We start from the raw sequence: 56,356 nt of genomic DNA, 5'->3' as shown, positions 1-56,356 counted from the left end.
CGAGCTAATTCGTGACAACCAGTACTCCGGTACGCGAGCGGCGGCGGATCAAGGTTCCGCCGCCGCTGGTCTTCGTACTCGTCCTCGTTCCCTTTCTGATTGAAGCGGTCGGCGTGTTTTGGCCGGCCATCCAGGGCATCTCGCTCTCGTTCCTGCGCTGGAACGGGATCGGCCCGGCCACCTCGGTGGGTGTGCAAAACTACACCGACCTCTTCTCCGACCCGATCTTCCTGACCGCGCTCAAGAACACCGCGATCTGGATCGTCCTCTTCGGTGGAATCTCGTTTGTCGCGGGCCTCGGCGTGGCGCTCCTCTTCCAATCCGAGCGTCGCGGAGTCGCGATCTACCGCACCGCAATGTTCCTCCCCATCGTGTTCTCCCTGGTGGTGACCGCCCTGATCTGGGGCGCGTTCTTCCAGCCCAACGGTGTGCTCAACAACGTGCTCGACGCGGTGGGCCTGCACGACTGGACCCGCGTCTGGCTCGGCGATCCCGATACCGCCCTCTACGCCGTTATTATCGCCGCCCTCTGGCGCGAAATCGGCTACGTGATGGTGCTCTTTATCGCCGGTCTCAAGGCGCTCGACCCCTCGGTTCAGGAGGCCGCCCGCGTGGACGGAGCCTCGGCCTGGCAGCGCTTCCGCTTCGTGACCCTGCCGCAGCTGCGCAGCGTCATCATGGTGGTCATCTCGGTGCTCCTCATTGACTCGCTGCGCTCCTTCGACATCGTCTGGGCAATGACCGGTGGTGGCCCGTTCCACTCGACCGAACTGCTCAGCACGTACATGTTCTCGACCGCGTTTAGCGCCCACGCCCTCGGCTACGCCTCCGCGATTGCCGTCGTGATCTTTGTGCTTGCGATAGCCGTGATTATTTCCTACCTTGTCCGTGCCCTGTCCGAGGAGAAGGAATCATGACCTCAACCACCGCCTCGCGGCGCGTCGCGGAAACCCCCGCAGCCTCAGCTCCTCGACCCGCGATCCGCCGTGGATCGCGTCGCCGTCGCGCCGCCACCGCGGGATTTCACACCACCGGAATCCTGATCTCATTTGCCTGGTTCCTGCCGATCCTCATCGTGCTGATCACCTCGTTCCGCACGTTCGATGACGTGGCCAAGCACGGCATCGCCAGCGTCCCGAAATCGTTCACCCTCGACACCTACGTGCAGGCGTGGAACCAGGGCGGGCTCTTCCCCGCCCTGGTGAACTCGATGATCGTGACCATCCCCACGGTGATCCTCTCGCTCCTGCTCGCCGCTGCCGCCGCGTTCGGGCTCAGCCGATTCAAGATTCCCTTCCGTCGCACGATCCTGCTGATCATGCTTGCCGGAAACCTCCTGCCCGTTCAGATGCTGCTGATCCCGGTGACACGAATCACTCAGCAGGTCGACATCTACGACACCCTCGGTGCGCTGATCGTCGTGCAGGTGGCCTTCGGGCTCGGGTTCTACACGTTTGTGCTCTACGGCTTCATGCGTTCGATTCCGCATGAGCTTCAGGAGGCCGCGACCCTCGACGGGGCCGGGGTGGGCCGCATCTTCATTCAGGTGATCCTGCCGCTGACGAGGCCCGCGCTGGCCGCACTCGGCGCGCTCTCGTTTACCTGGATCTTCAACGACCTGCTGTGGTCGATCACCCTGTTGCAGAGCTCGGAAAAGCTCCCGATTACCGCAGCCGTGCTCTCCCTACAGGGGCAGTACGTGTCGAGCTGGTCGGTAATCGCCGCGGCAACCGTGGTGGCCGCGATCCCGTCCACGATCGTGTTCCTCATTTTCCAACGCAGCTTCATCGGGGGCCTTGCCCTCGGCTCGGTCAAGTAGGTAGGTAACCATGTCTTCTCCCGAATCCGTCTATCTGCGCGCCGGTGGCACCGGTGTGATCATCTCGCTCGCGGATGCGCGCCTGCCCCGCATCCTGCACTGGGGCGAGGATCTGGGCCCGCTTGGTGCGGGTGAAATCGCCGCCATCGCGCACGGCGCACTGCCCGCGGTGGGTGACAGCCCCGTGACGTATGCGCAGCCCATCCCGGTGCTTGGCCAGCTCGCCGAGGGGTGGATGGGGCGCCCCGGCCTGGTGGGGGACAGCTCCGGGCAGCGCTGGGCGGCGAAGTTCGCCCACGTGAGCGCGCGCACCACCTCCACCGATACGGCCGAAACGCTGGTGGCCGAGGCACGCGATCCCGAGTACGGGCTGAACCTGCGCATCGAGATTGAGGTGCTGCACGCGAGCGGGCTGATTCGTCAGCGCGCCACGCTCACAAACGCCGCCGCCGAGACCTTCCGCGTGGACGGTCTTGAGCTCGCCCTGCCCGTTCCCCAGGCCGCTACCGAGGTGCTGGATCTCACCGGGCGCTGGTCACTCGAACGGGTACCGCAGCGCCGCGAGTTTCACGTGGGCGAGTGGGCCCGCACCTCGCGCGGAGGAAAACCCGGGCTCGAACACACGCTGCTCCTGGCCGCGGGGGAGCCCGGGTTTGGGTTCCGTTCGGGCCGGGTCTGGGCCACCCACCTCGGGTGGAGCGGCAACCAGACCCTCGTCGCCGAGCGCACCCCCGCGGATGTGCGCCGCCTCGCAGCGAGCGAGGTGCTGGCCTCGGGCGAGGTGGAACTCGGCACCGACGCGAGCTATACAACCCCCTGGCAGTACGGTGCCTGGGGCGAGGGTCTGGACGCCCTCGCCGCGCGCTTCCACCGCCACCTGCGCGCGCTTCCGTCGTACCCGCGCTCGCCGCGTCCGGTCATCGTCAACACCTGGGAGGCGGTGTACTTCGATCAGGATCTGGACACCCTGATCGCCTTCGCCGAGGAGTCCGCACGGATCGGGGCCGAGCGCTTCGTCATCGATGACGGCTGGTTCCTGGGCCGCCGAGATGACACCACCTCGCTGGGCGACTGGATCGTGGATCCCGCGGTGTGGCCCACCGGGATCGAACCGCTGGTGGATCGCGTCGAGGAATTAGGGATGGACTTCGGGCTGTGGTTCGAGCCCGAGATGATCAACCTGGACTCCGAACTCGCGCGCGAGCATCCCGAGTGGATCTTCGATGCCGGTCACGGAGTGGGGCTACCCTCGCGATACCAGCACGTGCTGGATCTCGGCCATCCCGAGGCCTACGCCCTGGTGCTTGAGCGCGTGTCGGCCCTCATTACCTCGCTGCGGATCGCGTACGTCAAGTGGGATCACAACCGCTACCTGCTGGATGCCGGCCACACCGCAGATGGTGGCCGACCGGGACTGCGCGCGCAAACCCTCGCCGCCTACGCGCTGATGGACGAGCTGGCGGCGCGTCATCCCGGCCTCGAAATCGAATCCTGCGCGAGCGGCGGCGGACGCATCGACCTCGGCGTGCTCGAGCGCACCCAGCGCGTCTGGCCGAGCGACTGCAATGACCCGCATGAACGCCTCGAAATCCAACGCTGGACCTCGCTGATCGTGCCGCCCGAGCTGCAGGGAACACACATCGGCGCGGAGGAATCACACACCACACACCGCTCGCATCCGCTCAGCTACCGCGGGGAGAAGGCGCTCTGGGGCCACCTCGGTGTCGAAACCAACCTCATCACCGCCGACGAGGAGACCAAGCGTGGTGTGGCCGCCTGGGTCACGTTCCACCGCGCGCATCGGGCACTGTTGCACGGCGGCACGGTGGTTCATGCCGATCTTTCGGAACCCGCGGCCCGGCTCGAGGGCGTGGTGTCGCCCGATGCCGAAGAGGCGCTGTTTGCGTTCTCGATCACCGAGCGACCGCGCACCTGGCCGGTGGGTCGGATCGGGTTCCCCGGGCTCGATGACGCGCGCCAGTACCGGGTAGTTGCGGTGTATCCCGACGGTACCCGCCCCGGCGGTGCCCAGCCGCCCTGGCTGGAAACGGGCGTGAGCCTCGGCGGTCGTGCACTACGTCTCGTGGGTCTCGAATCGCCGTCACTGGATCCCGATCGCTCGCTGCTGTTCCACGTCGTCGCGGAACCAGCCGGTGACGACGCCTAGCCCGATTATCCTCACCCGGAGGGATGGTGGCGCGCTCGTGCGCGCCACCATCTCACCCGTGGGGGCGAGCCTGCAGGGGCTCAGCGTGGCCGGGGTCGAGCTCGTGCGCGGGAGCCTCGATGCGACCCCCGTGGAATCCTCGGGCATCACGCTGGTGCCCTGGCCCAATCGGGTGCGGGCGGCACGCTGGGAGTGGAAGGGGCAGGAGCAGGCTCTGCTCCCCACCGAGGCCGGCACCGCAAACGCGCTGCACGGGCTCTTGGCCGCGACCGATTATGCGATCGCACGGCATTCGGAGGGGGCGGTGCTGTTGACCGCGCGAATCGACAACGCTCCGGGATACCCGTTCGCGCTCGATGTGAGCGTCGAGTACCACCTGGCGGCCGACGGGATTCGGGTGAGCCTGAGCGTGCACAATCGCGGTGGTGAGCTCGCTCCGGTTGGACTCGGTGCCCATCCCTACCTGCGCCTCGGGGATACTCCGGCGGCGGAGCTGACACTGAGTGTTCCGGCGGAGCGCGCCCTGCTACTCACTCAGGATCATCTGCCCGCAGCGATGGTCTCGGTCGCGGGCACCCCGCTGGATCTCCGGGAGGGTCGGCGGGTAACCGAGAGCCCCGCACACCTCGGTTTTACCGCGCTGCGCGCCGAGTCCGGGGCGGTAACCAGCACGCTTTCGGGGCCGATGGGGAGGGCCGAGCTGTGGATGGATCCGCGTTTCCGCTGGCTGCAGATCTACCTCACCCGCGAGTTTCCCGGGCTCGCGGATGATCAGCTGGCGATCGCCGTGGAACCGATGACGGCCCCGCCGGATGCCCTCAACAGCGGGATCGACCTCCACCTGATCGCACCGGCTGATACCTGGAGTCTCGACTGGGGCATTCGTTTCGTTCCGGCCTGAGCCGGGCATCGTGACTTCGCTGACCCGCGGGCGTTGCGCCCTGGTTTCGCGGCGGTGCACGCGCTAGCCTGACACCAGAACCGCGGGATCGGGCAGGAAAGAGGGACTCATGGAGCTCAGCCGTCGACACCTACTGACACTCGGTGCACTCGGCACCCTCGCGCTCGCGGGGTGTGCGCCGCGCCCCTCGCCCAGCCCCAGCCCCACGCTTACCCCGAGTGGCAGCCCGAGTCCCAGCGTCGGTGGGCCCCCGGACTGGGACGCCCTCGCGCAGAGCCTCGGCGACCGCCTACTCCGCCCGGGCAGCGACGCCTATCGCGCCGCCGTGCCCACCGAGATTCCGGTGTATGACGGAGCCGCGCCGCCCGCGATCGTCCGCGCTCGTGACGCCGGGGACGTCGCCACCGCGGTGAGCTTTGCCGCGGCCTCCGGCCTGCGCATAGCCGTTCGTTCCGGCGGCCACAACTATGCGGGCTGGTCGAGCGGCGGCGGCGGGAACACCGGGCTGCCCGAGGAGCTCGTGATCAACGTGCGCGCGCTCGATGCGGTGGAGGTGGACGCCGGTACCGGCATCGCTCGGATCGGGGCCGGTGCCCCGCTCGCGCTCGTCTACGAAAAGCTCGCGGGCGCCGGTCGCGCGATCGGCGGGGGGAGCTGCGGCAGCGTGGGTATCGGCGGGCTCGCGAGCGGCGGCGGCGTGGGTGTGCTCGCCCGCGCATTCGGGCTGACCTCGGACCAGGTCGCCGCGATCGACATCGTGACCCCGGACGGCAAAACCCGCACCGTGGATGCCCAGCACGACCCGGACATCTTCTGGGCCTGCCGCGGCGGTGGGGGAGGCCTCCTCGGGGTCGTCACCGCCTTCCACCTGAACACCAAGCCCGCACCCGGCGTGACGATGTACTTCCTCTCCTGGGATGCGGCCGCCGCGCCCGCGGTCATTGCGGCCTGGCAGGAGTGGGCCCCGCGGGCAGATCCGCAGCTGTGGTCCACGCTCAAGCTCCTGACCGGCTCGAACCATCCAACCGGTGCCTCGCTCAGCGTTTCTGGCACCTGGATCGGCCCGGTCGGTGGTCACACCGCGGCGCTCGCCGGTCTGCTGGGGCGCGTGCCCGCCCCCACACGTAACCAGGCTACCCGGCACGAGTACCTCGACGCGATGATGCGCTACGCCGGCTGCGCCGGATCCAGTGCCGCCGAGTGCGTCTCGGGCCCGGGCGGAAAGCTCATTCGCACATCGTTTGCGGCCACCTCGGGCATCGCGACCCGGGCGCTCAGCGCCACGGAAATCGCGGCGGTGATTCAGCAGACCGAAACGCTCGGCCGCGTCTCCGGCGTCACCGAGGGTGGTTTCTCGTTTGATGCGCTGGGCGGGGTCATCGACGACGTGGCGGCCGACGCGACCGCGTTTGGCCATCGCGGCGCACTGTTTAGCGCGCAGTACACGGCGAACTTTGCCGACGGCGCAAACCCCGATCCCTTCCATCAGGCCGTCCGTGCGCTGCGGGCGGTAACCACCGCGGCCTGGGGCCCCGGGGCGTACGTGAACTACCCCGATGCGCGCCTCGAAAGCCCCGCTACCGCGTATTTTGGAGACAACGCCGCACGGCTTCGAAAGGTTCGCGCGAGCATCGACCCGCGCGGGGTGTTCCCCGCCTGGCAGCTGGGATAACGATTAATTTCCGGGAGTTCCCCGAAACTTTCTGACTTCACACCAAACGGGGTAACAAGCGCGGCTAAAATCCGGTACGGTTATAGATCGACCCCGCGCCAGAGTGCAGGGTTCTGTGTAGCTGAATATAGAGGAGGCCTCCGATGGATATCGACCTCAGTGTGTTGAAGATGACCGAGCGGGAAACCGAAATCCCGTTCGACGAACTGGCGGGGATTATTGAGCAGGCCATCCTCACGGCCTACCTCAAGCACGTCACCCAGGAGGGCGAGGCCGAGCCGTCGGCCCGCGTGCACCTCGACCGCAAGACCGGCCACGTGGCCGTGCTCCTGCCCGAGCTTGATGAAGAGGGCGAGATCGTCGGCGAGTCCGAGGCTAACCTCGATGACTTCGGCCGTATCGCCGCCTACGCGGCCAAGCAGGTCATCACCCAGCGCCTGCGCGACATCGCGGATGACGGCGTACTGGGCGAGTTCAAGGACCGCGAGGGAGACATCGTTGCCGGTGTCATCCAGCAGGGCCCGAACCCCAAGATGATCCACATCGACCTCGGCACCGTCGAGGCGATCCTGCCCCCCGAGGAGCAGGTACCGGGCGAGGACTACTCGCACGGTCGCCGCATCCGCGTGTACGTCACCGCGGTGGCCAAGGGCAACAAGGGCCCGCAGATCACGGTGTCGCGTACCCACCCGGGTCTCGTGCGCAAGCTGTTCGCGCTCGAGGTTCCCGAGATCGCCAGCGGTCTGGTGGAGATCGTGTCGCTCGCTCGCGAGGCCGGCCACCGCACCAAGATCGCCGTGCGCGCCACCGACTCCTCGATCAACGCCAAGGGCGCCTGCATCGGTGAGATGGGCCGCCGCGTGCGCGCCGTCAACGAGGAGCTTGGCAACGAGAAGATCGACATCGTCGACTACTCGCCGAACCTCGCGACGTTCGTTTCGAACGCCCTGTCGCCGGCAAAGGTGTCCAGCGCGTTCGTGCTGGACGAGTCGATCAAGGCCGTGCGTGCCCTGGTTCCGGACTTCCAGCTGTCCCTTGCCATCGGCAAGGAGGGCCAGAACGCGCGACTCGCCGCCAAGCTCACCGGCGCGAAGATCGATATTCAGCCGGACAGCATTCTCGAAGACGACTAGGTTCGCCTAAAACGCGGCGCTCGGTTCCCGAGCGCCGCGTTCTTCGCCGAGCGCGAATCGCCGAGGAGTGGCGAGAGCCCACAAAGGGGGTAAGATGGAACCCGTTAGAACGTGCGTTGGATGCCGTACTCGCGATGCACGATCCTCCCTGTTGAGGGTTGTGCTGCGGGGAAATGCGCTGTGTGTTGACGAAACCGCATCGCTCCCCGGACGTGGAGCCTGGGTGCATCCGACACTGCAGTGCTTTGGTACGGCAATCAAGCGACGGGCCTTCGGCCGGGCGCTTCGATTTACCGGAGCGCTCGACGTGCAAACCCTAGAGAACAGGCTGAATGGCTAATGGATAACTAATGAGCGGCTCGAAATGAGACCCGTCCGTTACTAATGGTCTGCCCACTGTCTGGGCAGGCCCAGACAGGAGAGAAGTGGCTGTAAAACAGCGCGTGCACGAAATCGCTGCAGAGCTGAACGTGGACAGCAAGGTTGCCCTTGCAAAGCTTAAGGAGCTTGGCGAGTTCGTCAAGTCCCCGTCCTCGACGATTGAACCCCCCGTAGTACGTAAGCTGCGCGAGGCGCTCATCGCTGATGGCGCTGCCGGTGCCCCCGCACCCGCAGCAACCCCGGCTACCCCGGCAGCGGCCAAGCCCGCCGCCGCGAAGCCGGCTACCCCCGCCGCGGCGAAGCCCGCCGCAGCAACCCCCGCCGAGGCAAAGCCCGCAGCAGCGAAGCCTGCCGCGGCGAAGCCCGCAGCGGCCAAGCCCGCCGCAGCGAAGCCCGCTGCCGAGGCAGCCCCGGCCGCCGAGGCAAAGCCCGCAGCAGCGAAGCCCGCTGCCGCGAAGCCCGCGGCAGCTAAGCCCGCCGCAGCAGCCGGTTCGGCCGCAAAGCCCGGCGCTCCGCGTCCGGGCAACAACCCGTTTGCTTCCTCGCAGGGCATGGGGCAGCAGCCCCCTCGCCCCGCGGGCACCCCGCGTCCGGGTAACAACCCGTTCGCTTCCTCGCAGGGTATGGGCCAGCGCCCGACCCCGGGTAACATCCCCCGCCCGCAGGCTCCGCGCCCGCAGGCTCCCCGTCCCGGTTCGCCGCGTCCCGGCGCTCCGCGTCCGGGTGGTGCGGGTCGTCCCGGCGGTGCCGGTGGTGGCTTCCAGCGCCCCGCTGGTGGTGCCGGTCGTCCCGGTGGCTTCCAGCGTCCCGGCGGTGCCGGTGCTGGTGCCGGTGCGGGTGCTCCCGCAGCCGGTGGTTTCCAGCGTCCCGGCGGTGGCTTTAGCGGCCCCCGTCCCGGTGGCGGTGGCGGTCGTGGCCGTGGCCCCGGTGGTGGTACCGCCGGTGCGTTCGGTCGCGGTGGCGGCAAGAGCAAGGCACGGAAGTCGAAGCGGACGAAGCGGGCAGAATTCGAGCTGCGGGAAGCCCCGTCGCTCGGTGGTGTCTCGGTTCCCCGCGGTGATGGATCGACCCCGATCCGTCTGCGCCGCGGTGCGTCGATCGCCGACTTCGCCGACAAGATCGAGGCCCTGACCGGTTTCCCGGTTCAGCCCGGTAACCTCGTCACGGTTCTGTTCCACCTCGGTGAGATGGCAACCGCGACCGAGTCGCTGGACGAGGGCACCTTCGACGTGCTCGGTTCCGAGCTCGGCTACAAGATCCACATGGTTTCCCCCGAGGACGAGGACCGCGAGCTGCTCGACGGCTTCGACATCGACCTGGACGGCGAGCTGGAGGCCGAGACCGACGAAATGCTGGAGGCTCGTCCCCCGGTTGTGACCGTCATGGGTCACGTTGACCACGGTAAGACCAGCCTGCTCGACGCCATCCGCAACGCGGATGTCGGTAAGGGCGAGGCCGGTGGAATCACCCAGCACATCGGTGCGTACCAGGTGCAGACCACCCACGAGGGCATCGAACGTAAGATCACCTTCATTGACACCCCGGGTCACGAGGCGTTCACCGCCATGCGTGCCCGTGGTGCTCAGGTCACCGACATCGCGATCCTCGTGGTCGCGGCGGACGACGGCATCATGCCGCAGACCGTTGAGGCCCTGAACCACGCCCAGGCAGCGAACGTGCCGATCGTGGTCGCAGTGAACAAGATCGATAAGGACGGCGCTAACTCGGCCAAGGTGCGTCAGCAGCTGACCGAGTACGGCCTGGTTTCCGAAGAGTACGGTGGAGACGTCATGTTCGTCGACGTCTCGGCTCGCAAGAACATCGGTATCACCGACCTGCTCGACGCCGTTCTGCTCACCGCAGACGCCGGCCTCGACATGCGTGCAAACCCGAACAAGGACGCCCGCGGTGTGGCCATTGAGGCCAAGCTGGACAAGGGTCGTGGTTCGGTTGCGACCGTGCTGATCCAGTCCGGTACCCTCCGCGTCGGTGACGCCATCGTCGCCGGTACCGCCTACGGTCGCGTTCGTGCCATGGCAGACGAGAACGGCAACCCGGTTGCCGAGGCCGGTCCCTCGCGTCCGGTGCAGGTGCAGGGTCTCTCCAGCGTTCCGCGCGCCGGTGACACCTTCATCGTCACCGAAGAGGACCGCACCGCCCGTCAGATCGCCGAGAAGCGTGAGGCCGCCGAGCGTAACGCTCAGCTGGCCAAGGCTCGCAAGCGCATCAGCCTGGAAGACTTCACCCGTGCACTCGAAGAGGGCAAGGTTGAATCGCTCAACCTCATCATCAAGGGTGACGTTTCCGGTGCCGTTGAGGCCCTGGAAGAGTCGCTGCTCAAGATCGAGGTCGACGACAGCGTTCAGCTGCGCATCATCCACCGCGGTGTGGGTGCGGTCACCGAGTCGGACGTCAACCTGGCGACCATCGACAACGCGATCATCATCGGCTTCAACGTGCGCCCCGACACGAAGGCGCGCGAGCGTGCCGCTCGTGAGGGTGTTGACATCCGCTTCTACTCGGTGATCTACAACGCCCTCGAGGACGTAGAGAACTCGCTGAAGGGTATGCTCAAGCCCGAGTACGAAGAGGTTCAGTCCGGTGTGGCCGAGATCCGCGAGGTCTTCCGCTCCTCCAAGTTCGGAAACATCGCTGGTGTTATCGTTCGCTCCGGTACGATCACTCGAAACGCTAAGGCTCGCGTTATCCGCGACGGCGTTGTGGTGGGCGACAACCTCGCCATCGAGTCGCTGCGTCGCTTCAAGGACGATGTCACCGAGGTCCGTACGGACTTCGAGGCCGGTATCGGCCTGGGCAAGTTCAACGACATTCAGATCGGTGACGAGATTGAGACCACCGAAATGAAGGAGAAGCCGCGCGTCTAATCCCGCCGGCTCGTCCATACGACTCCGCCCCCGACACCTCACGGTGCCGGGGGCGGAGTCGTTTAAGGCCGATCGGATCTAGCCAGTGAGCGCAACCGACGCGTAGAGACGGTTCAGGGCGCGGGTGAAGACGGGGATGTAGTCGACGCCCTCGGGGTAGACCACGACCTGCCCACGCACGCCCTCGTTGAGGGCGAGGGCCTCCAAGACAAACTGGGTGGGATCGGTGTCTGCGGCGATCTCACCGGTGTCGATCCCGCGCTGGACGATGGGCACGAGGGTGCTTAGCGAGGTGGAGAGCACGTGGCGCAGGTGCCCGCTGGCGGGGCTGTCCTCCAGAAGCGCTTCACCGCTCAGGACGGCGCGGAAGCGCAGCAGCGCGGGTTCTTCGGCGGCAGAGGCGGCGCCGGCGATGAGGCGATCCATGAGGTCGCGCACGCTGGTCGCGGCCGAGGGATCGTGGCGGGCGTAGGCATCCTCACGGTGTGAGACCACCGCGTTGAAGAGGTTTTCCTTGCTGCCGAAGTGGTGGAGCACACCCGCATCCGTCACGCCCACCTCCGCGGCGATCTTCGCGATCGTCGCCCGCGTGTAGCCGACCCGGGCAAAGTGCTCCGCCGCAACCTCGATGATGCGGCGCTGACGCTTGAGCCCGCTCGGACGCGGGGTCTTCGCGGTCGTGGACCCGATGGCGGGGGATTCGGGTGTGCTCATCAAAACCTCTACTCGCTCGTGGGCCGCGGATTCTCGTGGGAGTGGTTCAGCGCGGGCCGGGAATTTCCCCCGGGCCAGACCAGGCCGTGCCCAAAAAGGAACACCGGGTCCACGGTATCGAATGGCACGTCGGTTCGAGAGGCCGCCACGGCGGTGGTGGACCGAGGCAGGTCAAACGGTAACGCGCCGTTTACCGGCTGATAACCAAAGATCGCATCGAGCACAATCTCGTCCTCGACACCGAACGTCCCGAGCAGGGCCGCGGCCGCCTCGGCCACCTCGGGCAGCGCGGTGGGGCGCTCCAGGTAGACATCGATCACCGTGGGTACCGCCCTGCACAGCGTCAGCAGGTGCTCGAGCTGGGCTGGGGGAAACTCCAGTGCGCCGTCGTGGAAGGCTCCGGCGAGCATGCCCTCGCGCTCCTCAAACGGCGCATCCACCCGCACAATGGCGAGGTCGGCCTCGGCCGGATCGGTGACGACCTCCGCATAGGCGGCGAGGGTGTCCGCGGGAATGCCCTCGGCGTAGACGCGCATGCCGGGGAGCCCTGGGGCCGATCCGGTGAGCGCCACGACGCTCGCCCGGCGGGTGGCGAGGGCCACCGCGCGGTGCTCGGCAGTGGTCGCGGGGAATGCAGCGCGGGTGGGGTCCACACGCACTGGGGCCAGGCTCACCGGGGCCAGTCTCACCGGAGTGCCCGTGGCGGCCGCGGCAGGCTGCTCCGTGAGGAGCCCCAGCGCCAGCCGGTCGGCGAGCACGCGGCGCACCGAGACGTCCAGCCTCTCCTCGGTCACCTCGCCTGCGGACACCGCATCAACGATCAGGGTGGGGTCATCCTCGCCGCCGAGCTGATCCACGCCCGCCGCGAACAGTCGCCCCACACGCTGAACGGGGGTGAGGTCCTCCACGCCCCAGGCACGTACCGGCAGCTCGATGCCGAGCGCGGGCAGGCGCATCCCGGTGACCACGTTGAAGTCGGTGACCACGAGGCCCTCGAAGCCGAGCTCGCCACGCAGCAGATCGGTGATGATCGAGCGGGCAAAGGCGAACCCCACGCTCTCGTGCGGGGTGCCGAGCGGTGCCGCGTAGCCGGGCATAACCCGGGTGGCACCGGCATCCAGGGCGTCCACGAACGGGCGCACGTGCTCGTTGAATCGGCCGCCCGGATACACCGTGTGCGCCCCCTCGGCGAAATGGGAGTCGAGTCCGTCTCGCTGCGGGCCGCCGCCGGGGAAGTGCTTGACCGTGGCGGCCACGCTCTGCGCACCCAGCACCTCGCCCTGTAGACCGCGCACCCAGGCGGCACTGATCTTGCCGGCCAGCTCCGGGTCCTCGCCAAACGTGCCCGAGATGCGGGCCCAGCGAGCCTCGGTTGCGAGGTCCGCCATCGGGTGCACGGCCACGCTGATGCCGCAGGCGCGCAGTTCGCGGGCCATGGCGCGGGCCGCGCGCTCGGTGAGCGCGGTGTCCCGGGTGGCGGCAAATCCGATCGGTTCGGGAAAGCGGCTGAGCCCCGAGCTCACCAGCGCGGTCTGCACGTTGAAGCGTGAGCCGTGGCGCGGATCCGAGGCCACCTGCACGGGCACCCCGAGGCGGGTTTGGGAAGCGAGGTCCTGCAGCGCGTTGTGCCAGGTCGCGATGGCCTCGGCGGAGGGCGCGTTCATCAGCAGGACCGAGGAGATTCCGCGGCCTACGATGAGCTCGGTCGCCGGCACAAAGCCGAACGGCGAGGCCGGATCATTCCCCTCCCAGAGGCGCCCATCGGGGTTCGCAACGATGCGCGCCACGCACAGTGCCGCGGCCTTTTCGGCGAGGGTCATCGAGGCGAGAATCCGCTCGATGAGGGGGATCTGAGTCATGCTGCTCCTAGTAGTTGCGACGGATGAGGGACCGTCTGTTGCCAGCCTAGGCAGCGATGGACAAGCGCTGGGCGAAGTTAACTTAGTGGTCACTAAGTCTTTTCCCGGTTGTTAACGTTCACTGCTGAACTGAGGCCAACTTCACGAAAGGAAGCCTCCCGCTCATGTCCCTCCCCACCCCGTCCGGCGCGGTTCCCATGCGCCGAATCCTCGCGTTCTCCCTCCTGGAGCTCGTCGCGCTGGGATCGCTCGCCACCCCACTCGTGGTGGGTCTCTCGCTGCGCGTCCTGCAGCTCGTGCCGGAGAGCGGTAAGGAGGCCGGGCTCGCCGCGGTCACCGCCGCGGGTGCGATCGCCGCGCTGCTGTCGAACCCGATCTTCGGGTACCTCTCCGACCGCACCACCGGCCGGTTTGGGCGTCGTCGCCCCTGGCTGGTAGCCGGCACCGCGCTCGGCCTTCTCGGGGCATTCGTGGCGACGTTCGCACCGAACCTCACCGTGCTGATCATCGCCTGGGTCATCGCGCAGATCGGCTACAACGCCGCCCTCGCCTCGCTCAGCGCCCTGCTCGCCGATCAGATTCCCGAGCAGCAGCGCGCCCGTGCCTCGGGCCTGTTTGGAGCGTTCGGCTTCCTGGGTCTGGTGCCGGCGCTGCTGGTCTCCACGATCTTCTCCGGCTCCATCGCCGTCATCATGCTCTTTATGCCCATCGTCGCGGTGGTGGTCACCCTCCTCGTGTGCTGGAAGATTCCGGACCCCGCGATCGAGGCTTCCTCGGTCCCGAAGGTGCGTCTGCGCACGGTGTTCACCGCGATGTTTGTGAACCCGTTCACCTACCCCCTGTTTACCCTCGCCTGGATCCAGCGTTTCGCGATGCAGTTCGGCTACACCGTGGTGGGTACCTTCGGCCTGTTCTACCTCATGCTGCGCCTCGGCCTCGATGCACCCCAGGCCACCCCGCTGGTCACGCTGTCGACCCTGCTGGGCGCAACCCTCAACTTCGTGGCCGCATTTGCTGGCGGCTACCTCGCCTCGCGTCGCGGCAACTACGCGCCCTTCCTCGTAGGGTCGGCCGTACTGCTCGCGATCAGCCTGATGATGAAGGCGTTCACCGACAGCCTCTCGGTGTTCTGGATCAGCACCGCCCTCGCCGGTTTTGCCCTCGGCTGCTACTACGCCGTGGACCTCGCAATTGCGCTGCGCACCATTCCGGCGCGGGATGCCGGCCGATACCTCGGTGTGTTCAACGTTGCGAAGACCCTGCCGCAGTCCCTCGCCCCGATTGCCGCACCGCTGATCATCATGATCGGTCACGGCGACCCGATCGCCGGCGGCGATAAGAACTACGCGGCCCTCTACATCGTGGCCACCGTGCTCGTGCTCGGCTCGCTGATCACCGTGCCGTGGCTGATGCCGGCGCTCCGCCGAGGCAAGACCGAGCCGGTAGCGGCCGATGCCGGTGCCGAGGTTCCGGCCGCCGAGGTGCGCGCATGAGCGACGAGCGGATCCCGCTGAGCGCAAGCTTCAACACCCGCGAAACCGCGGGGCTGCCGGTGAGAGGTGGCGGCTCGATTCGCGGGGGCGTCCTCTGGCGCTCGGATGCGGTGCCCGTGCTCACCGAGGCGGACCTCGCACTCATAGCGGGCCGGCTGTACACGGTGATCGATCTGCGCGGCGAAACCGAGCGTGCGGGCCTTCCGAGCGCGCTGGAATCCGTAGCCACCGAGCTACACCGGATCGATCTCGCGGCGGGTACGCTGCCGAGCGGTGGTTCCTCGGGTGAGACGGATACCGCCGCGATGCTCGCGCAGATTCCCTCGCTCGAAACCCTGTATCGGGGCATCCTCGCCGAGGCCGGGCCGGTCATTGCCGAGATCGCCCGGGCGGTGATCTCCACGGCTCCGCACGGGGCGACGCTGATCCACTGCACCGCGGGGAAGGACCGCACCGGCGTCACCGTCGCACTGCTGCTCGACGCGGTGGGCACCGAGCGTGCGGCCGTGGTGGCGAACTACGCGCAGACCGAGCGCAATCTTGCGGGGGAGTGGGCCGAGCGCATGTTCGCCGCGGTCTCCGCACACGGTGTTCCGCTGACCGAGTCGATTCGGGAGCTCGTATCGGCGAGCCCCGAGGCGGTCATGGCGGAACTGCTGTCGGGCCTTGATACCGAGTATCCGAACGCTTCCTCCGGGGCGCGCGGATACCTGGCGGCGCACGGCCTGACCGATGCCGAGCTGGAGGAACTCGACGCGGCGCTGGTCGCGCGCGAGCTCGCCTAACCGGTGTGCCCCCGTGCCGCGGGACGTCCTACGTGACGGCCCGCGGCACGGGGGCCTCGGTGTTCGCGCAGGGCGGTGCAAAAACCGCGTGTGTGGGTTCTGAACCGGGGGCGTCGCTGCCCTAGACTGGGGATGCCCTGCTGAGTCCGTCAGCGGGGAGGCAAGGAGATCATCATGGCTAACCCCCGCGCAAAGAAGCTGGCTGACCGCATCAAGGAGGTCATCGCTAAGCGACTGGACAAGGGTCTACGCGATCAGCGACTCGGCTTTGTCACCATTACCGACGTGCAGGTAACCGGCGACCTGCAGCACGCCTCCGTGTTCTACACGGTGTACGGCACCGACGAGGAGCGCGAGGACAGCGCCAAGGCGCTGGAGCGCGCCAAGGGCATGCTGCGCACCGAGGTCGGCCGCAACATCAACTCGCGGCTCACCCCGTCGCTCGAGTTCATCCTGGACGGCATCCCGGAGAACGCGAAGCACATCGAGGACCTGCTGCGTGAGGCACACGAGCGCGACACCGCGACCACCGCGCAGGCATCCACCGCGCAGTACGCCGGCGACGCCGACCCGTACGTAAAGCCCCGCGAGACCGAAGAAGACTAGTCTCTGCAGCGAAAAACCCCGCCCCCGATTGCTCGGGGGCGGGGTCTTTCGTAGGGAGAGTAACGCTTACGGGGTGATCAGTACCTTGACCTCGAGCCCGGTGAGCGAGGCGGCGAAAGCATCGGCCGCGCGCTCAAGGGGGAAGGTGTTGGTGATGATGATGTCCTCATCCACGCCACCGGCGGCGATGATCTCGATGGCCTCGGCGTAGTCCTCGGCAAGGTAGGTGGCCGCGCCCTGCAGCTTCACCTGCATGTCCTGCATTGCGGGCAGCGGAACGGTGACCGGACGCTGGGGGACGCCCACGACAACCACGGTGCCACCCTTGCCGGTGAGGGCGAAGGCGGAGTCGATGGTCGGCTGGATCGAGACGCAGTCAAACACCACGTCGGCGGTCTCGCCGAAGAACTCGTGAATGTCGGCAACCAGGGTGGGGGAGGCCGCGTCGAACACGGCGTCCGCGCCGGCCTTGAGCGCGTGCTCACGCTTCTGCTCGAGCATGTCGGTCATGACCACGGCGCGGGCACCGTGGAACTTCGCGGCGGCCAGCACGAGCAGGCCGATGGTGCCGCCACCGAGCACGGCAACGGTCTTGCCGGTCAGGTCGCCGGCGAGGCGCACGGCGTGCACCGGGGTGGCCAGCGGCTCGATGATCGCGGCCTGCTTATCCGTCATGCCGGCGGGGACGATGTGCAGGCGGTCGGCGGGCACGGTGAAGAGGTCGGCCATGCCACCCTCGCGGAAACCGCAGCCGAAGAAGCCGAGGTTGTTGCAGATGTTCTCGCGGCCGGTGCGGCACATCTTGCACTCGCCACAGGGGAGGGTGGGCTCGGGGGTAACGCGGTCGCCGACCTTGATGCCGGTGACGGCCGATCCCACGGCCTCCACGATGCCGACAACCTCGTGTCCGGGGTAGTACGGCGGCTTCATGACGGGGTGGTGTCCGCGCAGCGCGTGGGTGTCTGATCCGCAGACGCCCGAGACGAGCAGCGAGACCAGGGCCTCGTTCTCCAGAACCTCGGGAACTGCCTCGACAACGATCTCAAGGGTGTCTACGGCGCTGACTTTGACCCGACGACGGGTGGATTCGCTGATGCTCATGGTTTCCTTCGACATTGAATGTGAAAACGGGGATGTATGTAGTATAGCTACATTTTTGAGTCCGAGCGCGAGGGAATGCGAAAAAATCCGAGACGCGCGGAAACCGTGATGAAAACGCGATATTTCCGCACAGTTTCGCCTGTTTTGTGGGATTAGACGCGAAAATGGACACAAAAATCCCGCGGGAATGTGACGCAATCGGGGGTGATCGGCTTTACATCTACGTAGTCTTGCTACATAATCGCTTCCAGGGCAGCGGTTGCTCGGAGGATTCCTCGGTGAATCGATCCTAGTTCAGCGCCGCCCCGACTTATCTCACCGGTGAGACCGCCTTCCCCGCGCTCCTACCGGTCACAACGAAGTGAAGGAGCACTGAGGCATCAATGAACACATTCGGATCTCTTCCCCGCTGGGGAAAGCGCGCCGCGGGCGTCGCCACCATCATGGCCGTCGCAATTGGACTGGGCGCCTGCTCATCCGCCGCTGACGACAACAAGCCCGCCGCGAGCGGTGACAAGAGCGACGTCCTGCTGGTGCAGGGCATCCGCAGTCTCTCGAACTCGTACCACGCCAACTGGGCCGCCGGCGGCGACCTCTTCGGTGAGAGCGTGGGCAAGAAGGTCATCGTGCTCTCTGACGAGGCCGACTCGCAGAAGCAGCTGTCGCTCGTGAAGGGCCTCGCCGCCAAGGGCCAGGTCTACGCCCTGAACATCGACCCCAACACCTCCTCCGACACCGAGGCCATCGTGCGCACCGTCACCGAGGCCGGCGGATACGTCGTGACCCAGTGGAACAAGCCCGACGACCTGAACCCGTGGGACATCGGCGACCACTGGGTTGCCCACATCGGCTTCGACGGTACCGGTATCGGTAAGGACGTCTCGCAGACCCTGTTCGACTCGATGGGCGGCGAGGGCGGCATCATCGCCCTCCAGGGAATCCTCGACAACAAGCCGGCCAAGCAGCGCTTCGCCGGTCTGCAGGAGGCGCTGAAGGCCAACCCCGGCATCACCCTGCTGGATGACCAGACCGCAAACTGGAGCCGCACCGAGGCCCTCTCGGTCACCCAGACGCTGCTCGCCAAGCACGGCGACAAGGTCAAGGGTGTCTGGGCCGCAAACGACGAGATGGCCCTCGGTGCCCTGGAGGCCCTGAAGGCCGCGGGCCTCGCCGGCAAGGTGCCGATCATCGGCTTCGACGCCGTTCCGCAGGCCCTGGACGAGATCAAGAGCGGCACCAACAAGTACGTGGCCACCGTCTCGACCGACCCCTGGTGGCAGGGTGGCGCAGCACTCTCGCTCGCCTACAAGGCCGCGACCGGTGAGATCGACGTCTCCAAGCTCAGCCACGACCAGCGCGCGTTCTACGCCGAGCAGTCGATCGTGACCAAGGACAACGTCGAGAAGTACACCAAGGCCCCGACCCTGGAGGCACTGAAGCCCGACCTGGACGACCCGTTCAAGCGCTTCTCCGCTGCCATTAACTAGCGTTATCCCTTCCGTGAACCGGCCTGCTCAGGGCGGGCCGGTTCACGGCCGGATCCGCGGCGAATGCGACGCCGCGCCTCCGCACACCCCACCAGTATTCGCGGGCCGTATCCCCAGGCTCTGCCCGCACCCCTCCCGAAGGACACCGATGTCTCAATCCGGTCCCCAGGTTGCGGATTCCCCCGCAACCGGCACCCCCTCGCGGGCGTCCAGCCCCACGCCCCCGGATCCCACAGCGCCGAGCGGTTTCGCTCGGGTGCGGGGCCTGATCGGCGGCGGCGGTCCGGCCGTCGCACTCGTGGTTCTGATCGCCTTCTTCTCGATCGCCACCCCCAACTTCTTCTCCGTGTCGAACGCGTCGAGCCTGCTCAGCCAGCTCTCGATCCTGCTCGTCATCTCGATCGGCCTGACCTTCGTGATTCTGCTGGGCAGCCTGGACCTCTCGGTCGAGGGTGTCATGGCTTCCTCCTCGCTGGTCTTTGTGCTTCTTGCGGCCAATGATCGAAACGATTTGAGTCTCGGATTTGTCGCACTGATCGCCGGAGTCTTGACCGGCTCCCTGTTTGGCCTCCTCAACGGTGTGCTGCACGTGTACCTGAAGGTGCCGTCCTTCATGGTGACCCTCGGTACCGGCGCCATTGGTGTGGGCCTCGCGACCGTGCTGTTCGGTGGTCGTGCCCCGCGCCTCATGGACGACGGCCTGCGTGGCCTCGGGTTTGGTAACGTCGGCATCTTCCCCAAGCTCGCCCTCATCGCCATCCTGGTTCTGATCGTGGCGCTGCTCGTGCAGAAATTCACCCGCGTGGGCCGCTACGGCTACGCGATCGGTGGCGATGAACCCGTCGTACGCCTGTCCGGAGTGAACGTGGAGCGCTACAAGGTGCTCTCCTTTGTGCTGGCGGGTACCGGATCGGGTATCGCCGGTGTGATGGCCGCGATGCAGCTCGGCGTGGGCGACGTCTCGATCGGTGCCGGATTCCAGTTCACCGCGATCACCGCGGTGGTACTCGGTGGTACGGCCCTCGTGGGCGGTATCGGTGGCGTAGGCAAGACCCTGGTGGGTGCGGCGATCATCACCGTGCTGGCCAACGGCCTGATCCTGCTGGGTGTGAACCCGTACGTACAGATTTCCGTGCAGGGCCTGGTCATCGTGGTGGCCGTGGTTGCGACCGGCTGGTCGCTGCGCAAGCGAGTAAGGGCGATTAAGTAATGACCGATACCGTGCTGGAGGTTCGAAACCTCCGTAAAGAGTTCCGCGGGGTTGTGGCCCTCGATGACATTTCCTTCGAGCTGCGCCGCCACGAGGTGGTGGGCCTGATCGGTGAGAACGGTGCCGGCAAGTCGACCCTGCTGAAGGTGCTCTCGGGCATCTACAAGCCCGATGGCGGAGAGATCCTGCGCGAGGGCAAGAAGGTCACGTTCCGCACCGCCGCCGAGTCCGCCGCGGCAGGCATCGGAATGGTGCACCAGGAGCAGTCGCTGGTGACCTCGATCTCCGTGGCCGAGAACATCTTCCTCGGTGTGGAGGGTGCCGGAGTGGCCGCGGGCGTCTACCGCTGGGGCACGCTGCGCAAGCTCGCCCAGGATCAGCTCGACAAGATCGGCTCGCCGATCTCCCCGAAGACCAGGGTGGAGCACCTGACCTTTGCCGAACGGCAGATGGTGGAGCTTGCGAAGGCCCTCTCGGTGGAGGAGCGCGCGGATTCCGAGCCCGTCATCGTGCTCGACGAGCCCACGAGTGTGCTTGAGGGCGACGAGCTCGAGGTTCTCTTCGACCAGATCGACCGCCTGCGGAAGTTTGCCTCGATCGTGTTTGTCTCACACCGCCTCGACGAGGTGCTGCGCGTCTCCGACCGCGTGTACGTGTTCAAGGACGGCCAGTGCGTGGCCGTGCGTGACCGCTCCGAGGTCGACGTGGACGAGCTGCACCGCCTGATGGTGGGCCGCGAGAGCACCGCCGAGTTCTACCACGAGGCCAAGCAGACCGCCGTGATCGGTGAGCCGGTCCTGATGGAGGTCTCGAACCTCGGCAAGACCAAGGCGTTTGAGGATGTGAACTTCACGCTGCGTGCCGGCGAGGTGGTGGGTATCACCGGCGTTCTCGGCTCGGGCCGTGAGGAGCTCTCCCGCGTGCTGTTTGGTGCCGAGGGCTTCGACCAGGGCTCCATCACGCTCGGCGGTAAGACCGTGGGGCTGCGCTCGCCGGTGGAGGCCGTGCGCGCGGGTATCGGGTACATCCCGGCCGAGCGCCGGATCGAGGGTATCGCCCAGGGCCTATCGGTCCAGGAGAACATCTTCCTCGCTGACCCCTCCACCGTGAGTGCCGGTCCGTTCCTGAAGCCCCGCGCCGCCGCGGCCGCGGCCGATGAGTGGATTCGCAAGCTCAAGATCAAGACCCCGAACCGTGGCACAAACATCTCCAACCTCTCGGGTGGTAACCAGCAGAAGGCGGTGCTGGCCAAGTGGCTGACCTCGCCCAAGCTGAAGGTGCTGATCCTGGATCACCCCACCCGCGGCCTCGATGTTGGGGCCAAGGAGGACGTCTACGGCTTCATCCGTGAGCTGTGCGCCCGCGGCATCGGCGTGATCCTTCTCGCCGACACCCTCGAAGAAACCATCGCCCTCAGCCACACCATCCTCGTGATGCGCGATGGCCGAGTGCAGCAGACCTTTGACGCACACCCGGGCAACAAGCCCCGGCCCGTCGACCTCGTGGAAGGAATGGTCTAGGTCATGACGACGCAGACCCCGACTCGCCCCCGCGCCGCGGTGGCCTCCGGCATCACCGTGAAGGACCGCGTCATCGCGGTCTTCCCGCTCCTGGTGCTGATCGTGCTGGTGCTTCTCGTGCTCACCCAGCAGCCCAACTTCCTGAGCATCGCGAGTGTGCGCGGCCTGCTGGAGAGCATGGCCCCGATCCTGCTGCTCGCGATTGGGCAGACCTTTGTGATCCTCACCGGCGGTATCGACCTGTCGTTCGCCGTGGTGTCCTCGCTGAGCACGGTGCTCCTGGCACTGTGGCTCCCGGATATGGGTGTCGGCGCGCTGATCCTGGTGCCGATCCTCGCCTGCCTCACCGGTGTGCTCACCGGAACCGTGGTGGCGTTCGCGCAGATCCCCTCGTTTATCGTGTCCCTCGGCGCGATGGGGCTCTGGACCGGTGTGGCCCTCACGCTCTCCTCGGCCTCGACCATCCGCATCTCGGCGGGTTATGACGTTATCGGCTGGGTCACGGATATGCGCATCGGCGGACTGCCGGTGTCGGCGCTGATCGCGATCCTGCTGGCGATCATCATCTCGGTGGCCATCCGCGTGCTCAGCCGTGGTCGTGCGCTGCACACCATGGGTCTCGCGGAAAACGCCCTGCTGATGTCGGGTAACCCGACCCGCGCCTACCGCATCCTCGCGTTTGCGCTGTGTGGCCTGTTCTCGGGTCTCGCCGGTGTGGTGCTGGCCTCGAGCCAGTACTCGGGCGGCCCCTCGCTCGGTGACACCCTGATGCTGCCGGCCATCGCGGCGGTGGTGATCGGCGGAAACGCGATCACCGGTGGTGTGGGTGGCCCGCTGAAGACCCTCGTGGGTGCGCTCATCATCGTGGTGCTGCGCGTGGGTCTGAACGCCATCGGAATTGACCCGGCGTACGAGCAGATCATCTACGGTGCGGTCATCATCGGTGCCGTGGTGCTCACGATCGACCGTTCCCGCCTCGGCATCGTCAAATAGACCCCTCGTATTCAAAGGAGAATCATGACCAAGACACCCCGCCTGATCGATCACATCGGCATTCTCGTGGAAAACCTGGAGGAGTCGATCGTGGCCTGGGAAAAGGCCACCGGCTACACCTTCGGCCCGATCGGCCGCTATCGCACCGAGCGCTGGCGCGACCACAGCGACGCGACCCCGCACCCGCACGACGCCCGCATCTCGTTCTCGGCCGAGGGCCCGCCCTTCATCGAGCTGATGGAGTTCCACGGCGAGGGCACCCACTCGGCGAAGGAGGGCGAGGGCTTCCACCACTTCGGATTCCTCGACTACCCCGAGGTTGAGTCGAAGATGGCCGAGCTCGCCGAGGCCGGCATCGGCCACGACGGTGAGTCCCTGGACGAGGGCGGCCGCCCGATCCTCTGGTTCACCGAGAAGCGCGACCTGAACGGCATCCGCCTGGAGTTCGTTGCCGCCACCCCGCAGCCCGTGGTGGCCGATGACGGCTCCGAGCTGGCCGAGTCCCTGGTGACCCTGCCCGCCGGCTGGACCGACAAGGACTAGTACCGAACGCACAGAACGCCCGCTACTGAACACTCAATGAGTGCTCAGTAGCGGGCGTCCCGCGTTGCGGGACCTCGCTAGACCATGCCGCCGTTAGCGTAAATGGTCTGGCCGTTGATCCACCTACCCGGTCCGGCCAGAAGCGAAACCACCTCGGCGATGTCTCCGGGGGTTCCCAGACGCTCCAAAGGGTTCATCTTCGACATCCGATCGATGGTCTCCGGGTCCTTACCCTCAAGGAACAGAGCCGTTGCGGTGGGCCCGGGGGCTACCGCGTTCACCGTGATGTCGCGTCCGCGCAGCTCCTTGGCCAGCACGCTGCTGATAGCATCGACCGCACCCTTGGAGGCGGCGTACGCTGCGTAGCCGGGGAGGCCCAGCTTCTTCACCGACGTGGAGAAATTGATGATCGCGCCGCCGTTGCGTACGCGCCGAGCTGCCTCCTGATCCATCACGAAGGTACCGCGAATGTTTGTGCGGTGCATCCGATCCAGATCGTCCAGGTTGAAATCCGCGATCGGGCCCAGAATCATGATGCCCGCGGCATTCACCACCACGTCAACGCCACCGAACTCGCGTTCAACCTGATCGTAGGCTGCCCGCACCTGGTTCTCGTCGGCGATGTCCGTCTGGATCGACATGGCCCTGCCACCGGCAGCTTCGATTGCGTTGATCGTCTCTGCCGCGGCCTCGATGTTGCCCGCATAGAGGATTGCAACCGACTGGCCATCGGCGGCGAGCCGCTCTGCCACCGCCCGGCCGATTCCTCGTGAACCCCCGGTCACGATGGCTGTGCGCTGTGAAGACATACCTACTCCTATCTCGTTGTGTACAAGCGGATGGGTCACCCCACCCGCAACACTACGCGCCCAGCCCGCGGGCTGGGCGCGTAGTGCGCTACTGGTTGATTCCCGACAGATCGTTGTCGCCGTAGCGGTTACCCACGGCGGGAGTGAGCATATTCAGCGCGGTGAGCTGGGCCTCACTCAGTGTCAGGGCGTCGGCACCGGCATTTTCCTCGATTCGCGAGACACGCTTGGTGCCCGGGATCACCGCCAGGCTGGGGTGCCTGGTCAGCAGCCAGGCCAGGGCAACCTGTGCCGGAGTGGCGCTCGCGTCGGCGGCGATGCGCTCCACCTCGGTGACCAGCGCCAGGTTCGCGGTGAAGTTTTCCTCGCTAAAGCGCGGGTTGGTGAGGCGGAAATCATCGGCAGCGAAGTCGGCTCGCGAACGGAACTGGCCGGTCAAGAAACCTCGACCCAGCGGCGAGTACGCCACAAAACCAATGCCCAGCTCGGTCATCAGAGGCAGCACCTCGGCCTCGACATCGCGCGTCCACAGCGAGTACTCGGTCTGCAGCGCGGCAATGGGGTGCACCGCGTGGGCGCGGCGGATGGTCTCGAGGCCAGCCTCGGACAGACCGATGTTTCGGATCTTGCCCTCACTGACGAGCTCGGACAGCACACCGATGACATCCTCGATCGGGGTGGAGGGGTCCACACGGTGCTGGTAATACAGGTCGATGTAGTCGGTCTGCAGCCGGCGCAGTGAGCCTTCGACCGAGAGTCTGATGTTCTCCGGACGCGAGTCCAACCCGCGTTCAGCCGGTCCTACGTGAGAGATAAAGCCGAACTTGGTGGCCAGTACGACCTCGTCTCGGCGCCCGCGAATTGCCCGACCCACGAGCTCCTCGTTGGTGTAGGGGCCGTAGATTTCGGCGGTGTCGAGGAAGTCGACGCCGAGGTCCAGGGCGCGCTGAATGGTGCGCTCGGCCTCATCATCGAACTCACCGGCACCGGTGTAGTAGGCCGACATCGTCATGGCACCGAGGCCGACGCGGCTCACCTCAAGGTTTCCCAGAGTGGTTTTTTTCATAGTTTTTTCCCGTTCTTGGGTGGTTAGTTTTCCAGAAGAGTGTTGGCGATATCGATGACCGCGCGGTAGCGCACGGTGCTGTTGGCGACGCTCTCGTAGGCGGTGGAAACCTCGCCGGCATCCACCAGCTCGATCTCCGCGGCGATGCCGTGCTCCGCGCAGAAATTGAGCATCTCCTGGGTGGCCGCCGGGCCGCCAAAGTTGGAACCAACGATGGAGCGCTGGTGCATCACGATGGATCCGGCGTGGAACTGATACGGCTTAGCGGGGAAACCCACGTTGATGAATGCGCCATCAATCTTCAGGGTGTCCAAATAGGCATCCAGCTCGATATCGGCCGATACGGTGTTGAGCACGAAGTCAAACGTTCCGGCCAGGGCGCGCAGGTTTTCCGGATTGCTCGTCACCACGTAGTGGTCGGCACCAAAGGCGAGAGCGTCGTCCCGCTTGCGAGGAGAGTGGCTGAGCAGCGTGACGGTAGCACCCATCGCGTGGGCGATCTTCACCGCAACGTGTCCCAAACCGCCAAGCCCAACCACGGCGATGTTCTTTCCTGGCGCGGCACCGAAGCGCACCAGCGGAGCGTATACGGTCATACCCGCGCACAGGAGGGGAGCTGCGGCGGCGAGATCCATCCCCTCGGGGATGGACATCACGAAGTGCTCCTTCACGACGATGCTCCGGCTGTATCCGCCCGCGGTCGGAGTCCCGTCGTACTCGCGGCCGTTGTAGGTGGCTACGGGGCCGCTCAGGCACATCTGCTCATCGCCCCGGAGGCAGATTTCACAGGTACCGCAGGAGTCGACGTAGCAGCCCACACCCACGCGGTCACCCACGGCAAAGGCGGTGACATCGGGTCCGATCGCGCTGACGACACCGGTAATCTCGTGTCCGGGAACCATCGGGAAGAGAGCGGGCCCCCAGTCTTCATTCACCTGGTGAATGTCGGAGTGGCAGATTCCCGCGTAGCTCACGTCGATCAGGACATCATCGGGTCGCAGATCACGGCGTTTGATCGTGACCCGTTCAAATGCGGCGCCCGGTGAGGCGGCGCTCAGGGCAAGGGTGGAAGTCATGTGACAACTTTCGGTAGGAGGGGAATGCGCGGGGAGGAGCCGCGTTGATGGGTGCCTGTTTAGACGGTGCCGGGGGCTTCGCCCAGACGGCGCAGGGCGAATGGAACCGCGAGAATCTCATCGAGAATCTTCGCTACCGCGTTGAAGTGCGGGGTCTGAAAGTGGAGGTCCAGTGCCGCAGCATCGGTCCACTCTTCGAGGCAGATCATGGCACCGGGCACGGCCGGATCCGATAACGGACGGTAGCCCAAGCAGCCGGCCTCAGCGAGGGAGGGCTCGACCATATTGGCGAGCGCCTCCCTCAGCTGATCCTCGTACCCGGCCTTTGCCTGAAACGATGCCAGCAGAATCAGCGAATTGTTTTGAGTCATTCGGAAGCTCCTGTCGTATGCCGAGTATCGTCTGACCTAGGCCTCTACGCGGTTGCCGCGCAGCAGCCAGGTCGGGCCCTCGACGTAGGAGCTGATCTCGGCGAAGAACTCTGCAAAGTACTGGCCGTTAGCGTGAATGTCGAACGCTTCGGCGCTCGCATAACCCTCGTTGAGGTAGAAGCGGTTCTCGTTGTTCTCGTCCTGGATCAGCTCGAAACGCAGCGTTCCGGGCTCGTTGGCGCCGGAGTCGCGGCCATCCTTGATCGCGGCGTTGATGAAGTCCTGACGGCGTCCGGGCTGAACATCGAAGAAAACGGCGACGTGGTACATAAAATCTCCTTGAGAGAGGTGAGTGATGTGGCCGATTTGGCCAACGATCAGAGTCAACACCTTTCTCGAACCCCGGTGAGCGCCGAAACAGGCAGGGTTCTGCCTAGGAAAAACCTTCCTACCCACGGGGAGCGAACTCGGTTGATACTTGAAGGATGAATACCTCCACCAACCTTGCCGAGTTTCTCCGGGCTGCCCGTGCTCGAGTACAGCCACAGGACGTGGGGCTCGGCTTCGGCAGCACAGCCGCCCGCCGAGTACCGGGGTTGCGCCGCGACGAGGTGGCCCTCCTGGCTGGGATGAGCGTGGACTACTACACACGGATGGAACAGGGGCGCATTAAGCACGCCTCAGATGCGATCGTGAACGGTCTGTGCAAGGCGCTCCGGTTGAACGCTACCGAGCGTTCCTACCTGTTTTCGCTGTTTTCTCCGGCCACAACGGGACGCCAACCGCAGGCTGCACGCGCCACCAAGGTACGTCCGATCGTGCGCCAGATGCTCGATCAGATGGACAACGCCGCAGCGTTCGTGCTGGGTGTGGGGATGGAGGTGCTGGCGATGAACGACCTCGCGAAGAAACTGATGCCGGACTTTACCGCCGAAACCGGTCTCGCGCGCAGCCTCGCGCGGTGGACTTTCCTGGCTCCCGAGGCACGCACGTACTTTCGAGAGTGGGATGTTGTGGCGGCGGATATGACGGCTATTTTGCGTCGAGATTCCAGCCGGCACCCCAATGATCGTGCCCTCAACGAACTCATCGGGGAGCTCACCGTGAAGAGTGAGGCCTTCCAGCAGTGGTGGCCGCAGCACATGGTGTACGAGTGCTCGTTTGGGACCAAGAAGATCGCGCACCCGCTGGTTGGGTCGCTCGATATTGAGTATGAGACGTTCCCGGTACCCGAAGACCCTGACCAACAGCTCTTTATCTACATGGCGAAAAAGGGTTCACCCACCGATGATGCTCTGCGGATCCTCGGTAACTGGAGCTCCGCAGACGCCGTCGTTTCCCCGCTCAGTAGCTAACCGGGCGAGGAACGACCTTCACACTCCCATGCGGTTAGGCGGTGCCGGAGCTCTTTCTCGTGTTTGTCAGTACACCGGCCAGCGCAAAGGCCAGGAGCCCGGCGATCGGCACCACCAGCAATCCGAAGCGCAGCGAGGAGTTATCGGCGATCAAACCCACGAGCGGCGGAGAGACGAGGAACCCGAGGCGCATGAGCCAGGACACCACGGTGACGCCGGTTCCGGCGCGCAGCCCCGGCAGCTCATCGGCCTGCTGCATGGCGGCGGGCACCAGGGTTGCGACACCAAAACCGGCGGCCGCGAATCCGGCAATCGTACCGGGGATCGTGGGGAACAGCAGGGCGGTGCCCATGCCGACCGCGGTGATCAGGCCTCCCGCGCGGGCAACGGCACGCTGACCGAAGCGGTCCACCAGACCGTCGCCCAGCAGGCGGCCAATGAACTGTGCCCCGACGAGCGCGATGAACCCCGTGGCGGCAATGGCCGCGGGAGCACCCAGGTTGTTGCCCAGATAGACGGCGGCCCAGGTGGAGCCGGCGTCCTCAACCAGGGTTCCGGCGATCGCGATCACCACGAGGGCCGCCACCATGATGATGAGGCGCGGGCTGAGCGCCGAGCGCAGCGTTGAGGTGGTTTCGGTGCCCACGGGGTTCGCGGTGAGCCCCGCATCCTCATCCTTACCGGGCAGGCAGTAGCGCAGCGCGACAACCGACACCACCGCAAACAGGGTGCCCGAGATGCTCAGGTGTACCGCGGGAGGCAGACCCAGCGCGATGGCGCCGGCCGCCATGCCTCCGCCGAGCACCGCACCCACCGACCACACCGCGTGGAACGAGTTGATGATCGAACGCCCAAAGCGACGCTGCACGCGCAGGCCGTGGGTGTTTTGCCCCACATCGGTGATCGAGTCCATCGCCCCGGCAAAGAACAGGGCGGCGGCAAACAGCGGGAACGAGGGGGAGAAGCCCACCAGTACCGTACCGATCGCCGTGAGGATCGTGCCAAACACCGCGGCGCGGGCCGAACCCAGCCGGCGAATGATGGTGGCGGCCGCAAGGCCCGCGAGAATCGCGCCCGCGGGGAACGCGGCGATGCCCAGACCGTAGGCCGCGTTGTCGAGGGACAGTGCGTCCTTGATTCCGGGGTAGCGCGGCACCACGTTGGCAAACAGGGCACCGTTGGTGAGGAAGAGTACGGCCACGGCGATGCGCGCGCGGCGCACGTCCGGAGCAGGCTGGGAGAGCTTTGTCTTGGTCACGAGTAACTTTCGAGAGTCGTTGGCGGTGGATCGGACCCAGGCGGGCCGGGGCGAGCTCGGTGGCGCGGCCGTACGGCGGCACACTAGCACCGATGGCGTTCGCGAGCACGCCGAAGCGCGCGCGATGCTTGCTATTTGGCGGGTAACGGGGAGCGACGACGGGCGGGCCACCATGAACGCCGTGTCTGCCCGATACCGGAAAACGGAAGGCGTTCGAGTTCTGCGGAAAGCGCCGCCGCCCCGGTGAACAGGTGCGTGCCGAGGCCCAGGCGCGCCGCGGTTTCGATGTTGTCCGGGCGGTCGTCGATGAACAGGGTCTCGGCGGGCGTGGTCTCGGTCAGGGCCAGGGCGGTCTCGAAGATCTGCTCGCCGGGTTTCACCATGCGCAGCTCACAGCTGAACAGCATCAGCGAAAAGAGCTCGCGCATAATCGAAAAGTTGCCCACCGCCTCGGCGAGATCCTGCGGGGCGTTGGAGAGCAGCGTGAGGCGCGCACCGCGCCGATGGGCGGTGCGCAGCGCGGAGATCGTCTCGAAATTGAGGTGGATGTTTCCGGCCAGATCCTGGCGGCGCAGCTCGGCGAGCTCCTCGCCGAGGACCGGGCGGCCCACGACCTCGGCCCAGTAGTCCCGGGCGTCCTGCCCGCGGTCGTACTCCTCACGGAAGTGCCAGTAGCGCTCGAGGAACTCCTCCGGGGCCATGCCCACGTGGACGGCCATCCCGGCGGCGGCCACCGTGGGCTGAGCCACACAGATCACCTCGCCATAGTCCACGAGTAGGTGCGTTGTCATCGGCGTGCGCCGTCCTTCCCGATCACAACCTGCGATCGAATAATCATCATATATGTTCGAACGAACATGTCAAATGTTCTCTCGTTCTCCGGGAAACGTGGGCCGCGCCCGTGCATGAACGTGATTATTTGCCCTCAAGGCCTTTCAAACGAACATTTCGGGTGTATGTTTGGGGGATGAGCGGAAACACCCGGCACGAAGCCATCCTCGAAACCCTGCAGTCACGCGGACGCGTGGACGTTGCCGAGGTCGCCGCGCAGTTTGCGGTCTCCGAGGTCACGGTTCGCCGCGACCTCGATCAGCTCGCCCAGGCGGGCATTCTCCGCCGGGTGCGCGGGGGAGCGGTGAGCGTGCGCATGCGCGGCGAGGGGCTGCCCTTCGCGATGCGCCGGCTCGAATCCTCGGGGGCCAAGGAGCGCATCGCGATTGCCGCCGCGGCCCTCGTGGTTGATGGTGAGGCCGTGGGCGTCGACAGCGGAACCACCGGGGCCGAGGTCGCAAAGCAGCTCGTGGGCCGCCGCCTCACGATCATGCCGTTTAGCGTCCAGGCACTGACCGCCCTCGCGGGAAGCGCAACCGCCCGCATTCTGCTGCCCGGCGGCGCGGTCAACCCGGACGAGGGCTCCATCGTGGGGCCGCTCGTTGAGCAGTCACTCCGGGGCCTGCGCTTTGACACGGTGTTCCTCAGCTGCTGTGGTGCCTCCCTGGACGAGGGCGTGACCGCTCACGACCTCGAGGACGCCGCCGCCAAGCGCGCGATGATCGCCGCCGGACGCCGCGTGGTCCTGATCGCCGAGGGCACCAAGTTTGGTCGCTCGGCCATGTCCATTACCTGCTCGCTGCGCGACATCGACGTGGTCATCACCGATGACTCCGCCCCGCTCGCCGTACTCGATCAGCTGCGCGCCGAGGGCATTGAGGTCATCGTCGCCTAGGCAGATTCTTCTGTGGCCGATGGGTGGTGACTCTTGCGGATGAGGGTGATACCCTAGCTTTATCAGCGCCCACCCAAGGCTAGAGTTCTCGGACTTCCTAAAATGCGGTGGGCCTTGTCGTAGTATCGGGCCATGACGAAGACGTTTCGAGGTTTATCAGAGCTGCGGCAGATACTTCATGATCGCGGGCTAACAATCGTCGGTGGCACCATATCTGACGATTCTGGTGCGGAAACACACCTCTACGACTCGAATTACTACCGTTTCAGCGGATATGCGCGACAGTTTCAGCCTGACACCGGCGATGGAGATCAGTCCTTCATGTCCGGCACGAGATATGCGGATATCCAAGTCTTCATGGCTCGTGACACCGAGTTCAGACTTCTGCTCTTCGAAGCGCTCAGCGTAGTTGAGGTATGTGTGCGTTCGCGGTTTGCGCACGAGGCAGGCGCGATATTCGGAAGCGGTGCGTTTTATCTGGACTCCGAAACCTACCTCGACATCACTCCACGCCTGACCCAGCACATCGAAAAGATGCGCACCGATTTATTGAGGCCAAAGCTGGCAACGGTTGCACGGTATAGAAACGGCGAAGACCTCTCGGCTGTGCCTCTCTGGGTGGCCATAGAGCATATGAGCTTCGGAACTGTCGCCAAGATGATTGGGTATTTTCGCGATATCTCAGCAGCCAAGACAACGTCGGAAAAGCTATCAGTTCCGTGGGAAGGATTTCACAGCACGAATCACTCGTTTTCCATTCTCCGTAATATCTGTGCGCATCATGGGCAACTATGGAATCGCAGAATTGATATCACGGCACCCGTGTTAGGAAAACTTAAGAGATTTGAGCCGAAGTACGACAACGGGTCTGTGTACGCAACCATAATCATGCTCAAAAAGTACGTGCGAATGATCGATGCTCAGTCGGATTGGCCCGCGAGGGTCGACTTATTCCTCGATCTGAACCCTGACTTTGCGGCAGGAATCTATCACCCCACCCCAAAATAGACTGCGGCTCGGGGTGTCCCACACAAAACGGGCCGCGGAGCGTCTGCTCCGCGGCCCGTGTGCGGGTTCCCTAGTCGAACGGGGTCGCGACCGGAAGGGTCTCGCCGTCGGTCATTCGGGCGTAACCCGCAAGCCCCGCCTTCATCGACTCAAAGTCGGCAAAGTGGGCCTCCCCGCGGCGCAGCGACACCGCCGTGGAGAGGATATCGATCACCACGAGGCCGGCCAGGCGGCTGACCGTCGGGGTGTAGACATCGGTATTTTCAAAGGTTTTGGCGACGATCTTGATGTCGCACAGCTGCATCATTGGGGTGTCATCCCCGCTGATCCCGATCACGGTCGCACCGCGCGAGCGGGCCAGCTGAGCCACCCGGTTGGTCGAGCGGGTACGGCCGGTGTTGGAGATCACCACGAACGTGGTGTCCGGATCGGTCATCGCCGCCGCCATGAACTGCTGGTGGGTATCGCTCGGCGCACTGCAGGGAATGCCAAACAGCTGCGCCTTCTGAAGGGCATCCTGGGCAATAAGCCCGGAGGCCGACAGGCCGATAAACACCAGCGCCTTCGATTCCAGAATGGTCTGAACCGCGGCCTCCATCTGATCCAGATCGAGGAACCGACGTGAGCGGTCAATGCTCGAGATGGTCTGATCGAAGATCTTGCTCGCGAGCTCGGCCACCGAGTCGCCGCGGTTCATCGCCGACTCCACCGAGGGCACACCCAGAATCAGCGCCTGCGCGAGCGCCAGCTTGAAAGCCTGAAAGCCATCAAAACCGAGGCCGGTGCAAAACCGCATGACCGTGGGCTCGGACACCCCGGCCCGCGCCGCGACGGCGGACATCGAGGACTCCATGACAAAACTGGGGTCTTCGGTGACCAGCTCGGCGACCTTGCGCTCGGACTTCCGCAGGGATTCGAGAGACTCTTTCAGACGCTCAAAGAGTGATGTTTGCGAGGTGCTCTCCATCCTATGCATCCTAGTGCTATTGGTTCGTGAGCGCGGCAAGCAGGTTCTCCACGGCGGCCTCGGCGGCGCGCTGAGTGCTCGCCCCGGTGAACGCACCAATGTGGGGGGTGAGCAGGGTGTGCGGGTGCGAGAGCGTGGCATCCAGCTCCGGAGGCTCGGTCGCAAAGGCGTCCACCGCGTAGGAGATGAGCGTGCCATCTGCGTAGGCGTCGAGCACCGCCGCGTGATCCACCAGGGCGGAGCGCGCGGTGTTGATGAGCACGCTGCCGGCGGGCATCAGAGCGAGCAGATCCCGGCCCACGAGCGGCGTGCCATCCGCGGGCGGCGGAGCGTGCAGCGTCACGACATTGGACTCCCGGAACAGAGTGGGCAGGTTCACCAGCTCGACGCCCTCGGTGTCCTCGGTCACGAACGGATCGTACGCCACCACGCGGCCACCGAGCTGCAGAATCGTTGACGCCACATGGCGTCCGATGGCCCCAAACCCCACGATGCCCACGGTCACCTCGGCAACCTCGCGGCCGCGCGCACGCGCCCAGCCGCCGTCGTGCAGCAGGGAGTTCGCCGCGGGAATCTGCCGCAGTGATCCGAGGATCAGCCCGAGCGCGAGCTCCGCCACCCCGCGGGCATTGGCCCCGCGCGCGGTTTCGACCCGGATGCCGCGCGCCGAAGCCGCGGCCAGGTCGATCGCGTCGGCCCCGGCACCGTTGCGGCTGATGACCCGCAGGTGGGGAGCGGCCGCCAGCGTCTCGGCATCGATCGGCTCCACTCCGGCCACCCAACCCTCGATATCCGCCACGAGTTCGCGCAGCTCGGCCGGCTCGGGCTGGCGCCCCGCGGGGCCGGCCACGATCTCGTAGCCGGCCGCGCGCAGCGGCTCCAGAAGCGGATGGGTGGCCACGTTCTCCGCGGTCAGCGACCGCGGGGTGACCAGAATCTTTCCGGGCACGGCACTAACCCTTGGTACTAGCGGCCAGGCGGGAGAGCTCATCAAAGCTCGGCCCGGACGTGGGGATCGCGACGTCGAAGACCTCGGCGATGACCTGGGTCCACCCGTGCAGGAAGTACACCCAGCCATCCACCACCGTGACGTTGCGCGCCGGATCCTGCGCGCGCGCCTGGTCGAGGAACACCAGGTTGCCGCGGTAGTTGAGATCCCAGACGATCGCGTCGGTCGGGAAGACCACGGCGTCGGTGAGCGGAGATCCGGGCGCATCCTTGCCGAGGCCGGTCGCGTTGATGATGACCGAGCCCGCGGGCAGCTCGGCGACAATCGCGTCGCTGAGCTCGGGCTGCGGGGTCAGGCGCACGCTCACGGGAACGCGCGGGGCAGACTCCACAAGAACCTCGGCGAGGTCGTCCAGGCGCTGCTGGCTGCGGTTCGCCACGATGATCTCGCGCGGGTGAGCGGCACGCTCGGCACGGGAGAGGTACCAGGAGATCGCGATGGCCGAGCCACCCGCGCCGATCACGAAGACGTCCGGGTTGTAACGCGTGAGGTGCGCGGGGGAGAGGAACGCATCGAGCGCGAGGCCCGAGGAGATCGGATCCTTCGCATGGGCGATCAGGCGACCATCGCGCTTGGAGATGCTGGAGATCTCGTTCATCAGGGTCGCCAGCGGATCCTCCTCATCGAAGAGGTCGCGGGCGGCGGCAAAGAGGTCCAGCTTGTGCGTGGTCACCAGGGCACCGCGGCTCAGCGGGTCGTTCTTGATGAACTCGACCACGCGGCGGTACTGCTCGGCTGGGGCATGGAGCGGCAGGTCAATGCCCACCAGCTCGGCGTCGCCGAGGCCCAGTTCGGCGGCCCAGAGGGGGAATACCTGGCGGATCGAGGAGGATCCGGTGGTCACCCCGATGAAGTACATTGTGGGGGCGGTGGCCGGGGTCAGGGTGTCGGCGGTGAGGGTAACGGGGGTGCTCATTACACGGTGTCCTTTTCGCGAAGAAGGGTGCGGGCCAGCTCGAGGGCGCGCGCGGCGTTGTCACGGATGATGTCGAACTCGCCCACGGCGATGAGGCCGCGCGGGGCGATCCAGGTGCCGCCGGCGGCGATCACCCGGGGAATGCGGAGGTAGTCGCCCAGGTTGTCCGGGGTTACGCCCCCGGTGGGCATCACGTGGCGCAGCCCACTCGCAGCCAGCGGCGCGAGCAGCGCGGCGAGGGCCTTCGCGCCGCCGTTGAGTTCGGCGGGGAAGAACTTCACGATGTCGAAGCCGTCCTCCACCGCGGCCATGATCTCGGAGGCGGTGGCCGCTCCAGGAATCAGCGGCAGACCGGCCTCGCGGGCGGCGAGACCGAGCTGCGGAGTGTATCCCGGGGAGACTCCGAAGCGTGCGCCCGCAGCCTTCGCATCGGCCACGTTGGCCGCGGTGAAGAGCGTGCCCACGCCCACGTGGAACTCGGGCAGCTCGGCCGCAATGTTCGCGATGGACTCGAGGGCGTCGGGGGTGCGCATGGTCACCTCGATGGTGGTGAGACCGGCCTCGGACAGTGCGCGAGCCAGGGGCACGGCGAGGCGTGCCTCGGGGATCTCCACAACCGGAACGATGCCAAACTCGCCCAGAATGCTCAGGGCGTCCTGCTGGCTGGGGGCGGAGGTCATGCGGACACCTCGACCCGGTAGCCACTGTGCTCGGGGTTGGCCACGGCGCTCCAGCCGCCCGCGCCATCGGTCACGATGAGCTCCTTCATTCCGCCCGCATCGCCGATGATGGCGTAGTCCTGCCCGGCATCGGCCGCATAGGTGAAGAGGGTGACAAACGGCTCGGTGCCCACGTTGATGCTGCGGTGGATCCAGTGACCGGGCACGTTGACGGCCTCGCCCGGGGTCAGCTCGATCGCGGCGCTCTGGCCGTCGATGGTTTCCAGCAGCATAATGCCGTGGCCGGCGAGGCAGTAGTAGAGCTCGGCGCGGTTCTCCACCGCGTGAATGTGCCCGCGGGTCACGGCAAACTCGGTGCCGTAGGTGCCGGGCAGCAGGGTGCTGGTCCCGATGACCAGCGCGCCCTCCTCATCGGAGTAGCGGTGCTCCTCAACCGAGTACACCAGGGTGTCCGCGCCGTGCTCCGCAACGGCCGCCTGATAGGCCGCGTCATCGCGGTAAACCCCGGCCATATCGCCGAGGAACTTCTCGTAGCGCCGGGTGTTCCCGGTGAGGTCCCCATTGGGGTGGACCCGAAGCGGAACCGGAATATCTACGCTGATGCTCATTGTTCTCCTAGGTGGGTGGTTTTGGTAGTAATACTACATAAATACGAATGTGAACGGGAACATTTGGTCAAGATTGCCGAATTAAACCCAATAATTCGTGTTGAGCGGGGAAATGGATGTAGTATTACTAAAAATCAGGAAACCGGCCCCGTGTCCCCACACGGAGGCATCCGTTCTTCCGAATTCACCGTCGAATCCGTGCGAGAGGTCTGCAATGAAAGCAATCGTGTTCCGTGAGGGGTCCCAGTGGGCCGTCGAATCCGTAGAGAAGCCGGTTCCCGGCCCGGGAGAGGCGCTGCTGCGGGTCATCCAGACCGGCGTGTGCGGCACCGATGAGCACCTCCTGCACGGTGGATTCATCGCCAAGTTCCCGCTGATCCCCGGCCACGAGATGGTCGGCGAGGTTGTCGAACTCGGCCCGGGTGAGGCAAACGCCGTCGTGGGCGACAACGTCGTGGTGGACAACACCGTGCTGTGTGGCAAGTGCCACGCCTGCCGCGAGGGCAACGACCTGTTCTGCGAGAACTTCGGCTCGCTCGGCTGCAACATGCCCGGTGGGTTCGCCGAGTACGTCGTGGTTGATTCCAGCAAGGTGTACCCGATCGGAGACCTCGACCCGGACGTCGCCGTCTTCGCAGAGCCCACCGCCTGCGCCGTCCACGGCGTGGACATCCTGAACCTCACGCCCGCATCCGACGTGCTGATCTTTGGTTCCGGCCCCACCGGTCTGATCCTCTCCCAGCTGCTGAAGACCGCCGGCGCCGCCCGCGTGACCGTGGCCGCGCCGACGGCCTCCAAGCTTGAGGTCGCCACTGCCCTGGGTGCCGATCACACCGTCCAGGTGGACCGCAATAACCCCGAGGCCGCCTCGGCCGCGCTGCGGGAGATCGCCCCGCGCGGATTCGACGCGGTCATCGAGGCCACCGGTTCGACCGCCGTCCTCGAGCTCGCCGTGAGCCACACCAGGACCGGTGGCACCGTGCTGGTCTACGGCCTCGCCGGCGAAAACGACACCGCCGCGATCAAGCCCTACGAGGTGTTCAGTCGCGAGCTGACCATCAAGGGCTCCTACGCGCAGGTGCACTGCCTGGGCCGTGCCCTGTTTGCCCTGCAGACCGGCCGCGTGCGCACCGAGGGTCTGATCACCTCGAAGCTCAACCTGGACACCTTCGACCAGGCGCTCGCCAACCTGCACGACTCCGAGCAGATCAAGACCATCGTCTCCTCGCGATAGGTTGATTCCACGGCGCGTGATGGTGAGTTCTCGCCATCACGCGCCGTCCGTGTACCACCCCTCCCAAAGGTTCTCTCCCCATGATCATTTCCCACGACCTCGGAACCACCGGTAACAAGGCCACGCTGGTTGCCAATGACGGCCGCCTGATGTCCGCCATCACGGTTCACTACGACACCGATTTTGGGCTCGGCGGTAAGGCCGAGCAGGATCCCCACGCCTGGTGGGACGCCCTCGCCCGCGCGACCCGTGAGCTGCTGGAGCGCGCGAATGCCCGCCCGGAGGACATCGACGTGGTCTCGTTCTCGGGTCAGATGATGGGCGTCGTCGCGATCGATGACGCGGGGGAGCCGGTGTTCCCCTCGATCATCTGGGCCGACACCCGCGCCACCGCACAGACCGCGCGCCTGCTGGACACCGTGGGGATGGAGCGCGGCTATCAGATCACCGGCCACCGCCTGAACCCCACCTACTCGCTGGCAAAAACCATGTGGCTGCGCGACACCGCCCCCGAGGCGTTTGCGCGCGTGCGCCGCATCCTGCTGGCCAAGGACTACATCGCGTTCAAGCTCACCGGGGTGCAGGTGACCGATCGCTCGGATGCCTCCAGCACCAACGCCTACGACCAGCGGGCGGGCACCTGGTCGGATGAGCTCATTGCCGCCTCCGGGCTGTCGCGCGAGATCTTCCCCGAGATCGTGGACTCCACGACCGTGATCGGCACCATCACCCCCGATGCCGCGCGCGCGACCGGCCTGATCGCCGGAACGCCGGTGGTCATCGGCGGCGGTGACGGCCCGATGGCCGCGCTGGGTGCGGGCATCATCGATGCGAGCTCGGGGGCCTATGCCTGCATGGGCTCCTCCTCCTGGGTATCGGTGGCGGCGGATGCCCCGCTGTACGACCCGCAGATGCGCTCGATGACGTTCAACCACGTGATCCCGGGCCGCTTCGTGCCCACCGCGACCATGCAGGCCGGTGGCGCCTCGCTGCAGTGGATCGTTGACACCATCTCGCCGGCCACCGCGGCCGACTACGCCGAACTGCTTGATGCCGCCGAGAACCGGCAGGCCTCGGGGGAGGGTCTGTACTTCCTCCCGCACCTGCTCGGTGAGCGCTCGCCGTATTGGAACCCGCACGCGCGCGCCGCCTTTGTGGGCCTCCTGCGGCACCACGATCGCGGGCACATGACCCGCGCGGTGCTCGAGGGCGTGGCGTTCAACCTGCTCACCGGACTTCGAGCCTTCGCCGACTGCGGCACCAGCGTCGATCGCATCGACGTCATCGGCGGCGCCGCCAACGCCTCGGCTCTGCTGCAGATCTTCGCCGACATGTGGGGCATGCCGGTCGCGCGCCGCGACCTGGTGGATGAGGCCGGGGCGATTGGTGCCGCGGTGGTCGCCGGCGTGGGCGTCGGGATCTTCGAGAACTTCGAGGTGGCCGCGACGCTCTCGCAGCGCAGCACCGGCTATGAGCCGGACGCCGCCGCTACCGAGCGCTACGCCCGCGAGTACCCGGTGTTCCTCGATGCCTACTCGCGCCTCGAACCGTGGTTCAACGCGCTGGCCGAGGGCGACGCCCGTGCCTGAGCCGCGTCGACTCCGCGCCGTCCTGCCCACCGATACCGCCGCGACTCTCGGCGGTGAGGGGCGGATCGTGCGCACCGTGGGCGGCGATATCGCCCCCGCCGTACTGGGCCGCACCAACTATCACGAGCACCTGTTCCAGGTCTCGCCGCTGCTTGCCGGTGACGAGCTGGATGATGAGGAGGCCTCGGGCCGCGAGGCGGAGTCGCTGGCAGCCTCGGGCTTCGGCGCGATGATCGAGGCCACCCCGATGGGCCTGGGGCGCAACCCGGCGGCCGTGGCACGCATTGCGGCCCGTGCCGGGCTGCACGCGGTGCACGTCACCGGGGCACACCACGGTGGGCACTACCCGGAGGACCACCCGATTCGGGCCCTCTCGGAGGACGAGATGGTGGGCCGCTGGACCGCCGAAATCCGCGAGGGTTTTGGCGTGGATCCGGGGGCCCAGGCGGAGCTCGAAGCCGAGCAGCCAGCCGCCGCGGGTTCGCCCGTTCGTGCGGGCATGCTGAAGGCGGGGATCCGCTACTGGCAGATCGGGCCGTTTGAGCGGCGCGCACTGGCCGCGGTGGCCCGCACACACGCCGAGACGGGGGCGGCGATCATGGTGCACCTCGACTATGGATCCGCCGCCCACGAGGTGCTTGACCTCCTGGAACAGGACGGTGTTCCTCGCGGCCGCGTGGTGCTCGCCCACATCGACCGCAACCTCGACTCGTGGCTGCACGCCGACCTCATCGCCTCCGGCGCCTACCTCGGCTACGACGGCCCGGCCCGGCACCGCGAGGCACCGGACCAGGCGATCCTCGAGTGCCTGGAGCGCGTGGTGGCGCGGGTGGGGTCGGACAACATCCTGCTCGGCGGCGACGTGGCGCGTGCCTCGCGCTACCTCGCCTACGGGGGTATGCCCGGCTTGGAATACCTCGGCCGACGCTTCATCCCGCGCCTCGAGGTGCGCCTCGGTGCCGACCGGGTGGACGCCCTGCTCGCGCGGAACGCCGCCCGTCTGCTGGCGCTCCCCGCCGGCTAGGGGCATCACAGCCGTCTATTTATCCCGGTCGTTTTCGGAGCGCATCGATCGTGCACCGCCCGCCGTAATAGCACGCGCGGCATCCCGTCTCTCTTGCAGCGGATGCCGTATCCATGCGGCTCCGAGGGTAACTCGATGAGTGTGATGCGGAGCGTTCTGACTCTGATGCAGACGGTAATAATGGTGGGGGTAGTTTTGGTGGCGCTCGTTTTGCTGCGAATGTACATCGGTAGTCGTCGTCGGCGCTGACCGCAGGGCGGGTACACGCCGCTTTCGAAGAGAAAAGCGGCGTGTACCCGTCTTGTAATGCGCGGCCGAGGGCGAGTATGACTGCGCTACTCGAACTTCGCTTTCCAGGGGGCTTCGAGTCCCTGCGTAAAGAAGCCCCATGAGGTCTTTAAAGCATCGATGAGTTCGAAGAAATCGATTCGGGGGATTTCGTCGCGGTCCAAAGCAACATGAAGCACTCTACGATCGATGCGAGTCTTTATCGTCTTGACATCGAGGCCACCGAGAAGTACCTCGAAGTCCCTCTTCCGGGAGCGAATGCCCCAGGAACGATTATCGGAATACCAAATCGCGCGTGGACCGGGCTTAATCCCTCGCTCGATTTCCTCGGGTGTGGGGCCGTTTGAATAGAAAAATAGGAATTCAATGAGATTTCTTGCATGAACGTACCCCGCTTCGGAAATAAGCCAGGACTTTGGGTCGGAATCATCCCCGAACGTTTGATCTCGGACGAGTTCGTGCGCAAGACACATTTGGTCAAATTCGTATTTGATGTGGGAAATTGCAGCTTCTCGTTCTGCATCGGTCGGGTGATAGGTAGCCATAAATGTCCTCTCAACTTCGTCATCATGATAGTGCGGGGGTGCTCGAAACAATGGAACCTAGCGATCAGAGACGCTGAGTTTTTCGCACCTCAGCAGCTTGCGTGTGCGCTAGTGCTGCCGCCGCCGAATGTAGCGCCGAACGACGACCACCGCCACCGTGATTGTGCCGATGATGAGTACCGCCCCGAGGAGGGCCATGATGTGCCACTGTGCAAACACGAGGTCACCGCACTTTCGTTGTTGAGCCGCGCATCGGTGCTGAGCCCTTCTTAGAGACTGAGACGAGCGGGCCTAGTTTTTATTTCGGCAGCATCTCACTCGCGTCCGGTTTCGGATGCGAGTGAGATGTTTGTTGCGAGTCCTCAGCTACCTCTGACGTCTGCGAATGTAGCGACGAACTAAAAACACAACAGCCGTAATAATTCCGATAGTGAGAGCGACGCTTATCATGCCGTAGATATGCCATTGCAAGAACATGAGATCACCACCAACTCTTAGTGGCTTTGCCTCCGGACACCGTGACCGCGAGGTTGAAGGCGGTTGCGTACGGAATGGCACACATTTGAGCAGATACCGTCATCTGTCCGAGGTTTCGGTTCGGCGTTCCCAGATACACAAGCGAGGACGAACAAGATCCACCAATTGCCCAGGTCGCGCCCCATACATTCGATACCCTGTTGCTGTTTACGTTGTAGTTTGCCTTGAACCCTAGTTTGATTAGCCCCACCCATGTATCAACAGTGCAGTTGTTGCGCGCACCGTCACGGCCAACGCTACAGCCACTCGGTGAGCTTCGTCCCGCAAGATCTGCGCTACCTATTTCAATGGGTAATTCGATTCGGCTAACAGATACAGATCCATCGTTATAGTGTGCGACGGTCTTTTCGTAGCCGTTCTCAACGTATGACTCAGAACTGGTGGGTTCAACCAAACTCGAAAACGAGTCCCACTTTTCACCTTTCTCGAGCTTTTCGAAGAGTGCATGCTGGGTCTCCAGACTCACCCCGTATTCAGTGAGAAAAATCTGTGCCTCACTGTACATCGAAGAACTACTTGAGAGTTTCTCGTTGTTCCCGTCATTCGCGAATGCTGGGGTGCCAACTAGAAGTCCGGAAGGCAGCGTAAACAACGCAACCGTAACAATTCCGCTTTTTGCTTTGATTCTCATGATTTATCGAGCCTTCGTCATCGAGCATTGCGTCGTTGCAAAGCTCTACTGGTAGGTATGACGGTGGAATCGTAAAATCATTACGGCAAATCCCTCATCCGTCTCCACAAACGGAGGCAGATGAGGGATGCGGGGCGTTTACGCTAGGCGTGCTTGGCCAGGCGGGCGAGCAGGTCGGGGGCGGTGCGGTCGAGGATGCGGCCGCCCCAGCGGACGCCGATCCAGTAGAACAGCGCGCCAATTCCGAGCCCCACGGGGAGTGTCAGCCAGGTGAGCAGGGTCGAGCCCGTGCCCACCGCGAAGCCCAGCAGGACGAGCGCGGGAGCGCTCAGCACGAGGAGCACACCCATGCTGCCAAACGTGCCCGCCATGGACAGCGCGCCCGAACCCGGCTTCGACGCCCAGGGGCTGTCCTCCGGGTCCGGAACCGGCATCAGGAAGAATGCCGACTGTACCGAGGCGATACCGTTTCCGGCCAGCAGCATGCCGATCCCCACACCCAGCACCGCGGGCAGCAGGTGCGCGGTGCCGCTGACGACCGCCACGACGATCGCGACGACGATGGTCAGCGGGGTGATCAGGGTCAGGAACGCCCAGGCACGGCCGCGACGGTCATCGATACCTCGCACCCCGTGCGACACGTGCGCGGCAAACGCGGTGCCGTCAAACGCGATGTCTACAAATGTTGCCGTGGCGGTGAAGAGCAGCATAAACGGTACCGCGAAGGCCATGAGCTCGGGCCCCGCCTCAAACTGCCGAGTCACAAACCAGAACAGGAACGGCATGATCGGCACGATGAGCAGGCTGCGGGCGTAGCGCGGATCGCGGAACCAGTAGATCAGGCAGCGCGCGGCGATCGCACCGGCCGCGGAGGCCGGGTAGAAGCGGAACGGGCCGCGGGCATCGCGTACCTTGCCGCTCGCGGCGGCGGGAGACTTGGCGGCGTTCGCGGCGGCATCGTAGGCAATGCCCCACAGCCAGGCGAGTAGCGCAACCGAGGCAAGCGCGATGACCAGACGCAGGATCGCACCGAGGGCATCACCCTCGGCTACCAGAGCGGGAATGGCCCAGGCCGCGCCGAACGGCGTCCACGAGGCGATCTCGGCCGCCTGAGGAATCACATCGAGCGAGAGCGATACGCCGTTTGAGAGGCCGGCGATCAGCGGTCCGAGCAGGATCACCAGCACCAGCATGAGCGATCCGATGATCTCCCGGTACCGGCGGCTCGCGGCCAGGCGGGTCGCGAGGGTCATCACGAGCTGCGAGAACAGCAGGCAGGTCAGGAGCACGAGCGGCGCACACAGGACGGCGATGATCGCGGAGAGCGGGTGGTGGATCCAGGCCAGACCGGTGAGTGCCGCGACCACGCCGGTGATGATGCCGGGGATGCCGACGGCACCGGCGAGCAGCGTCGCCCGACGCAGCGTGCCCGGCGAAATCGGGAACACCGCGAAGCGTGCGGGATCGAGCGTGCGATCGGCGCCCGCCGTGACCAGTGGCATAATGCCCCAACCGAGCACAATGAGGGAGCCCACGAGGATCAGGACGATGCCGGTGAACGGGGAGTTAGATAGGCCGAGGGCGGTGAGACCCACCAGGGCCATGCCGAGGACGCCCAGACCGTAGAGCGCACCGATGATGGCGCCGACCAGCTGCCAGGTGTTGCGCCGCAGCGCGTTCCACATGATGCGGTAGCGCAGGCTCACCAGCACCCGCACGATGCTGGTGGGCTTCTGCGCGATCGGGGCGGGGGCGAGCGTGGGGGTTAGAAGTTGCGCAGCCACTCGGGGCCCTCCTGCTGGTGACGGCCGCCGACGAGCTGGACGAAGCGATCCTCCAGGGTGGAACCGGCGCGCACCTCGTCGACGGTACCGGCCGCGACAACGCGCCCGGCCGCGATCACCGCGACGTGGTCGCACATGCGCTCCACGAGGTCCATCGAGTGGCTCGACACGATGACGGTGCCGCCGCCAGACACATAGCCGTGCAGAATGTCACGAATATTGGCGGCCGAGACGGGATCCACCGATTCGAAGGGTTCATCCAAAACCAGCAGGCGCGGCGCGTGGATCAGTGCACAGGCCAGCGCGATCTTCTTGGTCATGCCGGCCGAGTAGTCGACCACCAGGGTGTTCGCGGCACCCTGCAGGTCGAGGAGCGCCAGCAGATCGGTGGCGCGAGACTCCACGGTGGCCGCATCGAGACCCGAGAGGAGACCGTGGTAGGTGACGAGCTGCTGCCCGGTGAGGCGGTCAAACAGGCGCACACCATCGGCGAGGTTTCCGACCAGGCGCTTGGCCTCGACCGGGTGCTCCCACATGTCGACGCCATAGATCAGCGCGGTACCAAACTCGGGGCGCAGCAGGCCGGTTGCCATCGACAGGGTCGTGGTCTTGCCCGCACCGTTGGGGCCCACCAGGCCGTAGAACGACCCGGAGGGGATCGACAGGCTGATGCCGTTGACCGCGATCTTCTCACCGAAGCGCTTGGCCAGGCCGCGGATCTCGAGCGCGGGCACCCCGGGATGCTGCGCTGTTTCTGGCGGCACTGCGGCTGCCGGCTGCGGGGCAGCGGGGATGGAATCTGGAACTCCGGGGAGGGGAGTGTGCTCGGTCATCGGATCCTTCCGGTGGTCGCGTGGGCAATCCCTGCGAGAAACGCGGATCGCCCGGTGATCACCGCCAACCTACCAAGAATGAGGGGGTTGATGTCGGGAAACCGGGCGATTCGAACGGACAACAGCGTGTATTTCAGCGAGATTTAGGTGCGAGCCAGCCCTCGAGAACGATCGTTCCGTCGTACCTGGGGAGCAGGATCCAGACGATGACGTAGGTGAGTACTCCAATGCCGGGAAGGAGGAACGCGAGCAGCGTGCCAATCCGGACGTAAAGCGGACTCCAATCGAAGTGGCGCGCGATTCCGGCGCACACCCCGCCCACCATTCCCTCGGGGCCGCGGCGGATCACGCTGCGACGAAGCCAGTCGAAGAAGCCGTTCATCGATCCTCCCCACGACGCGCACCGCGCAGGACGATGCCGATCCCGATGCCGAGCAGGATGACTCCGGCACCCGCCACGATGGTGAACACCAGCGCGATCGGGTCGATCGAGAGCCGCCAGAAACTGTGGCTGACCAGCAGTACGGCGAGGCCCAGCAGGATCACGCCCCAGACGATCGTAAACGCGCGCGGAGTGCGGTTGATCGGTACCTCGGCCAGGCTAGTGTGCGGCTGCGTGCCAGAGCCGGTGGTGTACGGTGCGGTGCCGGGGTATCCCTCGGCGCTCGGGATGGGCATGGGCTCGTCGAAATGAGGGATGTTTTCCCGTGCAGATGCAGATGCAGATGCAGATGCAGACGTAGCTGCCGTGGGTACATCCGTGGAGGCGGTTTCCACGGTTTCCGCGGTGTCGGCCGAGGGCACGGTCTCGTCGCGCGGGAGACCATTTTCCGGTGTGGTGGACATTAGTGCGCTCCCTTGTTATCGGTGATGGTGGCGTTGCTCATCGCGCCGCGAAGAACGAGTGTGATACGCGGGAAGTAGTCATCATCCGGTCCGAAGCCCGCCGTGCTACTGAACCAGACGCCGCTGCGGCCCTGTTGGAACGCACTGGTATCGATCTTGACGTTGCCCAGAACCTGCGAGGCATCCACGGAGACGCGGACGTCCCGAGGCACGATCACGGTGATCGACCCCATCGCGACGTCGACGTGCACGGTCGCGGCCGGGGCGCTCTCGGTGGGGGAGAGGCCGGTGAGGTCGATGCGTCCCGAACCGGCAACGACGGTGTATCCCTCGCTCGCCTCCTGCATGGTGTTCGGGATGAAGGTCGCCGCGGTGGCGGCGGCCCAGTTGGCGTTCTGACCGCTCAGCGGGGTGATGAGGGTGGCAATCAGCGCAAACGAGGCGAGCCAGCCGAGGAAGCCCCCGTGGCGCCCCCGGATGCCGCTGATCAGCACACCGAGCGCGAAGATACCGGCGGCCACCCCCAGAGCGAGGAGAAGCGGCGAATCGATCATGGGCAGCAGACCGAGATAGTGCGCACCATAGATGGCGGTTCCCGCGAGTAGCGCGAGGCCCGTGGTGACCAGCCCGGTCACCGGGCCCGGGCCGAGAACCCGGGGACGCACCGGACGAGCGGGGCGGGCCGCCTGGTCGGCGCTCCACGCCGCGGCATAGTCTGTCGCGCCCGTGGCGGGAACGGTGGTGGGGGCCGCACCCGGCACCGTCGGATAGGCGGAGGTCGCGGTGTAGGCGGACGCTGCCGGGTAAGCATTGGCCGCGGTGGCGGAGGTGGCGGAAGCCGCGGAAGTTGCGGTGGATGCAGACCCCGCGGGCTGCGCATCCGGTGCACCGGCGGCCGGCGGCGCAGCGAAGTAGCCGCCGGGGGCTCCTGGATACGCACCCGGGGTCCAGGTCGCGCCCGATCCGCCCGATCCGCCCGATCCGCCCGCTCCGCTGTCTCCGACGGGTCCGCCGTCTCCTGCCGGTCCGGAGTCGCCAGCGGGTGCGAACGGGGCTCCGCCCTGCCCTCCCGCGGCCCTGCCACCCTGCGCGGGGCCGGATGTGCGGCGCACCAGGAGGTAGATGCCCACACCGATCAGGCCGAGGATGACGAGCGATCCGCTCCAGGAGGTGACGCCCCAGTTCCCGAAGGAGAAGACCCCGACCTGCAGGTTGAAGAGGCCGATCACGGTGACGATGGTGGCACCGGTCATGCCCGCATGCCAGCGGCCAAAGCGCAGTGCTTCGGCGTGGATGTAGCCGTTACGATCCGGGAGGAACGCCCAGCCGAGGCCGTAGAGCAGAGGGCCGATTCCGGTGAAGATGCTGAGCACAACAACGATGCCGCGCATGAGGATCGGGTCGATTCCGATGCGCTCCGCGAGACCCGAGGCCACACCACCGAGCCAGGCACGGTCGGAGCGAACGATCCGTGAGTCTCGGATGCTGTCAAAAAAGCCGCGGGATCCGCCGGAGGGCTCGCGCTGAGGGTTGTCGGTCGTGTTCATACCCCCAGTGTGGTCTCGGCACCAACGCCTGCGCTATGGGGGCCTGCCCTGATAAAACCCTGAGTGCGTTCGGGGGTACCCCGGGGTTCCCCCGATTTGCCGTGCCCCGGGTGGCCGTGTGCCGCCCAACATGCTTGTATTGAGCCATGCGTCTGCCCCTCGTCCGAACCCGATCGCGCGCGATCGCGGGTGTGTGCGCGGGCCTCGCCCGGCACCTCAACCTGCCGACCGCCTGGGTGCGCCTGGGCATCATCATCCTCACCCTGTTCGGCGGAGCCGGCGCGATTCTCTACGCCTGGCTCTGGCTGTTTGTGCCCAGCGAGGACGACGTGGAGCGGGCGAACGTGCGTGACTTCAACCCGCGCAACGTGGCCGAAAACTTCGCCCGCAACGTCGCTCCCTGGCTGCGAACGCGCCCCACTGATGGCAGCGGCATCGCCCGGCCAGGAGCCGCCCAGACCGGAGCCGCCCAGACCGGAGCTGCCCGGCCGGCAGCCGCCCGCCCAGCACCGCGCGGGGCCGTCCCCACCCCCGGTACGCCCGCCCCCGGTGCCCCCGGGCAACGGCCCGAGCCCGGCAACGAAAACAGTCACGGCCGCCCCTGGCGGCAGTGGCGCATGGGCCTGCCGGAGATCGCCGTGGGCGTTGTCCTGCTGGGTATCGCCACCGCCATCCTGCTCGAGATGATCGGCGTCAAAATCAACTGGCAGCTCTGGCTTCCGGCCGTCGCGATCGCCACCGGTGTGGGCCTCACCTGGCTGCAGCTGGACTCCTCCGGCCCCGGCCGGGACGGCCGGGCCTCCTCCGGTGCCCTGCGCCTCATCGCCGGAATCGCCCTCGTGGTCATCGGCATCCTGATCCTCGTGACCGGTGCCATCGATCAGGAGCTGATCGGACAGACCCTTCTCGCAACCTTCGCGATCCTGATCGGTCTCGCCGTGGTACTCGCCCCCTGGGTGGTCAAATACTGGCGCGAACTCGGTGCCGAGCGTGCGGCTCGCGCTCGCGAATCCGAACGCGCGGACATCGCCGCCCACCTGCACGACTCGGTGCTGCAAACCCTCGCCCTCATCCAAAACCGCGCCGACAGCGCGGCCGATGTGCGCCGCCTCGCCCGCGCCCAGGAACGCGAGCTGCGCGCCTGGATCAGCTCGGACCAGCCCGACCCGGGCGGGACCGCGGCCGAACGCCTGCGCGGCATCGCCGCCGAAATCGAAGACGGCTACGGCCGCACCATCGAGATCGTCACCGTTGGCGACACCGCGCACTCCGACACCCTCGAACCGCTCCTCGCCGCGACTCGGGAGGCGCTCCAGAACGCGGCCAAGCACGCGACCGGCACCATTTCGGTCTATCTTGAAGTGGGGCGGGGAGCGTGCGAGGTATTCGTCCGCGACCGCGGGACAGGCTTCGATCCCGAACAGATCCCGGCCGACCGCCACGGCGTCCGCGACTCGATTCTCGGGCGCATGACCCGACACGGCGGCACCGCATCACTTCGAAACACCGGGCACGGCACCGAGGTGGCGCTGCGAATGCCCCTTCCCGACACAGCAAAGGACAACACATGACCGAGCAGACCCCGCCGAACCTCCGGGTTGTCCTCGTCGACGACCACGCGATCTTCCGGTCGGGTCTCCGCGGCGCGCTCGCCGCGGACATCGAGGTCGTGGGGGAGGCCGGCACCGTTGAACAGGCCATCGCGATCATCCACCAGACGCGGCCCGCGGTCGTGCTGCTCGACGTCCACCTGCCCGGCGGCCGCGGCGGTGGCGGGGCCGAGGTCATCGTTGGCTGCGCCGACCTCCTCGCCGACACCCGTTTTCTCGCGCTGAGCGTCTCGGACCAGGCCGAGGATGTCGTCACCGTCATCCGTGCCGGTGCCCGCGGCTACGTCACCAAGACCATTCAGGCCGAAGAGCTCGGCGACGCCATCCGACGGGTATCCGCCGGAGATGCCGCCTTCTCCCCGCGCCTCGCGGGATTTGTGCTGGACGCCTTCGGCACCCAAAACATCGCGCAGATCGACGACGAGCTCGATAAACTCTCCGCCCGTGAACTCGAGGTCATGCGCCTCATCGCCCGCGGCTACTCCTATAAGGAGGTCGCGGCAGACCTCTTCATCTCCAACAAGACCGTCGAATCACACGTGTCCGCGGTGCTGCGCAAGCTCCAGCTGTCGAATCGGCACGAGCTGTCCCGCTGGGCAGTCGATCGAAGAATCCTCTAGGGTGCTCACACTCTGCACGTTGGGGGCCGTTGATCGAAGAATCCTCTAGCCAGCTAGTCGGTCAGCAGCTCAGGGGCACCCACGCGCAGGTCGAAGGCACCGGCGAACTGGGCATCGAACTCCTGGACGGAGCCGCCGATGCTGTGCGCGATGAACTCGGTAGCGCGCGGCCCAACCTGATCGATCAGCGCATCGATCACCTGGGCTACCGCACCGGGCAGACCGTTTTCATCGGCACCGTTGAAGACCACGACGTACTCGACATCGTCGCCGAAGGACACCTCGGCGTCCTCGCTTAGGACGCTCTCATTCGCGGTGACCTGGAAGAACCAGCCGGGGATCCGCTCGGCACCGGTGGGCAGCACGCCCTCCTCCGGGCGGTGAGCGGCGAGGGTGGCCTCGAGATCCTCGGTGTGCAGGTACTCGGCCACAAACAGCGGCGGCAGAACGCCGGAAACCTCGAGCTCGGGCTCGGCGTCAGCCACGATTTCAAACGCGGGGGAGTCGGCGGCCGAGAACTCCTCAAAGCCGGGTTCGGGGGTGAAGTTCTGGGGTGCGTCGGCGTTACTCATGCGCCCAGTTTAGCGGGTACCGGGCAGCAGGGCGGGCGCTAGGGAAGTACGTATCCGCCCTGGGATTCCACCGCGAGGCCGTCCGCGAGGAGGCCTGCGAGCGCGCGATCCAGCTGCACCCGGTCGGCCCACAGCCCGGAGATTTCCACCCCGGTCACGGGCAGGTGGGCGGCGCGCAGCTCGCGCAGAATGAGCCCACGCACCTGCCGATCGCTGCCCGCATAGGTGGCCTGCACCGTCTTGGTCGGGCCGAAGTACTCGGGGGATCCCGCCCCCACCCACGCGCAGGCCGAACGAATCGGGCACTCCTCGCAGCGCGGTGAACGCGCGGTGCACACCACCTGCCCCAACTCCATGATCGCGACGTTGAAATCTCGTGCAGCCTCGCGCTCCTCGGGCAGTAGCGCGGCCATATCCGCGAGGTCCGCGGCGGCGCGCGGCGGCCCGGGTTCGGCCTGCCCGTGGATGGCGCGCGCAATAACGCGGCGGCCGTTGGTATCGATCACGGGGTGTCGATCACCGTAGGCAAACACCGCGACGGCGCGTGCGGTGTAGTCACCCACGCCGGTGAGGGCGAGCAGGGTGGGCACGTCTCGCGGTACCACGCCGCCGTGCTCCTCGGTGATCTGCACGGCCGCACGGTGCAGCCACAGCGCACGCCGCGGGTAGCCGAGGTTGGCCCAGGCGCGCACGGCCTCACCCGAGGGCTCGGCGGCGAGATCCGCGGGGGTGGGCCAGCGTTCGAGCCACTCCGCGAGGCGCGGGATCACCCGCGCCACCGGGGTCTGCTGCAGCATGAACTCCGACACCAGCGTGCCCCAGGCCGGGAAGTCGTCCTCGCGCCAGGGAAGTGCGCGTCCGGACCGGGCGAACCAGTCGATCAGGGCGTTCGGAATGTCGGAGGTTTTCATCGATTCCAGCCTAGCTCGCACCACCGCGCCCGCGCGTACCGAGCCTGTGCCCGCCGCGAATATGGGAGGATAAAGGCTGATTTATGCAGCGGTGACACGAGGAGTATCAGGTGAGTTCAGGCATTGTTCTGGTCGACAAATCCGGCGGGATGACCAGCCACGACGTGGTCGCGCGCACCCGCCGGCTCGCCGGCACCCGCAAGGTGGGCCACGCCGGGACCCTCGACCCCATGGCCACCGGCCTGCTGATTCTGGGTGTGAACTCGGCCACCCGCCTGCTCACCTACGTGGTGGGCCTCGACAAGGAGTACTTCGCCACCATCGTGCTGGGCTCCTCCACCACGACCGATGACGTCGAGGGCGACACCCTCGAAACCGCGAATCCCGAGGCCGTGGCCGCGATCACCGATGCGGCCATCGAGGCCGGAATCCAGAAGCTGCGCGGCGATATCCTGCAGGTACCCACGCAGGTCTCGGCGATCAAGGTGGACGGCAAGCGCGCCTACGACCTCGTGCGCTCGGGCGAAACCGTGGAGCTCAAGGCTCGCCCGGTCACGATTGCGACCTTCGAGGTGCTCGCTACCCGTCGCCTGCCGGGCAGCATCGAACTCGACGTGCGGGTCGAGTGCTCCTCGGGCACCTATATTCGCGCGCTGGCCCGCGACCTCGGCGCCGACCTCGGCGTCGGTGGCCACCTCAACGCCCTGCGCCGCACCCGGATCGGACCGTTCTCGGTCGAGGACGCCGTGACGCTCGAAGACCTAAACCCGGCCGAGCGCCTGATCTCCTCGGCCGCCGCCGCGGGCACCCTGTTCCCGGTGGTCTCGCTGGATGCCCAGCGCGCGATCGACCTCGGCCACGGTAAGAAGATCGGCATCGAGGGCTTTCCCGAAAACGTATCGGGCCCCATCGCCGCGCTGACCCCGGCCGGTGCCCTGATCGGGCTGGTCCAGGCCGGCAAGAATAGCGCCCGTTCGCTCGTCAACTTCCCGGCGGATGAGGCACGGGTCGAGGCACCTACCACACCCGCGGAGGCAGCCGAATGATCACCTGGCTCACCTACACGATCGCGATTATCGCGGGCCTTGCAGGTCTGCTGTGCGTGGTACTCGGGCTGATCGGCCGCAAGCCGAGCGACCTCACCCTGGGTTCCGCCGCCCTGGTCGAACTGCTCCTGCTGGTGCAGCTCGTGGTGGCGATCATCGCCCCGGCCACCGGAAACAACATTCTTGGCGACCCGATCGAGTTCTACGCGTACATCATCTGTGCGCTCATTATCCCCGCGGCCGCGGTGTTCTGGGGGCTGCTGGATCGTACCCGCTGGTCCACGGTCATCGTGGGGGTGGGCAGCCTCGCGGTGGCCGTCATGGTGATTCGCATGGAGGTTATCTGGACCACCGTCGCGGCCTAACCGCGCCGAATCCGCGGGGGAGCCGCGGCACGTGGCCCGCTTCGTTACCCCGGCTGTCGGTGTGGGGGCCGAAGGGGCATAGAATTGGCTCGACATGAACAGCACCGAACCCGCCGCCCAGACTCCGTCAGCCTCCCCGTCGCCGAAGCGTGACGCCGTCCCGCGGATCAGCGGTGTCGGGCGTGTGCTCGTGGCCGTCTACGGCATCCTTGCCCTCGCCGCGACCGGTCGCTCGGTCACGCAGATTATCGGCAAGTTCGATGAGGCACCCCTCGCGTATACGCTCTCGGCCCTCGCCGCGGTCGTGTACATCCTCGCCACGGTGGCGCTGGTGGTGACGGGCAAGACCTGGCGCACCATCGCCTGGGTCACGATCGGCTTCGAGATGGTCGGCGTCATCGTGATCGGCCTGCTCTCGGTGTTCGATCCGCAGCTGTTCCCGCACGATACCGTGTGGTCGCACTTCGGCAGTGGCTACGGCTACGTACCGCTGGTCCTGCCGGCTCTTGGACTGTTCTGGCTCTTCAAGCAGAAGGGAAAGCGCGCGTGAAGGTTTTCCGCGACCTCACCGAGGTTCCCCTGGATTTTGGGCCGAGCGCGGTCACGATAGGGAAGTTTGACGGCGTACACGCCGGCCATCGCGGCGTGATCGAGGGCCTACGGGGCATCGCGGCCGAGCGCGGTCTGCGCTCCGTGGTGGTCACCTTCGATCGTCACCCGCTGCACGTGATCGCCCCGGGTAAGGCCCCGGTCGCGCTCACCGGAATCGAAAAGAAGCTCGATCTCCTGGCCGAAACGGGCATCGACGCCGTGCTCGTCCTGACCTTTGATCGCCTGCTCTCGGCCCTTGAACCCGAGTCGTTTGTGCGCTCCATTCTCTGCGCCACGCTGGACGCCAAGGTGGTCCTGGTGGGGGATGACTTCCGCTACGGACACCGCGGTGCCGGCACCGTCGAAACCCTGACCGCTCAGGGCAGGGTCGAGGGCTTTGAGGTCGTTGCGATCGACGATGTTATGCCCTGCGAGGGGCGTCGCGCCTCCTCAACCTGGATCCGCGAGCTGCTGGCCGACGGCCGGGTGGATGCCGCGGCCGATCTCCTGGGCCACAACGCGAGCGTTCGCGGCACCGTGGTGCACGGCGCCAAGCGTGGCCGCGAACTCGGGTTCCCCACCGCAAACCTCTCGCCCGAGTCCACCGGCTACATTCCGGCCGATGGCGTGTATGCGGGCTGGTTACACAGCGAGGGCGAGCGCTATCCCGCCGCCATCTCGGTGGGCAACAACCCGACCTTCGATGGCGTGCCGCAAAAGCAGGTGGAGGCGTTCCTCCTGGATCAGGACATCGACCTGTACGACCGCGAGGTTGAGGTGTGCTTTGTCGAGCGGGTACGCGGCATGGTCGCCTATGCGGGCATCGATCCGCTGATCGCGCAGATGCACGACGACGTGGTGCGGGTGCGCGAGATTCTGAACGTCCCGGCCCCATAGGTTTCCCCGAGAAAACTGTCGGCCGGATATCGGCCTCGCGGTCTTATGATTATCGTGACGAAGGGACGCCACAATGGGACTGAAAACGACACTGCTGAGCATCACCGGAATGCACGATTCACTCTGCGTGAACAGGATTCTTCGCGAGTTTGAGGCGCTCGAGGGCGTCACCGCGGAGGTAGACCTGGCCTCCGGCCGTGCCCGCGTTCGGGCTTCGGATGACACCGAGCAGGGCGTGCTTGTGCACGCGGTTTCGGCCGCGGGCTTCTCCGCTACGGTGGTCAGCGCCTAGCGCCTAGCGCCTAGCGCCTAGCGCCTAGTCGAGGTAGCCCAGGAAGAGGCCGGGTTCGGACCACAGCAGCGATCCGCCGGCACCCGACACCAGGTGGCGCTGCGCTCCCGGAATGCGGTGGGCGAGGGTTTCGCCGTGATCGGGGGAGTGCACCTCGTCGCGATCGCCGAACCACACGTGCACCGGCACGTCGATGCGTTCGAGGGGCAGCAGCCAGGGGCTCATGGTCAGGATCGTATCGGTCGCAAAGCCGTCCAGCCCGCCGGAAAATGACTCGGCGAGGGTGCGGCGGTACAGTGCGCGGAACTCCTCATCGCCGTACACCTCGGCGTCGGCGGAGGAGATTTCGGACATCACGTACTCCCACATCAGTTCCGGGGTATACCCGGCAAAGTGGGCCCGGGCGGTCTCGGGCTCGCGGCCCACCGCGTCGACCAGCGCCACCAGCTCCTCGGGGAGGAGCGCGGTGATGGTGGGGTAGGCAACCTCATCGCTCGGGGAGACCAGGTTGAGGGAGGACACGGCGCCGGTGGCGGCCAGGGCGAGGGCGAAGGGGGCACCCTGGGCGTGCGCGATCAGGGGGATTCTGCCGAGGCCCAGGGCGCTCAGCAGGTAGCGGAGATCCTCGGCGACGCTGCGCAGTGTTTTGGCGGGGTCCTGATCAGAGGATCCGAAGCCCGGACGATCCACCGAGATCAGCCGGATCGCGCGCTCGCGCAGCAGCTCACCTCCGAAGCTCATCGCGCGGCCACTGGCCGCTCCCGGGATAAAGAGCACCGGGGTGCCATCGAGGGTTCCGTATTCGGCGAAGCCGAGGGCCCGGCCATCCGGAAGGGTAATTTCTCCGAGGCGGGCCGAAACTATGTCGCAGGTATTCACACGCCCATTTTATCGCCCCGGCGTCCCGCACCGCCGGGGCGCGAGCGTGGTTCGCTGCGGGCGCAGGGCGCACCCGCAGCGATTCTCGCTAGGAGCTGAGCACCAGGTTGCGGTAGAACTCGATGCCGTCCAGCCAGGTCGAGACACGGATGCGCTCGTTGATCGCGTGCAAGCCCGCGCGCTCATCGGCGCTCATGCGGAACGGTGTGGTGCGGTACACGGTGGAGGAGATGCGCGCATAGTAGCGGGAATCACTCGCGCCGAGCATGACGTAGGGCGAGACGGTGGCATCCGGAACCGAGGCGGAAAAGGCGGCCAGGATGCGTTCCCAGCCCGGCCCGCTGGCCGGGGATACCGGGGAGGGCTCGTGATGCTCGCTCACGGTGATTTCCACCTCCGGGTCGGCGATCACGCGGGTGAGTCGGCGCACGGTGGCCGCCACCGAGGAGCCCACGGCGATCCGAACGTTCAGTACCGCGGTCGCGCGCTCGGGCAGCGCGTTGGCCGCCGAGGCTCCGGTGAGCTGGGTCGCGACGGTGGTGGTGCGCACGAGTGCCGCCGTTTCGGCACCGAGACGAGGCAGGATCTTCGCCAGGATCGGGGCGAGGGCGTCGACGTTTTTGGCGACCCAGGGCAGCGGGGCCGAGGAGTGCGGCCCGAGGGTGCGCAGGAGGTCCTTCGCCGGGGAGGAGAGCCGCCCGGGGAACGGTGAGGCGTTCACCCGGGTGATGGCCCGGGCCAGGCGCGCGGTGGCGGGGAACGGCGGCGGCGTCGAGGCGTGGCCGCCGATCTGGGCCACGCTCAGCGTGATCGTGGCGAGGCCCTTTTCGGTGGTGCCCACCAGGGCGGCCGGGCCGCGCAGGCCGGGAAGGACATCTTCTACGACGGCACCGCCCTCATCCACCACGAGGCCGGGCACGATACCGCGGGATTCCAGCAGCTCCACGGTGGCGCGCGCCCCGGCACCGGTGGTCTCCTCGTTGTGGCCGAAGCTCAGGTAGAGATCGCGCGCCGGAACAAAGCCCGCGGCGATCGAGGCCTCCACGGCCTCGAGGATCGCGACCACCGCGCCCTTATCGTCGATGGTGCCGCGCCCCCACAGCACGCGCTCCTCGCCCTCCCCGGTGATCTCGGCCGCGAACGGGGGATGCTCCCAGGCGGCCTCGTGCTCGCCCACGTTGACCGACACCACGTCGTAGTGCCCCATCAGGACGGTGGGGTTGTCGGCGGTGCCGCCCGACCAGCGCATGAGGAGTGAGTAGCCGCCAACTCGCTCGACCTCGAGCGTGCGGTGGGTGAGCGGATACAGCGCGGTGAGGGCTTCGAGGAAGGCATCGAATGCCGGCCAGTCCACCAGGGTTTCGTCGAGGCGACCAACCGTGGGGATGCGCAGCAGCGTGCGGAAGCGGTCGAGCGAATCTTCACCGAATCGAGGGTTCATTGCTGAAGTCTACTGGGCCTGCACGATCGAACCTCTCCGGATGACGGCCGTTCCACGCGGCAGGCGGATACTGCCCGGCATCCACCCAAAACGGGTGTACCCGGCGAAAAGAGCGCCGAAGGGGGGCGTGAGTATCGTAGAATGTTTGCGTGCCCG

At 66.2% G+C, this 56,356-nt stretch carries 56 protein-coding genes (1 of these 56 cut by a window edge); 30 read left to right on the top strand and 26 right to left on the bottom strand.

Going from position 1 to position 56,356, the window contains the following annotated elements:
* From D9V32_RS12225 to infB, 9 genes are all read left to right on the top strand, one after another.
* Positions 1-15 carry the 3' portion of an ABC transporter substrate-binding protein gene (locus tag D9V32_RS12225; protein WP_121649199.1) on the top strand. The gene continues 1,275 nt to the left of window position 1, outside the view, so 15 of the gene's 1,290 nt are visible here — the last part of the coding sequence; the start codon falls outside the window, past its left edge; it ends in the stop codon at positions 13-15.
* On the top strand, positions 12-917 hold the full coding sequence (locus D9V32_RS12220; protein WP_121649198.1) for a carbohydrate ABC transporter permease: 906 nt from the start codon (positions 12-14) through the stop codon (positions 915-917). Before D9V32_RS12225 ends, D9V32_RS12220 begins: the two co-directional genes overlap by 4 nt.
* Complete coding sequence (locus D9V32_RS12215; protein ID WP_121649197.1) at positions 914-1,819, top strand: carbohydrate ABC transporter permease; 906 nt, start codon at positions 914-916, stop codon at positions 1,817-1,819. The genes D9V32_RS12220 and D9V32_RS12215 overlap by 4 nt, the downstream gene beginning before the upstream one ends.
* Positions 1,820-1,829: 10 nt before the next feature.
* Entirely contained in the window at positions 1,830-3,986 is a 2,157-nt protein-coding gene (locus tag D9V32_RS12210) for an alpha-galactosidase (RefSeq protein WP_121649196.1), read from the top strand.
* A complete protein-coding gene (locus D9V32_RS12205) occupies positions 3,973-4,887 on the top strand; it encodes an aldose epimerase family protein (RefSeq protein ID WP_183086302.1) in 915 nt (304 codons plus the stop codon). The genes D9V32_RS12210 and D9V32_RS12205 overlap by 14 nt, the downstream gene beginning before the upstream one ends.
* Before the next feature lie 109 nt (positions 4,888-4,996).
* Positions 4,997-6,559 (top strand): FAD-binding oxidoreductase, encoded by a 1,563-nt coding sequence (locus tag D9V32_RS12200; protein ID WP_121649194.1) that lies wholly within the window; start codon positions 4,997-4,999, stop codon positions 6,557-6,559.
* A gap of 143 nt (positions 6,560-6,702) precedes the next feature.
* Complete coding sequence (nusA, locus tag D9V32_RS12195) at positions 6,703-7,692, top strand: transcription termination factor NusA (protein WP_121649193.1); 990 nt, start codon at positions 6,703-6,705, stop codon at positions 7,690-7,692.
* A gap of 94 nt (positions 7,693-7,786) precedes the next feature.
* The gene (locus D9V32_RS12190; RefSeq protein ID WP_121649192.1) at positions 7,787-8,032 is read left to right on the top strand and encodes a YlxR family protein; all 246 of its coding nucleotides are present in this window, start codon (positions 7,787-7,789) and stop codon (positions 8,030-8,032) included.
* 85 nt (positions 8,033-8,117) lie between these two features.
* Positions 8,118-10,958 (top strand): translation initiation factor IF-2, encoded by a 2,841-nt coding sequence (infB, locus tag D9V32_RS12185; RefSeq protein ID WP_245982305.1) that lies wholly within the window; start codon positions 8,118-8,120, stop codon positions 10,956-10,958.
* A 78-nt stretch (positions 10,959-11,036) separates the two neighbouring features.
* On the opposite strand, the gene D9V32_RS12180 is transcribed toward infB, so the two are convergent.
* The gene (locus D9V32_RS12180) at positions 11,037-11,672 is read right to left on the bottom strand and encodes a TetR/AcrR family transcriptional regulator (protein ID WP_121649190.1); all 636 of its coding nucleotides are present in this window, start codon (positions 11,670-11,672) and stop codon (positions 11,037-11,039) included.
* Between the two features lie 8 nt (positions 11,673-11,680).
* Positions 11,681-13,531 carry a glycoside hydrolase family 3 protein gene (locus D9V32_RS12175; RefSeq protein WP_121649189.1) on the bottom strand — a complete coding sequence of 617 codons (1,851 nt, stop codon included), beginning with the start codon at positions 13,529-13,531 and terminating at the stop codon, positions 11,681-11,683.
* Positions 13,532-13,695: 164 nt separating this feature from the next.
* On the opposite strand from D9V32_RS12175, the gene D9V32_RS12170 reads away from it, so the two are divergent.
* The 3 genes from D9V32_RS12170 to rbfA all read left to right on the top strand — a co-directional run bounded on the left by D9V32_RS12170 (position 13,696) and on the right by rbfA (position 16,415).
* The gene (locus D9V32_RS12170) at positions 13,696-15,024 is read left to right on the top strand and encodes an MFS transporter (RefSeq protein ID WP_121649188.1); all 1,329 of its coding nucleotides are present in this window, start codon (positions 13,696-13,698) and stop codon (positions 15,022-15,024) included.
* The gene (locus D9V32_RS12165; RefSeq protein ID WP_121649187.1) at positions 15,021-15,809 is read left to right on the top strand and encodes a tyrosine-protein phosphatase; all 789 of its coding nucleotides are present in this window, start codon (positions 15,021-15,023) and stop codon (positions 15,807-15,809) included. The genes D9V32_RS12170 and D9V32_RS12165 overlap by 4 nt, the downstream gene beginning before the upstream one ends.
* 174 nt (positions 15,810-15,983) lie before the next feature.
* Positions 15,984-16,415: a 30S ribosome-binding factor RbfA gene (rbfA, locus tag D9V32_RS12160; RefSeq protein ID WP_121649186.1), complete on the top strand. Its 432-nt coding sequence runs from the start codon at positions 15,984-15,986 to the stop codon at positions 16,413-16,415.
* Between the two features lie 66 nt (positions 16,416-16,481).
* On the opposite strand, the gene D9V32_RS12155 is transcribed toward rbfA, so the two are convergent.
* Positions 16,482-17,516: a zinc-dependent alcohol dehydrogenase gene (locus D9V32_RS12155; RefSeq protein ID WP_121649185.1), complete on the bottom strand. Its 1,035-nt coding sequence runs from the start codon at positions 17,514-17,516 to the stop codon at positions 16,482-16,484.
* 383 nt (positions 17,517-17,899) lie between these two features.
* On the opposite strand from D9V32_RS12155, the gene D9V32_RS12150 reads away from it, so the two are divergent.
* The 5 genes from D9V32_RS12150 to D9V32_RS12130 all read left to right on the top strand — a co-directional run bounded on the left by D9V32_RS12150 (position 17,900) and on the right by D9V32_RS12130 (position 23,269).
* Positions 17,900-19,003, top strand: coding sequence for a sugar ABC transporter substrate-binding protein (locus tag D9V32_RS12150; RefSeq protein WP_121649184.1), 1,104 nt, complete (start codon positions 17,900-17,902; stop codon positions 19,001-19,003).
* Positions 19,004-19,151: 148 nt separating this feature from the next.
* Positions 19,152-20,213, top strand: a complete 1,062-nt coding sequence (locus D9V32_RS12145) for an ABC transporter permease (protein WP_121649183.1) — start codon at positions 19,152-19,154, stop codon at positions 20,211-20,213.
* Entirely contained in the window at positions 20,213-21,733 is a 1,521-nt protein-coding gene (locus D9V32_RS12140) for a sugar ABC transporter ATP-binding protein (protein WP_121649182.1), read from the top strand. The genes D9V32_RS12145 and D9V32_RS12140 overlap by 1 nt, the downstream gene beginning before the upstream one ends.
* Before the next feature lie 3 nt (positions 21,734-21,736).
* Positions 21,737-22,726 (top strand): ABC transporter permease, encoded by a 990-nt coding sequence (locus D9V32_RS12135; RefSeq protein WP_121649181.1) that lies wholly within the window; start codon positions 21,737-21,739, stop codon positions 22,724-22,726.
* A gap of 24 nt (positions 22,727-22,750) precedes the next feature.
* Positions 22,751-23,269, top strand: a complete 519-nt coding sequence (locus tag D9V32_RS12130; protein WP_121649180.1) for a VOC family protein — start codon at positions 22,751-22,753, stop codon at positions 23,267-23,269.
* Between the two features lie 77 nt (positions 23,270-23,346).
* Here D9V32_RS12130 and D9V32_RS12125 read toward each other — a convergent pair whose 3' ends face one another.
* From D9V32_RS12125 to D9V32_RS12105, 5 genes are all read right to left on the bottom strand, one after another.
* The gene (locus D9V32_RS12125; RefSeq protein ID WP_121649179.1) at positions 23,347-24,078 is read right to left on the bottom strand and encodes an SDR family oxidoreductase; all 732 of its coding nucleotides are present in this window, start codon (positions 24,076-24,078) and stop codon (positions 23,347-23,349) included.
* A gap of 88 nt (positions 24,079-24,166) precedes the next feature.
* A complete protein-coding gene (locus D9V32_RS12120; RefSeq protein ID WP_121649178.1) occupies positions 24,167-25,144 on the bottom strand; it encodes an aldo/keto reductase in 978 nt (325 codons plus the stop codon).
* A 23-nt stretch (positions 25,145-25,167) separates the two neighbouring features.
* Complete coding sequence (locus D9V32_RS12115) at positions 25,168-26,220, bottom strand: NAD(P)-dependent alcohol dehydrogenase (protein ID WP_121649177.1); 1,053 nt, start codon at positions 26,218-26,220, stop codon at positions 25,168-25,170.
* Positions 26,221-26,279: 59 nt separating this feature from the next.
* Entirely contained in the window at positions 26,280-26,591 is a 312-nt protein-coding gene (locus tag D9V32_RS12110) for a putative quinol monooxygenase (protein ID WP_121649176.1), read from the bottom strand.
* A 36-nt stretch (positions 26,592-26,627) separates the two neighbouring features.
* On the bottom strand, positions 26,628-26,921 hold the full coding sequence (locus D9V32_RS12105; protein ID WP_121649175.1) for a putative quinol monooxygenase: 294 nt from the start codon (positions 26,919-26,921) through the stop codon (positions 26,628-26,630).
* A 155-nt stretch (positions 26,922-27,076) separates the two neighbouring features.
* On the opposite strand from D9V32_RS12105, the gene D9V32_RS12100 reads away from it, so the two are divergent.
* Positions 27,077-27,946 (top strand): helix-turn-helix transcriptional regulator, encoded by an 870-nt coding sequence (locus D9V32_RS12100; protein ID WP_121649174.1) that lies wholly within the window; start codon positions 27,077-27,079, stop codon positions 27,944-27,946.
* Positions 27,947-27,980: 34 nt separating this feature from the next.
* On the opposite strand, the gene D9V32_RS12095 is transcribed toward D9V32_RS12100, so the two are convergent.
* Positions 27,981-29,204 (bottom strand): MFS transporter, encoded by a 1,224-nt coding sequence (locus D9V32_RS12095; RefSeq protein WP_245982303.1) that lies wholly within the window; start codon positions 29,202-29,204, stop codon positions 27,981-27,983.
* A gap of 131 nt (positions 29,205-29,335) precedes the next feature.
* Positions 29,336-29,995, bottom strand: coding sequence for an HAD family hydrolase (locus tag D9V32_RS12090; protein ID WP_121649172.1), 660 nt, complete (start codon positions 29,993-29,995; stop codon positions 29,336-29,338).
* Between the two features lie 176 nt (positions 29,996-30,171).
* Between D9V32_RS12090 and D9V32_RS12085 the strand changes: the two genes are divergently transcribed.
* Positions 30,172-30,930 (top strand): DeoR/GlpR family DNA-binding transcription regulator, encoded by a 759-nt coding sequence (locus D9V32_RS12085; RefSeq protein ID WP_121649171.1) that lies wholly within the window; start codon positions 30,172-30,174, stop codon positions 30,928-30,930.
* Between the two features lie 132 nt (positions 30,931-31,062).
* Positions 31,063-31,938: an Abi family protein gene (locus D9V32_RS12080; RefSeq protein WP_121649170.1), complete on the top strand. Its 876-nt coding sequence runs from the start codon at positions 31,063-31,065 to the stop codon at positions 31,936-31,938.
* A gap of 70 nt (positions 31,939-32,008) precedes the next feature.
* On the opposite strand, the gene D9V32_RS12075 is transcribed toward D9V32_RS12080, so the two are convergent.
* From D9V32_RS12075 to D9V32_RS12055, 5 genes are read right to left on the bottom strand one after another with little or no spacing between them, the layout of a single operon-like run.
* Positions 32,009-32,905, bottom strand: a complete 897-nt coding sequence (locus D9V32_RS12075) for an SIS domain-containing protein (RefSeq protein ID WP_183086301.1) — start codon at positions 32,903-32,905, stop codon at positions 32,009-32,011.
* Positions 32,906-32,921: 16 nt separating this feature from the next.
* On the bottom strand, positions 32,922-33,854 hold the full coding sequence (locus tag D9V32_RS12070; RefSeq protein WP_220700705.1) for an NAD(P)-dependent oxidoreductase: 933 nt from the start codon (positions 33,852-33,854) through the stop codon (positions 32,922-32,924).
* Between the two features lie 4 nt (positions 33,855-33,858).
* Positions 33,859-34,830, bottom strand: a complete 972-nt coding sequence (locus D9V32_RS12065) for a shikimate dehydrogenase family protein (protein ID WP_121649167.1) — start codon at positions 34,828-34,830, stop codon at positions 33,859-33,861.
* On the bottom strand, positions 34,830-35,510 hold the full coding sequence (locus D9V32_RS12060; protein WP_121649166.1) for a bifunctional 4-hydroxy-2-oxoglutarate aldolase/2-dehydro-3-deoxy-phosphogluconate aldolase: 681 nt from the start codon (positions 35,508-35,510) through the stop codon (positions 34,830-34,832). Before D9V32_RS12060 ends, D9V32_RS12065 begins: the two co-directional genes overlap by 1 nt.
* Complete coding sequence (locus tag D9V32_RS12055) at positions 35,507-36,118, bottom strand: glucose-6-phosphate isomerase family protein (protein ID WP_121649165.1); 612 nt, start codon at positions 36,116-36,118, stop codon at positions 35,507-35,509. Before D9V32_RS12055 ends, D9V32_RS12060 begins: the two co-directional genes overlap by 4 nt.
* A gap of 214 nt (positions 36,119-36,332) precedes the next feature.
* On the opposite strand from D9V32_RS12055, the gene D9V32_RS12050 reads away from it, so the two are divergent.
* The 3 genes from D9V32_RS12050 to D9V32_RS12040 all read left to right on the top strand — a co-directional run bounded on the left by D9V32_RS12050 (position 36,333) and on the right by D9V32_RS12040 (position 39,965).
* Positions 36,333-37,352 carry a zinc-dependent alcohol dehydrogenase family protein gene (locus tag D9V32_RS12050; protein ID WP_121649164.1) on the top strand — a complete coding sequence of 340 codons (1,020 nt, stop codon included), beginning with the start codon at positions 36,333-36,335 and terminating at the stop codon, positions 37,350-37,352.
* 80 nt (positions 37,353-37,432) lie between these two features.
* Positions 37,433-38,941 carry a xylulokinase gene (gene xylB / locus D9V32_RS12045; protein ID WP_121649163.1) on the top strand — a complete coding sequence of 503 codons (1,509 nt, stop codon included), beginning with the start codon at positions 37,433-37,435 and terminating at the stop codon, positions 38,939-38,941.
* The gene (locus tag D9V32_RS12040) at positions 38,934-39,965 is read left to right on the top strand and encodes a phosphotriesterase family protein (protein WP_245982300.1); all 1,032 of its coding nucleotides are present in this window, start codon (positions 38,934-38,936) and stop codon (positions 39,963-39,965) included. The genes xylB and D9V32_RS12040 overlap by 8 nt, the downstream gene beginning before the upstream one ends.
* A gap of 335 nt (positions 39,966-40,300) precedes the next feature.
* Here D9V32_RS12040 and D9V32_RS12035 read toward each other — a convergent pair whose 3' ends face one another.
* From D9V32_RS12035 to D9V32_RS12010, 7 genes are all read right to left on the bottom strand, one after another.
* Positions 40,301-40,798 carry a hypothetical protein gene (locus tag D9V32_RS12035; RefSeq protein ID WP_147440471.1) on the bottom strand — a complete coding sequence of 166 codons (498 nt, stop codon included), beginning with the start codon at positions 40,796-40,798 and terminating at the stop codon, positions 40,301-40,303.
* A 481-nt stretch (positions 40,799-41,279) separates the two neighbouring features.
* On the bottom strand, positions 41,280-41,966 hold the full coding sequence (locus D9V32_RS16080; protein WP_147440470.1) for a hypothetical protein: 687 nt from the start codon (positions 41,964-41,966) through the stop codon (positions 41,280-41,282).
* Positions 41,967-42,109: 143 nt separating this feature from the next.
* A complete protein-coding gene (locus tag D9V32_RS12030) occupies positions 42,110-43,750 on the bottom strand; it encodes a transporter (RefSeq protein ID WP_121649160.1) in 1,641 nt (546 codons plus the stop codon).
* Entirely contained in the window at positions 43,732-44,583 is an 852-nt protein-coding gene (locus D9V32_RS12025; RefSeq protein WP_121649159.1) for an ABC transporter ATP-binding protein, read from the bottom strand. Before D9V32_RS12025 ends, D9V32_RS12030 begins: the two co-directional genes overlap by 19 nt.
* A 133-nt stretch (positions 44,584-44,716) precedes the next feature.
* A complete protein-coding gene (locus D9V32_RS12020) occupies positions 44,717-44,965 on the bottom strand; it encodes a PspC domain-containing protein (RefSeq protein WP_121649158.1) in 249 nt (82 codons plus the stop codon).
* On the bottom strand, positions 44,962-45,429 hold the full coding sequence (locus D9V32_RS16075) for a hypothetical protein (protein ID WP_147440469.1): 468 nt from the start codon (positions 45,427-45,429) through the stop codon (positions 44,962-44,964). The genes D9V32_RS12020 and D9V32_RS16075 overlap by 4 nt, the downstream gene beginning before the upstream one ends.
* Complete coding sequence (locus tag D9V32_RS12010; RefSeq protein WP_121649156.1) at positions 45,429-46,976, bottom strand: PspC domain-containing protein; 1,548 nt, start codon at positions 46,974-46,976, stop codon at positions 45,429-45,431. The genes D9V32_RS16075 and D9V32_RS12010 overlap by 1 nt, the downstream gene beginning before the upstream one ends.
* A gap of 146 nt (positions 46,977-47,122) precedes the next feature.
* Between D9V32_RS12010 and D9V32_RS12005 the strand changes: the two genes are divergently transcribed.
* On the top strand, positions 47,123-48,547 hold the full coding sequence (locus tag D9V32_RS12005) for an ATP-binding protein (RefSeq protein WP_121649155.1): 1,425 nt from the start codon (positions 47,123-47,125) through the stop codon (positions 48,545-48,547).
* Entirely contained in the window at positions 48,544-49,206 is a 663-nt protein-coding gene (locus tag D9V32_RS12000; protein WP_121649154.1) for a LuxR C-terminal-related transcriptional regulator, read from the top strand. The genes D9V32_RS12005 and D9V32_RS12000 overlap by 4 nt, the downstream gene beginning before the upstream one ends.
* 53 nt (positions 49,207-49,259) lie before the next feature.
* Here the strand turns inward: D9V32_RS12000 and D9V32_RS11995 are convergent, their stop codons facing one another.
* Complete coding sequence (locus D9V32_RS11995) at positions 49,260-49,778, bottom strand: hypothetical protein (RefSeq protein ID WP_121649153.1); 519 nt, start codon at positions 49,776-49,778, stop codon at positions 49,260-49,262.
* 38 nt (positions 49,779-49,816) lie between these two features.
* The gene (locus D9V32_RS11990; RefSeq protein ID WP_121649152.1) at positions 49,817-50,689 is read right to left on the bottom strand and encodes an HhH-GPD family protein; all 873 of its coding nucleotides are present in this window, start codon (positions 50,687-50,689) and stop codon (positions 49,817-49,819) included.
* A gap of 110 nt (positions 50,690-50,799) precedes the next feature.
* Between D9V32_RS11990 and truB the strand changes: the two genes are divergently transcribed.
* From truB to D9V32_RS11965, 5 genes are all read left to right on the top strand, one after another.
* Positions 50,800-51,735, top strand: coding sequence for a tRNA pseudouridine(55) synthase TruB (gene truB / locus D9V32_RS11985; RefSeq protein WP_281272139.1), 936 nt, complete (start codon positions 50,800-50,802; stop codon positions 51,733-51,735).
* Positions 51,732-52,100 (top strand): hypothetical protein, encoded by a 369-nt coding sequence (locus tag D9V32_RS11980; protein WP_121649150.1) that lies wholly within the window; start codon positions 51,732-51,734, stop codon positions 52,098-52,100. The genes truB and D9V32_RS11980 overlap by 4 nt, the downstream gene beginning before the upstream one ends.
* A 94-nt stretch (positions 52,101-52,194) precedes the next feature.
* Positions 52,195-52,650, top strand: coding sequence for a hypothetical protein (locus tag D9V32_RS11975; RefSeq protein WP_245982298.1), 456 nt, complete (start codon positions 52,195-52,197; stop codon positions 52,648-52,650).
* Positions 52,647-53,588 (top strand): bifunctional riboflavin kinase/FAD synthetase, encoded by a 942-nt coding sequence (locus D9V32_RS11970; RefSeq protein WP_121649149.1) that lies wholly within the window; start codon positions 52,647-52,649, stop codon positions 53,586-53,588. Before D9V32_RS11975 ends, D9V32_RS11970 begins: the two co-directional genes overlap by 4 nt.
* A 73-nt stretch (positions 53,589-53,661) precedes the next feature.
* Complete coding sequence (locus D9V32_RS11965) at positions 53,662-53,880, top strand: heavy-metal-associated domain-containing protein (protein WP_121649148.1); 219 nt, start codon at positions 53,662-53,664, stop codon at positions 53,878-53,880.
* Between the two features lie 24 nt (positions 53,881-53,904).
* On the opposite strand, the gene D9V32_RS11960 is transcribed toward D9V32_RS11965, so the two are convergent.
* Together D9V32_RS11960 and D9V32_RS11955 are read right to left on the bottom strand one after the other, a co-directional pair.
* Complete coding sequence (locus D9V32_RS11960) at positions 53,905-54,759, bottom strand: alpha/beta fold hydrolase (RefSeq protein ID WP_121649147.1); 855 nt, start codon at positions 54,757-54,759, stop codon at positions 53,905-53,907.
* A gap of 88 nt (positions 54,760-54,847) precedes the next feature.
* Complete coding sequence (locus tag D9V32_RS11955; RefSeq protein WP_121649146.1) at positions 54,848-56,200, bottom strand: M20/M25/M40 family metallo-hydrolase; 1,353 nt, start codon at positions 56,198-56,200, stop codon at positions 54,848-54,850.
* Between the last annotated feature and the right edge of the window lie 156 nt (positions 56,201-56,356).

Source organism: Mycetocola tolaasinivorans (assembly GCF_003667565.1).
GTDB lineage: Bacteria > Actinomycetota > Actinomycetes > Actinomycetales > Microbacteriaceae > Mycetocola > Mycetocola tolaasinivorans.
Note: the sequence above shows the minus strand (reverse complement) of the source record. Positions and strands in the feature narration are given on the sequence as shown.

Coding starts and splice junctions, on each gene's coding strand:
- D9V32_RS12090 (WP_121649172.1), bottom strand. CDS start 29,995: ATGACAACGCACCTACTCGTGGACTATGGCGAGGTGATCTGTGTGGCT.
- D9V32_RS12140 (WP_121649182.1), top strand. CDS start 20,213: ATGACCGATACCGTGCTGGAGGTTCGAAACCTCCGTAAAGAGTTCCGC.
- D9V32_RS12110 (WP_121649176.1), bottom strand. CDS start 26,591: ATGACTCAAAACAATTCGCTGATTCTGCTGGCATCGTTTCAGGCAAAG.
- D9V32_RS12080 (WP_121649170.1), top strand. CDS start 31,063: ATGACGAAGACGTTTCGAGGTTTATCAGAGCTGCGGCAGATACTTCAT.
- D9V32_RS16075 (WP_147440469.1), bottom strand. CDS start 45,429: ATGTCCACCACACCGGAAAATGGTCTCCCGCGCGACGAGACCGTGCCC.
- D9V32_RS12075 (WP_183086301.1), bottom strand. CDS start 32,905: ATGGAGAGCACCTCGCAAACATCACTCTTTGAGCGTCTGAAAGAGTCT.
- D9V32_RS12135 (WP_121649181.1), top strand. CDS start 21,737: ATGACGACGCAGACCCCGACTCGCCCCCGCGCCGCGGTGGCCTCCGGC.
- D9V32_RS11975 (WP_245982298.1), top strand. CDS start 52,195: ATGAACAGCACCGAACCCGCCGCCCAGACTCCGTCAGCCTCCCCGTCG.
- D9V32_RS12100 (WP_121649174.1), top strand. CDS start 27,077: ATGAATACCTCCACCAACCTTGCCGAGTTTCTCCGGGCTGCCCGTGCT.
- nusA (WP_121649193.1), top strand. CDS start 6,703: ATGGATATCGACCTCAGTGTGTTGAAGATGACCGAGCGGGAAACCGAA.
- D9V32_RS12035 (WP_147440471.1), bottom strand. CDS start 40,798: ATGGCTACCTATCACCCGACCGATGCAGAACGAGAAGCTGCAATTTCC.
- D9V32_RS12005 (WP_121649155.1), top strand. CDS start 47,123: ATGCGTCTGCCCCTCGTCCGAACCCGATCGCGCGCGATCGCGGGTGTG.
- D9V32_RS12215 (WP_121649197.1), top strand. CDS start 914: ATGACCTCAACCACCGCCTCGCGGCGCGTCGCGGAAACCCCCGCAGCC.
- D9V32_RS11995 (WP_121649153.1), bottom strand. CDS start 49,778: ATGAGTAACGCCGACGCACCCCAGAACTTCACCCCCGAACCCGGCTTT.
- xylB (WP_121649163.1), top strand. CDS start 37,433: ATGATCATTTCCCACGACCTCGGAACCACCGGTAACAAGGCCACGCTG.
- D9V32_RS12105 (WP_121649175.1), bottom strand. CDS start 26,921: ATGTACCACGTCGCCGTTTTCTTCGATGTTCAGCCCGGACGCCGTCAG.
- D9V32_RS12055 (WP_121649165.1), bottom strand. CDS start 36,118: ATGAGCATCAGCGTAGATATTCCGGTTCCGCTTCGGGTCCACCCCAAT.
- D9V32_RS11965 (WP_121649148.1), top strand. CDS start 53,662: ATGGGACTGAAAACGACACTGCTGAGCATCACCGGAATGCACGATTCA.
- rbfA (WP_121649186.1), top strand. CDS start 15,984: ATGGCTAACCCCCGCGCAAAGAAGCTGGCTGACCGCATCAAGGAGGTC.
- D9V32_RS12170 (WP_121649188.1), top strand. CDS start 13,696: ATGTCCCTCCCCACCCCGTCCGGCGCGGTTCCCATGCGCCGAATCCTC.
- D9V32_RS11980 (WP_121649150.1), top strand. CDS start 51,732: ATGATCACCTGGCTCACCTACACGATCGCGATTATCGCGGGCCTTGCA.
- D9V32_RS12155 (WP_121649185.1), bottom strand. CDS start 17,516: ATGAGCATCAGCGAATCCACCCGTCGTCGGGTCAAAGTCAGCGCCGTA.
- D9V32_RS12120 (WP_121649178.1), bottom strand. CDS start 25,144: ATGAAAAAAACCACTCTGGGAAACCTTGAGGTGAGCCGCGTCGGCCTC.
- D9V32_RS12010 (WP_121649156.1), bottom strand. CDS start 46,976: ATGAACACGACCGACAACCCTCAGCGCGAGCCCTCCGGCGGATCCCGC.
- D9V32_RS12125 (WP_121649179.1), bottom strand. CDS start 24,078: ATGTCTTCACAGCGCACAGCCATCGTGACCGGGGGTTCACGAGGAATC.
- D9V32_RS12115 (WP_121649177.1), bottom strand. CDS start 26,220: ATGACTTCCACCCTTGCCCTGAGCGCCGCCTCACCGGGCGCCGCATTT.
- D9V32_RS12180 (WP_121649190.1), bottom strand. CDS start 11,672: ATGAGCACACCCGAATCCCCCGCCATCGGGTCCACGACCGCGAAGACC.
- D9V32_RS12200 (WP_121649194.1), top strand. CDS start 4,997: ATGGAGCTCAGCCGTCGACACCTACTGACACTCGGTGCACTCGGCACC.
- D9V32_RS11955 (WP_121649146.1), bottom strand. CDS start 56,200: ATGAACCCTCGATTCGGTGAAGATTCGCTCGACCGCTTCCGCACGCTG.
- D9V32_RS12150 (WP_121649184.1), top strand. CDS start 17,900: ATGAACACATTCGGATCTCTTCCCCGCTGGGGAAAGCGCGCCGCGGGC.
- D9V32_RS11990 (WP_121649152.1), bottom strand. CDS start 50,689: ATGAAAACCTCCGACATTCCGAACGCCCTGATCGACTGGTTCGCCCGG.
- D9V32_RS12060 (WP_121649166.1), bottom strand. CDS start 35,510: ATGACCTCCGCCCCCAGCCAGCAGGACGCCCTGAGCATTCTGGGCGAG.
- D9V32_RS12165 (WP_121649187.1), top strand. CDS start 15,021: ATGAGCGACGAGCGGATCCCGCTGAGCGCAAGCTTCAACACCCGCGAA.
- D9V32_RS12020 (WP_121649158.1), bottom strand. CDS start 44,965: ATGAACGGCTTCTTCGACTGGCTTCGTCGCAGCGTGATCCGCCGCGGC.
- D9V32_RS12130 (WP_121649180.1), top strand. CDS start 22,751: ATGACCAAGACACCCCGCCTGATCGATCACATCGGCATTCTCGTGGAA.
- D9V32_RS12210 (WP_121649196.1), top strand. CDS start 1,830: ATGTCTTCTCCCGAATCCGTCTATCTGCGCGCCGGTGGCACCGGTGTG.
- D9V32_RS12145 (WP_121649183.1), top strand. CDS start 19,152: ATGTCTCAATCCGGTCCCCAGGTTGCGGATTCCCCCGCAACCGGCACC.
- D9V32_RS12065 (WP_121649167.1), bottom strand. CDS start 34,830: ATGAGCACCCCCGTTACCCTCACCGCCGACACCCTGACCCCGGCCACC.
- D9V32_RS12085 (WP_121649171.1), top strand. CDS start 30,172: ATGAGCGGAAACACCCGGCACGAAGCCATCCTCGAAACCCTGCAGTCA.
- D9V32_RS16080 (WP_147440470.1), bottom strand. CDS start 41,966: ATGAGAATCAAAGCAAAAAGCGGAATTGTTACGGTTGCGTTGTTTACG.
- D9V32_RS12050 (WP_121649164.1), top strand. CDS start 36,333: ATGAAAGCAATCGTGTTCCGTGAGGGGTCCCAGTGGGCCGTCGAATCC.
- D9V32_RS12000 (WP_121649154.1), top strand. CDS start 48,544: ATGACCGAGCAGACCCCGCCGAACCTCCGGGTTGTCCTCGTCGACGAC.
- D9V32_RS12190 (WP_121649192.1), top strand. CDS start 7,787: ATGGAACCCGTTAGAACGTGCGTTGGATGCCGTACTCGCGATGCACGA.
- D9V32_RS12175 (WP_121649189.1), bottom strand. CDS start 13,531: ATGACTCAGATCCCCCTCATCGAGCGGATTCTCGCCTCGATGACCCTC.
- D9V32_RS12025 (WP_121649159.1), bottom strand. CDS start 44,583: ATGACCGAGCACACTCCCCTCCCCGGAGTTCCAGATTCCATCCCCGCT.